Source organism: Marinococcus tarijensis (assembly GCF_054971385.1).
The window spans coordinates 1-40,471 of record NZ_JBQOJA010000026.1; the positions used below are offsets into that span (position 1 = coordinate 1).

45 protein-coding genes are annotated in these 40,471 nt (G+C 44.3%); 8 read left to right on the forward strand and 37 right to left on the reverse strand.

Going from position 1 to position 40,471, the window contains the following annotated elements; translation table 11 throughout:
• Positions 1-209: 209 nt before the first annotated feature.
• From ACTTK7_RS13305 to ACTTK7_RS13390, 18 genes are all read right to left on the reverse strand, one after another.
• Positions 210-1,061: a hypothetical protein gene (locus ACTTK7_RS13305; protein ID WP_462868569.1), complete on the reverse strand. Its 852-nt coding sequence runs from the start codon at positions 1,059-1,061 to the stop codon at positions 210-212.
• Positions 1,051-1,647, reverse strand: coding sequence for a hypothetical protein (locus tag ACTTK7_RS13310; RefSeq protein ID WP_462868570.1), 597 nt, complete (start codon positions 1,645-1,647; stop codon positions 1,051-1,053). Before ACTTK7_RS13310 ends, ACTTK7_RS13305 begins: the two co-directional genes overlap by 11 nt.
• Positions 1,648-1,683: 36 nt before the next feature.
• Complete coding sequence (locus ACTTK7_RS13315) at positions 1,684-2,343, reverse strand: C40 family peptidase (RefSeq protein WP_462868571.1); 660 nt, start codon at positions 2,341-2,343, stop codon at positions 1,684-1,686.
• Positions 2,344-2,415: 72 nt separating this feature from the next.
• Positions 2,416-4,200, reverse strand: a complete 1,785-nt coding sequence (gene ltrA / locus ACTTK7_RS13320; RefSeq protein ID WP_462868572.1) for a group II intron reverse transcriptase/maturase — start codon at positions 4,198-4,200, stop codon at positions 2,416-2,418.
• A gap of 750 nt (positions 4,201-4,950) precedes the next feature.
• On the reverse strand, positions 4,951-5,445 hold the full coding sequence (locus tag ACTTK7_RS13325; protein ID WP_462868573.1) for a lysozyme family protein: 495 nt from the start codon (positions 5,443-5,445) through the stop codon (positions 4,951-4,953).
• 4 nt (positions 5,446-5,449) lie between these two features.
• Positions 5,450-7,414: a VirB4 family type IV secretion system protein gene (locus ACTTK7_RS13330; protein ID WP_462868574.1), complete on the reverse strand. Its 1,965-nt coding sequence runs from the start codon at positions 7,412-7,414 to the stop codon at positions 5,450-5,452.
• A gap of 3 nt (positions 7,415-7,417) precedes the next feature.
• Positions 7,418-8,065 carry a hypothetical protein gene (locus tag ACTTK7_RS13335; RefSeq protein ID WP_462868575.1) on the reverse strand — a complete coding sequence of 216 codons (648 nt, stop codon included), beginning with the start codon at positions 8,063-8,065 and terminating at the stop codon, positions 7,418-7,420.
• Entirely contained in the window at positions 8,066-8,389 is a 324-nt protein-coding gene (locus ACTTK7_RS13340; RefSeq protein WP_298788571.1) for a DUF5592 family protein, read from the reverse strand.
• A gap of 25 nt (positions 8,390-8,414) precedes the next feature.
• Entirely contained in the window at positions 8,415-11,456 is a 3,042-nt protein-coding gene (locus ACTTK7_RS13345) for a pLS20_p028 family conjugation system transmembrane protein (protein WP_462868576.1), read from the reverse strand.
• 24 nt (positions 11,457-11,480) lie between these two features.
• Positions 11,481-11,684, reverse strand: coding sequence for a hypothetical protein (locus tag ACTTK7_RS13350; protein WP_462868577.1), 204 nt, complete (start codon positions 11,682-11,684; stop codon positions 11,481-11,483).
• On the reverse strand, positions 11,653-14,211 hold the full coding sequence (locus tag ACTTK7_RS13355; protein ID WP_462868578.1) for a VirD4-like conjugal transfer protein, CD1115 family: 2,559 nt from the start codon (positions 14,209-14,211) through the stop codon (positions 11,653-11,655). Before ACTTK7_RS13355 ends, ACTTK7_RS13350 begins: the two co-directional genes overlap by 32 nt.
• A 12-nt stretch (positions 14,212-14,223) precedes the next feature.
• Positions 14,224-15,321: a hypothetical protein gene (locus ACTTK7_RS13360; RefSeq protein WP_462868579.1), complete on the reverse strand. Its 1,098-nt coding sequence runs from the start codon at positions 15,319-15,321 to the stop codon at positions 14,224-14,226.
• An 83-nt stretch (positions 15,322-15,404) separates the two neighbouring features.
• Positions 15,405-15,677: a hypothetical protein gene (locus ACTTK7_RS13365; RefSeq protein ID WP_022795282.1), complete on the reverse strand. Its 273-nt coding sequence runs from the start codon at positions 15,675-15,677 to the stop codon at positions 15,405-15,407.
• A 21-nt stretch (positions 15,678-15,698) separates the two neighbouring features.
• Positions 15,699-15,920, reverse strand: coding sequence for a hypothetical protein (locus ACTTK7_RS13370; RefSeq protein WP_022795281.1), 222 nt, complete (start codon positions 15,918-15,920; stop codon positions 15,699-15,701).
• A 13-nt stretch (positions 15,921-15,933) separates the two neighbouring features.
• On the reverse strand, positions 15,934-16,365 hold the full coding sequence (locus tag ACTTK7_RS13375; protein WP_462868580.1) for a hypothetical protein: 432 nt from the start codon (positions 16,363-16,365) through the stop codon (positions 15,934-15,936).
• 294 nt (positions 16,366-16,659) lie between these two features.
• The gene (locus ACTTK7_RS13380) at positions 16,660-16,893 is read right to left on the reverse strand and encodes a hypothetical protein (RefSeq protein ID WP_462868582.1); all 234 of its coding nucleotides are present in this window, start codon (positions 16,891-16,893) and stop codon (positions 16,660-16,662) included.
• Positions 16,894-16,927: 34 nt separating this feature from the next.
• Positions 16,928-17,203 (reverse strand): hypothetical protein, encoded by a 276-nt coding sequence (locus ACTTK7_RS13385; protein WP_462868583.1) that lies wholly within the window; start codon positions 17,201-17,203, stop codon positions 16,928-16,930.
• Between the two features lie 211 nt (positions 17,204-17,414).
• Positions 17,415-18,398 (reverse strand): hypothetical protein, encoded by a 984-nt coding sequence (locus tag ACTTK7_RS13390; RefSeq protein WP_462868584.1) that lies wholly within the window; start codon positions 18,396-18,398, stop codon positions 17,415-17,417.
• 430 nt (positions 18,399-18,828) lie between these two features.
• Between ACTTK7_RS13390 and ACTTK7_RS13395 the strand changes: the two genes are divergently transcribed.
• Complete coding sequence (locus ACTTK7_RS13395) at positions 18,829-19,116, forward strand: hypothetical protein (RefSeq protein WP_462868585.1); 288 nt, start codon at positions 18,829-18,831, stop codon at positions 19,114-19,116.
• Here ACTTK7_RS13395 and ACTTK7_RS13400 read toward each other — a convergent pair.
• The 6 genes from ACTTK7_RS13400 to ACTTK7_RS13425 all read right to left on the reverse strand — a co-directional run bounded on the left by ACTTK7_RS13400 (position 19,113) and on the right by ACTTK7_RS13425 (position 21,629).
• Positions 19,113-19,394, reverse strand: a complete 282-nt coding sequence (locus ACTTK7_RS13400; RefSeq protein ID WP_462868586.1) for a hypothetical protein — start codon at positions 19,392-19,394, stop codon at positions 19,113-19,115. The two genes, ACTTK7_RS13395 and ACTTK7_RS13400, sit on opposite strands and share 4 nt — an antisense overlap.
• 23 nt (positions 19,395-19,417) lie before the next feature.
• A complete protein-coding gene (locus ACTTK7_RS13405) occupies positions 19,418-19,888 on the reverse strand; it encodes a hypothetical protein (protein WP_462868587.1) in 471 nt (156 codons plus the stop codon).
• Positions 19,885-20,679 (reverse strand): ParA family protein, encoded by a 795-nt coding sequence (locus ACTTK7_RS13410; RefSeq protein ID WP_462868588.1) that lies wholly within the window; start codon positions 20,677-20,679, stop codon positions 19,885-19,887. Before ACTTK7_RS13410 ends, ACTTK7_RS13405 begins: the two co-directional genes overlap by 4 nt.
• Positions 20,680-20,809: 130 nt before the next feature.
• Positions 20,810-20,986, reverse strand: a complete 177-nt coding sequence (locus ACTTK7_RS13415; RefSeq protein ID WP_462868589.1) for a hypothetical protein — start codon at positions 20,984-20,986, stop codon at positions 20,810-20,812.
• A gap of 138 nt (positions 20,987-21,124) precedes the next feature.
• On the reverse strand, positions 21,125-21,274 hold the full coding sequence (locus tag ACTTK7_RS13420) for a hypothetical protein (protein WP_462868590.1): 150 nt from the start codon (positions 21,272-21,274) through the stop codon (positions 21,125-21,127).
• A gap of 52 nt (positions 21,275-21,326) precedes the next feature.
• Positions 21,327-21,629 (reverse strand): hypothetical protein, encoded by a 303-nt coding sequence (locus tag ACTTK7_RS13425; RefSeq protein WP_462868591.1) that lies wholly within the window; start codon positions 21,627-21,629, stop codon positions 21,327-21,329.
• Between the two features lie 258 nt (positions 21,630-21,887).
• Here ACTTK7_RS13425 and ACTTK7_RS13430 point away from each other — a divergent pair, with 258 nt between their 5' ends.
• The gene (locus ACTTK7_RS13430; RefSeq protein WP_462868592.1) at positions 21,888-22,067 is read left to right on the forward strand and encodes a hypothetical protein; all 180 of its coding nucleotides are present in this window, start codon (positions 21,888-21,890) and stop codon (positions 22,065-22,067) included.
• A gap of 197 nt (positions 22,068-22,264) precedes the next feature.
• Here ACTTK7_RS13430 and ACTTK7_RS13435 read toward each other — a convergent pair whose 3' ends face one another.
• Complete coding sequence (locus tag ACTTK7_RS13435) at positions 22,265-23,143, reverse strand: LolA family protein (RefSeq protein WP_462868593.1); 879 nt, start codon at positions 23,141-23,143, stop codon at positions 22,265-22,267.
• A 159-nt stretch (positions 23,144-23,302) separates the two neighbouring features.
• On the opposite strand from ACTTK7_RS13435, the gene ACTTK7_RS13440 reads away from it, so the two are divergent.
• Entirely contained in the window at positions 23,303-23,818 is a 516-nt protein-coding gene (locus ACTTK7_RS13440; RefSeq protein WP_462868594.1) for a tubby C-terminal domain-like protein, read from the forward strand.
• Between the two features lie 117 nt (positions 23,819-23,935).
• Positions 23,936-24,286 (forward strand): helix-turn-helix domain-containing protein, encoded by a 351-nt coding sequence (locus ACTTK7_RS13445; RefSeq protein ID WP_462868595.1) that lies wholly within the window; start codon positions 23,936-23,938, stop codon positions 24,284-24,286.
• A 216-nt stretch (positions 24,287-24,502) separates the two neighbouring features.
• On the opposite strand, the gene ACTTK7_RS13450 is transcribed toward ACTTK7_RS13445, so the two are convergent.
• Entirely contained in the window at positions 24,503-24,745 is a 243-nt protein-coding gene (locus ACTTK7_RS13450; protein ID WP_462868596.1) for a hypothetical protein, read from the reverse strand.
• A 679-nt stretch (positions 24,746-25,424) separates the two neighbouring features.
• Between ACTTK7_RS13450 and ACTTK7_RS13455 the strand changes: the two genes are divergently transcribed.
• Positions 25,425-26,009, forward strand: a complete 585-nt coding sequence (locus ACTTK7_RS13455; protein ID WP_462868597.1) for a recombinase family protein — start codon at positions 25,425-25,427, stop codon at positions 26,007-26,009.
• A 946-nt stretch (positions 26,010-26,955) separates the two neighbouring features.
• Here ACTTK7_RS13455 and ACTTK7_RS13460 read toward each other — a convergent pair.
• The 8 genes from ACTTK7_RS13460 to ACTTK7_RS13495 form a co-directional block, all read right to left on the reverse strand.
• Positions 26,956-27,081, reverse strand: a complete 126-nt coding sequence (locus ACTTK7_RS13460) for a hypothetical protein (protein WP_462868598.1) — start codon at positions 27,079-27,081, stop codon at positions 26,956-26,958.
• Positions 27,082-27,621: 540 nt separating this feature from the next.
• A complete protein-coding gene (gene phnE, locus ACTTK7_RS13465; RefSeq protein ID WP_462868599.1) occupies positions 27,622-28,425 on the reverse strand; it encodes a phosphonate ABC transporter, permease protein PhnE in 804 nt (267 codons plus the stop codon).
• The gene (gene phnE / locus ACTTK7_RS13470; protein WP_462868600.1) at positions 28,422-29,219 is read right to left on the reverse strand and encodes a phosphonate ABC transporter, permease protein PhnE; all 798 of its coding nucleotides are present in this window, start codon (positions 29,217-29,219) and stop codon (positions 28,422-28,424) included. Before phnE (ACTTK7_RS13470) ends, phnE (ACTTK7_RS13465) begins: the two co-directional genes overlap by 4 nt.
• A complete protein-coding gene (gene phnC / locus ACTTK7_RS13475) occupies positions 29,216-30,010 on the reverse strand; it encodes a phosphonate ABC transporter ATP-binding protein (RefSeq protein WP_022795228.1) in 795 nt (264 codons plus the stop codon). The genes phnE (ACTTK7_RS13470) and phnC overlap by 4 nt, the downstream gene beginning before the upstream one ends.
• Positions 30,011-30,090: 80 nt before the next feature.
• Entirely contained in the window at positions 30,091-31,065 is a 975-nt protein-coding gene (locus ACTTK7_RS13480) for a phosphate/phosphite/phosphonate ABC transporter substrate-binding protein (protein WP_462868601.1), read from the reverse strand.
• 230 nt (positions 31,066-31,295) lie between these two features.
• A complete protein-coding gene (locus ACTTK7_RS13485; RefSeq protein ID WP_462868602.1) occupies positions 31,296-33,917 on the reverse strand; it encodes an endonuclease in 2,622 nt (873 codons plus the stop codon).
• 307 nt (positions 33,918-34,224) lie between these two features.
• Complete coding sequence (locus ACTTK7_RS13490) at positions 34,225-34,347, reverse strand: hypothetical protein (RefSeq protein ID WP_462868603.1); 123 nt, start codon at positions 34,345-34,347, stop codon at positions 34,225-34,227.
• Between the two features lie 140 nt (positions 34,348-34,487).
• Positions 34,488-34,712 (reverse strand): DUF2188 domain-containing protein, encoded by a 225-nt coding sequence (locus ACTTK7_RS13495; RefSeq protein WP_462868604.1) that lies wholly within the window; start codon positions 34,710-34,712, stop codon positions 34,488-34,490.
• 332 nt (positions 34,713-35,044) lie between these two features.
• Here ACTTK7_RS13495 and ACTTK7_RS13500 point away from each other — a divergent pair, with 332 nt between their 5' ends.
• The 3 genes from ACTTK7_RS13500 (at position 35,045) to ACTTK7_RS13510 (ending at position 37,927) form a co-directional block, all read left to right on the forward strand.
• A complete protein-coding gene (locus tag ACTTK7_RS13500; protein ID WP_462868605.1) occupies positions 35,045-36,214 on the forward strand; it encodes a helix-turn-helix domain-containing protein in 1,170 nt (389 codons plus the stop codon).
• Positions 36,204-36,713 (forward strand): PIN domain-containing protein, encoded by a 510-nt coding sequence (locus ACTTK7_RS13505; protein WP_462868606.1) that lies wholly within the window; start codon positions 36,204-36,206, stop codon positions 36,711-36,713. The genes ACTTK7_RS13500 and ACTTK7_RS13505 overlap by 11 nt, the downstream gene beginning before the upstream one ends.
• Positions 36,714-36,787: 74 nt before the next feature.
• A complete protein-coding gene (locus tag ACTTK7_RS13510; RefSeq protein ID WP_462868607.1) occupies positions 36,788-37,927 on the forward strand; it encodes a hypothetical protein in 1,140 nt (379 codons plus the stop codon).
• Positions 37,928-38,095: 168 nt separating this feature from the next.
• Here ACTTK7_RS13510 and ACTTK7_RS13515 read toward each other — a convergent pair whose 3' ends face one another.
• From ACTTK7_RS13515 to ACTTK7_RS13525, 3 genes are all read right to left on the reverse strand, one after another.
• Positions 38,096-38,707, reverse strand: coding sequence for a recombinase family protein (locus ACTTK7_RS13515; protein WP_462868609.1), 612 nt, complete (start codon positions 38,705-38,707; stop codon positions 38,096-38,098).
• A gap of 245 nt (positions 38,708-38,952) precedes the next feature.
• Positions 38,953-39,495, reverse strand: coding sequence for a hypothetical protein (locus tag ACTTK7_RS13520; protein ID WP_462868610.1), 543 nt, complete (start codon positions 39,493-39,495; stop codon positions 38,953-38,955).
• 502 nt (positions 39,496-39,997) lie between these two features.
• Positions 39,998-40,471 (reverse strand): GNAT family N-acetyltransferase (locus ACTTK7_RS13525; RefSeq protein WP_462868611.1); only part of this gene is annotated, 474 nt, incomplete at its 5' end.

The window sequence follows — 40,471 nt, forward strand, 5'->3', positions numbered from 1 at the left end:
GCATAAGGGAAAAATGATATCACTTCGTGATATACCCGGCAGTGCCGGGTTTTTGGAGTGCTATCGTAAAAATTGCTTTTGTTCACGGATTTGTGAACAGCTTGTTCACGGTTTTGTGAACAAAACCGGGGGTTGTTCACGGATTTGTGAACAACGTTACCCCATTCATTTACAGGGTTCCGGTTAAAAAATGACCGATAACCTGTTTCTTATTGAAGCGAAATGCTCTCCTGTTTTTTCTGTTCTTCGTAACTGTCGATGCGTTGTTGTTCCATCTTGATCTGTTCATTCAGTGCATCTATATCGCCCTGGAGCTGTTTCTTTTCGGTTTCTAAGGAGTTTAAATAACCGTCCGTTTCGCTCTGTTCTTCGTCCGTTTGGTAGTTCTTTTCTTGTTCAATTTGATTCGCTTCTTCTTCAAGATCAGCGATCTCTTGTTTTAATGTTTGGCGTTCCTCTTTCTTCGTTTCAATGGTTTGTTCCGTATCTTGAATGAGCGTATTCATAATATATTTCACGTAGCTGTATTCATCATTGGAAGGTATCGTTGCTTCTTCGACTTTTCGATAATCGGTGTACAGTTGAACCATTGTTTCGACTTCTTCCGTGTTCGTTTCCGCATCTTCTCCGGTGCTGTTATCGGCGGATTCCTGTTGGTCGATTTGAAGCAATACCTGTTCATAATTCTTGTCTAATTGGCTGATTTCAAACACCGCATAGTCGTTCATCTGATACGTTTTTTGAACGGGAACTTCTTCACCGTTGGACCGTTGTTTGCTCATAAACTGTAACGAATCCTGTTCAAAACGGAGATCGTTCATGTCGATGACGACCTGCATGTTGTTTTTCTTTTTGTCATAAATCCAGTCCAATACTTCCACATCACTGGTCCCAGTGGTGCTGATTTCTTCGCCAATCGGAGACGCTTGAACCTCAATGGTTTCCTCCATGTACAGATTGGATGTGCTAAATAAAATGAATCCTAACACCACCACCGCTGTGATTACGCCGAACCATTTGCTGGTCTTTTTTCGTAAATTTAATCGGTCTTTATTCAGCATCGAATCCTCCTTCCGTGTCTGAAATATCTTCCATGCGTTGCGCGATCCATGTGCCGTTTTGTCGTTCAAAATGCACTTTCATTAAGATCGGACTGGTTTCATCGGCGCCAGTTTCTTTGTAATGAATCTGGTGATCGAGCCGCACAATCACTTGGGCGTTTTCGGCATCATTCATGTTCTTGATGAAATATTCTTCGTTCGCAATGTCGGTCGTGACTTCGCCGCCCCCGTACATTTCCGCAGAGAAAAACCGGTCCATGAGTTGATCGTTCATGACGTTTTCGGCTTGTTCTTTTTGTTTCTCATAATTGTCCGTGGTATGCACAAAGGCTGTATTCATAAACGCAGCCGTCTGGCTTTCCAGTTCATCAAACCGAGCTTCCCGTTCCGTTTTGGACTGGTATTCCACTTGCTGTTGTAAGGCTTCGTTATCTTCTTCTAATTGGCTTATTTGGCTTTCTAATTCGGTCGCTTCGGCTTCCGTGGGAGCGTTCGTCTGGTTGCTAAAAAAGAAGAACCCATTGAACAACAATAATAGAAAAAGAAGCACGATCGAGAAGTATTTAAAGGTTTTGATCGTATCCATGAGGTATCATCCTTTGAATATAAAATCCGTTTGAGATTAAGAAGAAATCCGTTTGACCCGGCCATTAAAGTTGTCGCCCCAATAACCATCTTCCATGCTTTCAATCGCTACGCCGGTGCTTCCCTGTGAACCGATAAACTTGCCGTCTCCGGCATAAATGCCAACGTGTCCGTCTAACTTATACGTGTCAAAAAAGACAAGATCGCCCGGTTGGGCGTTGGCGTAATCGACCCGTTGGCCTTTCGTTTTGAGCGAATCCGTGTTCACCGAGCCGAGGTTTCCGAGTTCCACCCCGACCTGTTCATAAGCCCAGAACACGAAACTGGAACAATCAAATCGGCCGGCCTGTTGGTCACTTCGCGACCGGCCACCACCAAATACATAGTTACTGTTGCCAATCCATTTTTCGCCTACTTGAACGACTTCGGCCACCTCTCCATTGATCTCCGTGGTCGCCGTGTTGGTGACGTACTTCATCACCGCATCCACATACCCAATGTCGCCATAACAAGCCCCGGTTTCGGCACTTTCGGGCCGGATGCACGAATAGTTTCCGGTGCTTTTCACTTTCTGATACTGCTGCCTGGAAAACTCAATCGCTAAATCTTTCGAGTATTCCCCGTCATTATTGGCGTTCGCATAATCAATAAAACCGCCGCCGAATAGTGATAGGTAAGGTTTTGACGTGATCGCCACCTTTTCCCCCACTCCACACCGTACGTGAGAGTTTCCCCTCATACGGCGTTCCATCTAACCATATCAACATCGTTATTTCGTTGAGCGAAAGATCGGTTGATGACCGGCCAATATTCGCCAGTCATCAAATTGCTGCTTCTTCCGATTGTTTAAGGTATAGTGACCTAACGTGGTTCGAGCTTGCTTTATATCTCCCTGATGAAGGGCTTGATGAATATCTTCTTGAATAATCACAAGATTATCAAATCGATCGGTGCCGCCCTGTCTCAACGGGACCTTATGATGGCAATGCCAACCAGTAAGCCCTAACGATAGACCTGTCATGGCACACCTTCCATACTGCGCAATGAAGGTAGTAATACGATTATCGTTGTATTCAATCGTCCGGTGAGGGATATAAAAGCGTTGTACATGACGTAATACTTCCACCGGTACAGCTTGCAGAGAGTCATGAATGAGTGCTCGTCCTTGTTTCGTATACGAAGAAATGGCTGGTGTGAAATTTCGTGCGGACTGATGTTTCGTCGTATAGATTGGAAGGAGCACAATGCCCTGCAACTTGTACCACTTGGGGTGATACCTTCGGTATCGTTGCTGTAATCGATGGGGCAACTCACGTTTGCTCGCTCGTTTCCAGTCACGTCGCAATCGGTTGTAAAGCATTCTTGTAAGATGGTTACTCAAATGGTCTAAGTCTCGATTAATATGGGTTGCTGCCGAATAATAATTTTGGATACCCATTACGGTAGTGTTATATTGCCAAGCAGCTTGTGGTGTTTGTTTGCGTGCCATCGCTTTTACAGCCATCGTTAGTTTCTGATAGGCTTGTTTTCTCGCTTTGGCTGTCATTCGACTATGAGCAACATGCCGATTACGCTTTTTCCGTGCTTTGATCGAGAATCCTAAAAACGTACTTGCGTGTTTCTGAAGATTAACGATGAATGATTTTTCAGGATGGATATCCAACTTCAAACGAGTTTGAAGAAAATCCCGCGTCGCATAAAACATTTTCACCGCTGTCGGATAATCTCGGCACATAATTTTGAAATCATCGGCATATCGAACGAGAAAGCACTCTTTTAAATTCGTTTTCTTCAGCGCTTTATACTTTTCTGAACGACCAGCGTACGGATAACTGGTTTCGATTGTTTCCCATTGGTCGCTAATCCACCAATCCAATTCATTCAATGCGATATTGGAAAGTAACGGGCTCAAAATTCCACCTTGCGGTGTGCCTTGACTGGGAATTCCCTCTCCTTGAACTTCCGCTTTAAGCAAGGAAGACAGGATAGCGATCAAGGTTTTATCTCGAATGTCCATGCTCCATAGTTGTTTCAACAGTTTCCCGTGGTGTACATGATCAAAGAATCCCTGAATGTCCATGTCGATACAATAATGGAATCCTTTGCCTTGGCTATTAACGAGGGATTTCATTCGAGCCAAGGCATGATGCGTATTTCGATGTGGTCGAAATCCATAGCTATGCCCATGAAATTTTGCTTCACATACAGGTTCCAATACTTGAAGAATGCACTGTTGAAACAATCGATCCCAAATCGTTGGAATACCCAAGGGCCTTCGGCTTCCATCTGGTTTCGGAATGAAGGTTCTTCGAACCTTTTGAGGCTTGTACCACTGGAACATGGCTCGAATATGCTCTATTACTTCCTCAATCGTTAATTGTTGAATGTCTTGGATGGTCTTGCCATCAACACCTGCCGTTAGGCTACCCATATTTCTCTTGATATTACGATAGGCCAAGCGAATATTTTCATCTTTGCTCATAAGCTCGACGAGCTTGTAAAATCGGTCCCCATTGCGACTTTGCTGATACAAGGCATCCAAATCTTCTTGCATGTCATAGTATTCAGCGTGTCGAAGCTTTGCTACTTTTTGAATAAGTCGGTACTCCTTTCAGAGGTAACCTTTATTAGTCCTACAAGAACCTTATCCGTCCCTAGCACAGCTTGTTCAATAAGGTGTTGATATCATCATTAGACTAATGGCTATCCCTCCAGAATGTTTCCATTCCTTCTTCGGTACTGTGCCATCGCTCTCCCTGCTGTCAACGAAGGTTATGATTTTCCTTCACCCACATCATCGGCAGTAAGGCCTCCGTGTCAGCAGGTTTCCACGTTCCGCTATTTCTATCTGTTCTCATGACCGTAGGATTCTCCTTTAAGCCTGCTGAGGGGATGTCGCCTGTAACGACATATGGACTTTCATAACAACTATTCTTACTCATCCACGTCAGCGCCACGCCCGTGGCCTATCCATTTCTAGATAGTAAACTTTCTAGACCCGTACCTTCGGAGATTCGTCAGGTTCCTCCTACCCGTGGTTTTACGGAACCGATTCTATCCCTAGCCATGTTGTAGACTCCCGACCTATCAATGATAAAACCCACCGCTGGGCCTCTTTCGAGATACCTTTTGGTATCTGGCGACCATCTTCAGCCGTCTTCACCGAGCTTCGTACAAAAGAATCGCTTACTTCGTTCTTTCGCACGTCGGAGTATCAGAGGAAGCCCTTCCAGGCGTTACCCTGTCATTTGACTTCTCGAAATAGCAGTTCTCCTGACCGTTGGTCAGGGCTTAACCTTTTCAGTTAAGAACGTGTCGCACAATTGTAACTTTGAAGGGCTAATTTCACGTCACCATTGGCATCTTCTAATACCTTCGAGAAGTACCGGACGCCTTGTTCAATCGAGCGTTCCGGGTCGTCAATCGTGTTCGGAGGAAGGCCCAGCGATTCCGAGGATTGCATAATGTCATCGACCCGGCCGCCGGATTCCTGCATGGACAAAGCCATGAGAATGTTGACCTGATCGCTGACCCCGAACTCGTTGGCGTATTGTTCATACACCGGACGTAATTCTTCAATTTTAGTCGAAATATTCTGCGTTCCTCCGGCCACGAATGTGCCGGAGTTGCTGTTATTATCCGAAGTGGTATCCATCATCACTTGAAAGAAACCGATCACCATAATGGTTAGAAAGACGGCCAGAAGCGCCGACAATCCGATGATGAGACGCAGTTTCAGTGTGCCAAGTTTGAGTAACGCACCCCCGGCTTTGGCGGCTCCTTTGGCTACCGTGTTCATGGTGTTAGGCCCCTCCCCCAAATAAGTCTAATTCCTGTTTGCTGACGTCCACTTTCATTTTGATGTTCTTCACGGACGAAATGGAAAGCATCACTTCCCCTTTGGTAAGTTGAGGGATGCGTTCTAATTCCGACTGGTTGAGCTGTCCGGCGAAAATATCTTTGAGCCGGGCGAGCGATTCACTATCCTGTTCGCCAATGAACTTGTATTGCGTCAAACTGAACAGCTTTTTGACTTCTTCGGCCGCCCCTTCATTCGCATTGGCCGGAACAAAATCTTCGATCACGTGACTGGCAAAAAACAGGCCGCCGAAATACTTCCGGGCTTCCCGCATGAACGTTTGGAGGAACGTGACGCCATGTTCCGAGCCTTTCCGGGTGTTAATGATGTGGTGCGCTTCGTCAATCAAAATCAAGTACCGCACCGCATCCTCGAACCGCAGACGGTGCTTGTTGAACGCCCGGAGTTGAGGATTGCCGTTCCCGAGCATCCCGTCCCAAAGCATATTCAACACATTAAACAGTTGGGCTTGAAACACTTCGGCCGACAGCTCTGACAAGTTCCGCAGATGAAACGCCACAAAGTCCTCTTTATCAAAGTCCATCAGACTGGAGTGCGTGTTAAACAGCCGCCCGTAGGTTTCCTTTAAGTTCTTGATGTTGAGTTCAATGTTTTCCAGTCGTTCCCGGCGGTGAACACTCACGTCCTCGTTCACCAAGCCATTGGCTTGGTCGATGTAGAGATCATCTTGAATCATCGTCAGCAGATCGCTAAAGATCGGGTATTCGTCTGGTTGCCGTTCCGTGATGTTGTTTTCTTCCGGGTCGATCTCGTCCGACCATAAGCCCTGTTCCACGTACAGGCGGCGCAGGGTGTTCTGAAATTCTTTGATTTCCTCATTGCTCACATCGGGGCTGATGAACTGGTAAAATACCTGCATTTTGGAGAGGTGTTTCGCAAAGGATGCTTCTTGTTTGATTGTTCCCTCGTCCGTGGTTTCCGACCGATACACCTGCAACGGATTGATCGACCCGTCCGAGCCATCAAGCGCGATTTTTTGGCCATCTAGGGCGTCGGCCAGTTCGCCAAATTCCCCGGTTACGTCTAAGACCCGGACCTTGTGGCCTTTGATCGTATTGTCGAGTGCCATTTTTTTGAGCAGCGTGGATTTTCCCGACCCCATTTTCCCGACCATCACGGCATTGTAGAACTTGCGTTGATGATCTTGGTGAAACAGGTCAAAAATGACGTTTCCGTGGGTGTCCGTTGTGCCGTAATGTGTGCCGAACGGATCATCCAGGGACGTGTAGTGGAACGGAAAGCCCCCGGCCAATGAGAGGGCCGGAAGTTCGATGCCTTTGCGTTTGTTCGGATATTTCATTTGATGCGAAAAGGAATTGAATAAACTCCCCCATTCATACTCCTGTTCGTTCAGAAAGACGGCCCCCCGGAAATTCAACGATTCCAAGTGATCAATCACCTTTTTGACCATGACTTCCAATTCATCGAGCGTCTTGCTGGAGACATACAGCCGCAACACAATGCGTTTCACCACTTCGCCCTGCCGGATTTCGTTGTACACGCCGGAGAGTTCCTCGAACGATTCCGTGGCTTCGATGGCATCGGCGGTTTCTTTGGCCTGCATCGTCCGGGTTTTTTGTTCGGCCATGCTTTTGTTGAGTTTCGACATGACCTCCCGGCGGTCCGGGGTTGCCACATCGAGCGCCGCAATCACGTTTTCCATGCTCATGATCTCCTGTAACCAGAAGTCATTGACGATCGTTTGAAAGTCGTAAATATGCACACACGTTTCGTAGCCGTCCCCTTTCCGGATATAGCTTTCGTTGAACTTGATGCCGCCCTGCGGCTGAATGGTACTCACCAGTTCCCGGTTATAGCCGTCCGTTTGGGCCTGTTCCTGTTCTTCGTTGGTCGTTCCCCGTACTTTCTGCATGATGGATGCGAGCATGTGTTATCCCCTTTCGTGCGTGTGCCGGTTTTTGGAGTTCAAATTATTTAATTTGTAGAGAATATTGATCTTCTTGTCGTCGCTGATTGGCAGGACCGGGCAGACGGCGTTGAGGTGGCCTTCCACTTCCATGCGCCGGGATTGAAGCGTGTATTCATCATCGGCATAGAGGAACAGGTAAAATTCCCGGTTGGTGCGGCGTTGTTCGATGAATTGGAGTTCCTGCAATTTCTTTTCTAAAAATAGGCGGTATTGCGGCTTTTTGGCCTGTTGCATTTTTTCAAGGATATGCCGTTGTTGGGAGGACGTATCCACCGGAAAATCAAACGGAATGATCTTAAAATCATGGTTATAGCCCTGCAAGAAGGTCGCAAAGTGATAAATCTTTTTGGTTTTATCCGTTTCATTCAGTGAATAAATATCGCTGGATTCCAGTTGCATCATATCCATATAGCCTTTGTTGTCCGGGAGTTCCAGAAAGCCGTTGCCCGTGAGATCAATCACGGGCGTGATGTCGGCAAAGCTGGATTTGACTTTGGGCTTGGCTTCCTTTTTTCGTTTCTGGACTTGATCGCTTTCGACAAAGATCGCGGTCCCTTCGTTGGGTCTCTTGCCAAACCAACGGCCTTTCTGATCGTTAAACAGCGCCATTTAGCTGTCGCTCCTTTCCGTCTCATCGGCTTCTTCGACCGGGGAGTAATCAATCGCCGTGTACGTGTCTTTGCGGCGCATGATCGCATAGTACACGGCTTGATAGATGCGGCGTTTCGGGTTACTGGTCGGCCGGATGATTAAGAGCAGGGCCAGAAACAACATGAAGCCGTAAAAGCCCCAGATCAAGTTGCCATGCACCAGATTGCTCATGACCATCGTGAACGGGATTAACCCGATCAGTAGAAGAAAATCTGTTAGATACATCCATTTATTGATTTTCAGTTCGGTACTCATATCTTTGGGGATGCGGTAGGACGCCATGTTTTCCCTCCTTGCTTCGTTCGATTTAGTTTCGTTTATTGTTTCGTTTCACGGTTTTCCGGGTGTTTTTCCCGAGATCGTAGTTCCGTTTCATCGGTTCTTGCTGTTCGGTGACCCGTTCCCGGCGATTTACCCGGCCTTCGGTCTGCCGGTGCTTGACCGACTGCTGAACGTCCTGTTCGGTATCATTGCCCTGATGCTGAACGGTCTGTTCCTGCTGAATGGTTTCCTTGCTTGTTCCTCCCCGGTGTCCCTGTTCGGTGGAGTGTTCATGCCGGACGCTGTTTCCTCCGGCGTCACTTGGCGAAGATGCCGGAGCGCTTGGCCCCGGTCCGGGCGAGGATGACGGTGGTGGATCTGCTTGACCTCCCGTGTCGCCGCCAGACGTATAGGTGGTGTTTACTTGGCCGCCGTCCTGCCGGTGGTTCGTGGACGTTTGGACCTCTTGTTCCACGTTTTGGGTACGGCTGCTGTCCGTTTCCTGCGTCACCTGTTCCCGGTGGGTGCTTGCGGAGCTGTTGGACGGTCCCTGTTCCTGCCGGACACTGGCCGTGTCTTGGCCGGAGCTGTTCGCACTAGCAGACGCCGGAGCGTTCCCCGTAGCTGGTGCGTCCGGGCTTCCGGCGTTGGCCGCCGAGCCGGATTGGTTCGTCTGGCCGTTGCCGCCCGATGCTTGCTGTTGCCCCTGTACGGTTTGCACGTCCTGTTCCACGTTTTGGGTACTGGTCCCGTCCATTTCTTGGGTGACACTTTCCCGATGCGTTCCAGCCGAGCCGGTAGTTTCACCTTTCATGTTCTGAACGCTTGCGGTATCTCCGGTGTCTGTATTGGCCCCAGCCGATGCCGGAGCGTTCCCGGTGGACGGCGTTTCCGTGGATGCGGATGTCCCGGCTTGGTTCGTCTGGACGTTGCCGCCAGATGCCTGTTGCCCCTGTACGGTCTGCACGTCCTGTTCCACGTTTTGAGTACTGGTCCCGTCCATTTCTTGGGTGACACTTTCCCGATGCGTTCCGGCCGAGCCGGTGGTTTCGCCGTTCATGTTCTGAACACTTGCGGTATCTCCGGTGTCTGTATTGGCCCAAGCCGATGCCGGAGCGTTCCCGGTGGACGGCGTTTCCGTGGAAGCTGATTCGCCAGCCGACCCGGATTGGTTTGTCTGGACGTTGCCGCCAGATGCCTGTTGCCCCTGTACGGTTTGCATGTCCTGTTCCACGTCTTGGCTACTGCTGCTATCGGTTTCCTGTGTCACCTGCTCCCGGTGCGTTCCGGTTTGTCCGGCGTTAGCCGTATTCATGTTCTGAACGCTTGCGGTGTCTCCGGTGTCCGTATTGGCATCCACCGATGCCGGAGCGTTGCCCGTGTCCGGGGTTTCGTTCATATCTGGGCTTTCCGTGGTCCCAGACTGGGACGAAGGGCTTTGACCGTTGACCGGAGACGTGGCATTAGAGCTTTGCCGGTTGATTCTGCCTTTGGTGGGGCCATCCGTTCCGGTCGCCTTCGCCTGTTCTTCGTCCATTTCCTCATGCAGAGCCGGAATGGCGCTTGGCTTGTCATTCGCTTGTTGGGCCGAAGTCGGGTTATCGGTTTGATCGGCCGGAGAAGCCGCCGAAGCACCATCATTCGAAGATGCCGATCCGTTGGCGGTCGGGATGTCGCCTTGATCGGTGACACTTTCGTTGGCCTTGTCGTTGTTTTGGCTGTCCGTCCCGGCTTTATTGCCTCGGTAGTCGGCCATGTTTGCCACGTTGCCGGGTCCACCCGTCCCGGACTGCCCTTCGGCGGCTTGGGAGACGTCCTCCCGGTCCTGGCTGTTGCCGGTGTTCGGATTCCCCGAGCCGCCCGAGCCGCCGTTGCTTTGTTCCTTGTTGTTGCTCATCTTGTCGCTGATGTTTCTCACGCCACTCATGCCGGCTTTCGTTACCCCGGCGGCGCCTTTGGCGGCGGCATAGGTTCCGGCCAGCGCGCCCCAGCTGGATTTCAACCCGGCGTCTAGGCCAAAGAGCCGTTCGACAATGTTCGGTCCATCCAACACGGCCACACTTAGGCCCACCATGCCGAGGACGTACACCAGACCGTCCGTACTGTCGTTCAGCATGTCGGCCGCAATCATGTAGATTTTTAGGGATAAAAAGACCATGATCGTGACCATGAAAATGCTGATGATGTTCTGGACCACCTGCTTCATCCGTTGGCCGGAGTGCATGTCGGACGCCGCCACGAGCGGAGCCAGTACATAGTTAAAGGCCAGATTGAAAAACAGCGTAGCCAGTTTAACGCCAATGATCACTAACACGGCGGCAACGACCGTCAGCGTTGCGATCAACGGGACCCAATCCACGTTATAGCGGTAATAGTATTCCTGCGTGATGTTGGAAATCCAACCCCCATCCTCCAGGTCGGTCACTTCCCGTGTGCCGTCCGGTAGGGTTTGGATTTTTTTCGATACAATGTCTTGGCCTTTATCTTTCAACGTTTCCTCACTGTTGATCTGCGTATCTTCATTGAGCGGCGCATTGATCGTAAGGTCTTGGGCATAAGACGGATTGATCTGATTTTCTTCTTCCAATTCGGTGCTTTCCCATCCTTGCAGATCATAGAGGGCCACATCGGTAATGTTATTCTTGATCGCATCATCGGCTAAGGTGTTGGTCCCATTCTCAAAGTTCACCGCATCCACAGCTTGATCGGTAAATTCATTGGCCTGATTCATGCCGACCGATAAAATGGTCATGATCGCCAGCGCCATGAATACGTTCGAGACAAGGGCCGGGCGGTTCACAGCGTCCTGTTTCAAAATAAGCAGATAGCCAATGAACATGAGGTTGATCGCCATGAGGATAACCAACACGGGTTGCATCGTGTTCACAAATTCCGTGATCTGCGGGTTATCGTATAAGAGTTTCAGCCCGAGCATCGAATCCGTGATGTTCTGAAACGCATCGACAATCCACGCCATGCCTTTGACAAACATCCATGCCATCATGCGAAGCAGGTCAATCACGATCGTGCCTTTCGTTAATTCGTCGGAAAACCGTTCAAGGTATTCTAGTATCTGTTCATCGTTCACGGCGTTCCCTCCTTTCGGCCCGGTCTAGCAGGTCAAAAACTCGTTCACACTGGTGTTGATCGCATAATCGTACTCATCCACCAGCACGTCCACATTTCCGGAATCATCGTCTTTTTCTTTTACTTTGACCGTCCCATCGGTCAGCCGGATAATGAGTTCGCCCCCCACCTTCATATCTTCAAAATGGTGTAAGACGTCAGCCAGTCGTTGAAGAGATCGGTTCGGCATCGATATTCTCTCCTTTGTCGATGGATTTCTGGTACTTTCGGCGTTCGTTTTTAATAGCATCTTTCGCTTGGGTCATCATTCGTTCGGGTATCCATTCCGCTTCGTTCCATTCGGTTAACGAAGCCTCGCATTCGCCCACATTCATCTGATGCACGTCTGAAGGGACTTGCTGATCTAATATCTGCAACAGGGTCGCATCTATCACCTCTCGAACGGGCTTGCTTTCAAAGGCCGCCGCATCATCGCTGATGCCTACGGCCTGTTTCGATGCTTCATCATCGGCCGATTGGTTGTTGTCAGCTTCCCCCTGTTGGACTTCGGAAGAAGGTGCTTGGGATTGATCTTGCTTTGGCCCGTCTTGATTGGCCGAGCCGTGATCGGTGTTTTCATCCTCGAATCGGTAAATCACCTTTTGAAGATTGAGGTCGGCGTGTTTGCAGTTAATATCAATGTCCTCCAGGTCGATGTCGGTATTAAACTGGTTGCTTAAATACTCATACCGGAATTTCATCCGGGTCTTGCCGTGGTTGTAAATCGGGTACGGCGTCACGTTCTCCCGGTTCAAGTCCTCCCGTTTGATGCCCCGGTACACTACCATTTCGCCCGGTTGTAATCGTCCGAGTTCGGACGCATCGAGCAGACGGCGGCCATCGGTCCCTTCGGTTTTGTTTTTATCCGTACTCAATGTACTCCCGGACCGACTGTTGGAGCTGATCGTTTTTTCGCCCAGCAGTTTGGAAAATTCCTCGTTCGTTTCGTAGTCCGTGGAAAGCAGATAGAGTTTATTCGCACAGTTGCCGATAATGTTGTCGGCTTCCTTGTCGTATTTGTGCTTGATCTGCGAGAGGTCTTGGACGACCAGATTAAAGTGAATCCGGCGGCCCAGACTGACCGTAATCATGTTGCCCATATCCGAGATCGAGGGCATGTTCCCAAATTCATCTAAAATAAAGATGACCTGCCGGATGCACTTACGCCCCGGCGTGAAGTAAGACGTTTTCGCCAGTTCCGTGTACAGCTGCTTAACGTATAAGGACGCAATCACATGCAGAGAGGTATCATCATCCGGCGTTAATAGAAAGACGGCCGTAGGCTTCGTGAAGTGTTCAAATTCCCGGAGCGTCATAGTAGCCAGTTTTGCTCCTTTACGGGTGAATTGGTGCGTGTACGTCACGGCTCCGGTCTCTTCGTTAATCTCGTTCACAGCCACGGTTAAGGCCGCCCCGGTTTGATGATCGTGAAATGTCACGGCGTCGCCTACCTCCAACACCCGGTCATGACTGAACTTAAATAGGCCGTTCGTATTCGCACGGGTTCGTTCTGTTCCCTCCGGAAACGTGGCCGTGATTTCGGCCTGCGTCGATGCAAAGCCCGTGATGTGCTTGCCAAACCCGACCTTTCGCATATCAAACGAATGGTGCGAGGTCATTTTCGCAATCGGTGTGAGCGTGAAAATGCTCAACTTATCAAACGCATTGGCAAAAATCCCGGCGACCGTCTGGCCCGCCCCACTCGCGAATTTCACCGTGGCGTATTGGAGTTTGGCCGGATGGTTTCGTGGCAGACTGTCAAAGAAGTGGTCCAAGCCGGAAATCATCGTGCCTTTCTCGTCCGTTTCCTGTTGACTTGCCAGTTCGTTGAGCGTGTTTGCCACGGAGTACATCGTGATTTTTTCCGGGTGGTCTGGCAGGTTCTTTTCGCACAGCCCCAAAATCAGCGCTGTACATAAGGAACTGGCCGAATCCTGCCAGAATTTATCCTTCGCATCCGGGTCGGAATACAGCATATGAGCAATCGCCTTCGCATGTTGCTCGGCCTGCCCCAAATCGCCTTCTTCGTAAGCATCAATCACCATCTGGAGGATCTGAAAACTCATGGACCGGTTTTCTGGTTCAATCAAGTTCAGGGCTTCCACATGATAGCCTCGATGTTCGAGGGTTTCTTTGGATGCCGCCAGTAATTCCGCCTTAGGGTCATTAATGACCATCGACGCCTGTTGCTCGGCCCGGGAATAAATATCCATCATCGGAAACATGCCAATTTCGCCTTTACCACTCCGGGTGGTTCCTATCCATAAGTTATTGCTTTTGGAATCATCAATGTATATCTGATTGCCTTCCCGAGAGACGGGAACGCCGCCTTCTCCGGCAAAGGATGCTTCCTTTTCGGGAATCGCTTTATATTGCTGTTGAATCTCTTTCAAGGTCGTAAAGCGACTGGAGCCTTTGGCATCCCCTTCGGTAATGTCTTTAAAGTTACTCCTTAGTTTGTAATAGAAGATGCCGCCCACAATCAGCGTGGCGATAAACATAAACAAATAACCAAGCGCCGGAATGTCCGAGGTCGTGAATAACAGCCCCAGGAAGTTAAACGAGACGCCGGGAGGGTCCGGGTTGCCAAGCCCTTGAAGCAGGTTGCGAACGTTCGTGATACAAAAATTAATCAGCGTATTGGATAATAGAAAAAACACCAACGCCCCGAGCAACGCCAGAATCCCGTGGGCTTTTTTCGTTTTGAGTATCTTCATGCTGTCCCTCCTTTACATGTCGTCCCGTTGCTGTTGGGCTTCTTCTTTGTCCTGTTCCAGTTCCTCGATCTTATCCGCATCCTCGTCCAGTTCATCTATTTGGCTGTTCAGATCATCGATCGTGGACTGATGCTCTTGATAGGTGTCGATCGTCTCCCGTATCGCATCGGTCTGGTGGTCTTGATAGACCTGTTCAGCTCCTTCCACATCGTCTTGATGCAGATAGGCTTTTGCCAGCAGTTCACTTCGGCGGTTCGTCATGTCTACGTTATCGGTGCTTATCACCTTGTCATAATTGCCGTTCTGATAGGCCAGTTCAAACGCCCCTTCGTCCGTAGGAAACGCATCGTGATAGGCTTGGAGAGTGTCGTTGTCCTTGTTCAATCGAACAAATTCCACGGCCGTGGCTTTGTTGTCGAATAGCTTGTTCATCTGTTGAAATTGTTCGTTATCGGCTAGAAAACTCGCATAGATGTTTCGTTCCTGCGTGGAAAGATCATCCGGGTCCTTATCCTTGTAGTAATCCAGTAATTCCTGTTTGTCTCCCATGAGGGCGTCTTGATAGGTGCTGACTTTGGCTTCCTGCGTTTCGTTGGTGTTCGTCACTTCCTGCATTTCCGCACTCACGGAGGATAATTGCATGATAAAGAAGGAAAACAGGCCAATGGAGGTAAGGACAAAAAATGCCGCCACGCCGTACACCGTTTTGCGTTGCCACCGTTTCAGCCGGGACACGTAGTTGGCATCCACGTTCTCGTTCGGTTGAATCTCTTCCTCGAATTTGTATTCTTCTTCGACCAATGCTTCCATATCTTCCAGAAAGGCCAGCCGCATCCGTTCTTTTTCCTTACTTGTCCGAATCTTCGGCAGGTTCTTTTTGATGTGCATGAACAGGTTCGGGGCCTGTTTGCTTCCAAAGGTAAACCGGCCTTCATACATTTCTTCGTTCAGGTCATCGTCCAGTACATAAAAATAAGCCGGAATGGTGTCGTTCTGGTCCCGCATTTCCATTTCTATGTCCTGTGAGAGTTTCACCGCTTCATCAAACGGGATGCGTTGATGCCGTTGAATCTTTGGGTGATTGCCTTGCGTAAAATTCACGTACAGCATGGTTCCTCCTCCTAAAAAAAGCATGAAAAAAAGAGCCGCAGAACGGCTCTTGTTTCGATGCTATTTATTTTAAAATTATGACGTTAAAAGGAAATATTGGAATCAATGGCCTGAGCTAACCCATAAGCGCCCATCACGATTACAAGGCCGACAGCGGCGCCGATAAACCAACCGACTGATTTTGTCCGGCCCCGGTCGCCGCCGAGAATCAAATAATAGCCGCCCACGCATAACGCAATAGCAGCAGCAATCAGTCCCATCGTTTGGGCCATGCTTAGAATATCTTCCCCGGTCGAAACAAGGCCGTCTACGCCGGCCGCCCCTACGGTGAACGATTGAAGCATTAATTCTTTCATCGTACCCCTCCTTTGGGTGGTTTAGTATCGTTCAGATGGTTCTTCGGTGTTCGTTTGTGTTGCTTCATTGGCTTGGGATTTACTTGTCGTATCTTCATCATCCAAGCCGACAAAATCCAGCAAGTGATCGTCAATGTATTTGGTGTGCTGTTCGTGCAACCAGTCCTCGTAATTGACGTTCTGCTTTTCCATCATCTTTTTCGCAATGTCTTTCTTTTGCTTCTGTTCTTTTCGTCCTGCCACGGAGACACCTCATTTATTCAGCGTATTTTTCCACAAAAGATTGGAGTTCGCCCTCGTATTCTTCTTGTTTGATGTCGTCCCCGTCCACCTCAAATTCTTCTAACACTTCTCCATCTTCCACATACACAACCTCATCACTAGGCGTAATTAAATTCATTTTTCCACTGTTTTCATTGGCCCGATCCTTCGTTTCTTGGTCATACTCCCACCCATTCGTATACGTGAGCGTGGCACTTGTTTCATCAAACGCCTGGAACACGTTGTCTTTGGCTTCGTCCACGTCCGGGCTGTAAATATACATCGCAAACCCGGTAAAATCGTCAGCGTTGATCGTTTCCATGAACTGATCGTAGTCCTCGATTTCTTCCGTGGGCGGGCCGCCGCAGGCCGAAAGCGTGAGAACAGAACCAAGCAAGGTCACAAGGGCCAGACGTTTAGTTACCATTAGAAACATCCTTTCCTGCACATTTCACCCCCTTCCTTCTGGTACGGTGTTCGGGGACTTCCGCTTTATGGCTGAAAGCGGGAACCCTATGGAAACATGCGTACAGCCGGAGCCGTAGCTTCCCAATGCACAACGTTTTAGGCATGCACGAAGAACCAGAATAAAAGCGGCATTTTACGCCATCGGGGTAGCGGCGAGCTTTAGGCTGGAACTCGCAAACCTGCATCGAAATCGTATATCCTCCAAATCATGCCAGGAAATCAGAAGGACACGCTATATGTAGTTATAGACGTGCTATTGATGTAATATCAACTCTTCCTCTGGTTTTTTTCGTTTAGCGATCTGACAGTTCTGATGATTTTTAGCCGAACGGACCCGGTAATAAATATCAGCCAATCGAGCCAACTGGCCTTGATCTCCCACGGCCAGTTGGCCTTTTAATTCGTAACATTCATCGTCAAAGGTCCGAAGATAGGCGGCTCGATAAGCTAATTCGCAACAAGACATTCGCTGTTGCTTATGTTTCATCTTCATCACCCCTAACTTTAGAATGAGTAGAACATTATTCTACGGTAAAGCTGTAAGGACGAAAGCCCTTCACGTTTTCATACATCATGCGTTGAGTGTCCCATTCTTCGTCACGAATAATAAGAAAATACTTCTTAAAGATCATGATACGTGAAACTTCTACACGTTTGCGGCGGTTATAAGCGACAATTATCATTGGCTCTGATAACCTGCCTGTTTCGGGGTCGTGCGTCACATGAAACTTCTCCAACGCACGATAAAATTTATCTAATGCTTCTTCCCTGTTGGCTTCTAGTTGTGCTTCATCCATATTTAATCTGCCTCCATTCAACCATATTAAGGTAATTACTACAATATAAATTGTAAATAAACATAAATATATTACTTTAGTCCCCTTATTTGTTGCTAGAATAGCAGACTTTTTTCGCTATAGTAATAATGAATATTGAATGTTTTTGAGTAAAGTTTACTTTGGTTAAACAAAAAGTAGTCCAGCCTTTTATGTGGCTGGACTACTTTGATTATTTTTTACGTCTTTGTTCTAACATTTTCTGAAATTGAGCTTTCTCATCTTCAAAGGTGGAGTTGTCATTAGTAGAAGTAGTGTATTTCATATCTACTTTAGTATCAATCTCTCCGTCCTTAAACCATTTAGGCATCGTATCTTGTTTAGGTTGATTACTCTGATTGGCTATTCTGCGAAACTCTATTTTTTTAGTAATTGCGTTTTTCATAGCAGCTTCAATAGAAGCAATAGGACCTTCAAATTTAGTTAAAACAAAGTTTAAGGCGCTTTGGTATTCTCCAGAACTTAAAATCTTTCTATGGGCTTTGTAGTTGTTTTCTATATCAATTAAAGAAATATCATCATCAATCAATCTCTTTTGATACTTGGTAAGCGTAGTTTTTATCTCATGTGGTATATCTAACAAATCAATAGCATCTTCTATTGATTGATCTTTAATTAGATTATTCTTTTTATAATTTTTATTTTCTAAGTTCTTATTATTAATGTGCGGATTTTCCGTATCCGGTTTTTCCGTATCCGGATTTTCAGTAAACGGCTTTTGACCCGTATCCGGATTTCCAGTAAGCGGCTTTTCAGAACCACTTTTTTGCTTATTTTGTTCGTGATAGATAGTAACTTTTTTTCCTTGTTCTAAGTAATCTTTATAAATAGTGTCAGTTTGAGCTTTCACTTCTTCAACAATGTCAGAAAAAACATAAATCTGTTGTTCATAGCGTTTATTAATACCATTATGGATTTCAATACGTGCTACGTAACCGTGAGTAATTAATTCACGTAAGCAAGCATAATGTTTGTCGCGTCCATTTTTAGAACGCTTAACAATATCGGTCATATTGATTTTCCAATCCTCTGAATTAGATAAGAAAATTGTAAGTAAGTGTTTTGCTTCCAGAGTTAGTTGAGAGTTATTAATAAAATTGTTATCGACCATTGTGAAATTATTTCTTTTTGCACTGGCAAATGATGTTGTAGACATAAAAAAGCTCCTCCTTGTGTCCCGAAAGACTTAAAGAGAAGTTCATGCAAGCAACAAAATATACTAAGAGTTATTGGTATTTTATATCACTTTAAGTAATATATTGAAGTGAGAGTTTTTTCTTTGCCCTTATCACTTCATGTGATACACTATAACCAAATAGCATAATAATTTTAATGCTTGCCGCATTAAAAAGCTTCTCGTCTAAGTCTCTGTCTTTAGTGATTAGGTTGTCCGCCGTTCACACTAAAGTCAGGGATTTTTTCGTTTTTTTAGATTTATTTTAAACAACAGATAAAAATTTCCTGTTTGCAACAGCATAACAGTACATTAAGCGGTAATCAATGGAGTTTCCTCTAGTTAAATGTAATATTTTTTTCTATTTCTTATGCTGAATGAATATCATAAGAAAATGGAGGGCTAAACCCCCATGAATAGAGAACAAGAGGAATTACAGAAAATCACCCAGGAACGCATGACTTTTATTTTTAGAGAAATGAAACGTTCACGCCATGAAAAGAACATATCTATTTTACAAGTATCTATGACTTCTGGTATTGGTTATGGTTATATTTCTTTAGTCGAAAATGAAAAAAAGAAAAATGTTGGTATGCCTACAATCATGCGGTATTGTGCGGCTATTAATGAGGATTTTATCGCGCTGCTAACAAGGGCAGAGGTTAATTATCAAATACATAAACGTTCCAAAGATTCTTAAAATAAAAGGTTGCTAAGGCCAATAAACAGCAAAACAAAAGCAATAACCCCTAGAGCTATCTTGATAAAAGTTAATAAAATATAGGCCATTGCGTAGATCATAAAGACGCCTATTACAATAGCAATAGGAGTAATGATTGTAACCACTAGAAACGTCTGCGGAAATATGAGAAATAGAAAGAAAGCCGTTAAAAGAAAGCCGATAAGTAGAGAAAGCCTAATACTCGTTGGCTGTTCGGCAATCTTTTGTCTGCCAGCATCTAATGTGTTTGCTATCACCGTAGAGTTGATACCTCCCTGTACTACTTGTAACGTTCCTCTAAATAATCAGTCATATTCGCAATCAGATTTACAATAGTGGTTCTATATTTTAAGGCGGCTCGTTTTAAGGTTTTTCTATCTTCGGGATAAATACGAAAAGTAGTGTATTTTTTAAGATTTTCGACTTTGTTTTCCGGCTGGAAATCTTCACTTGTAGCAATATGCTGAACTCCAAGTGCAACAAGATGAATCATGGAAGTATCATTCATCACAGATAATACTTTTAAGCGTTCGTGATCTTCTGGAGAACAATGAATCGAAACATATTTTGATTTGGTGCTGTTATATGATGTTAAATCTTCGGGGCCTTGTTCTGAACGAGACAACTCTACATCCCTCGTCGAGGATTGTTCTTCTTTAGAATGATCTTCGTTTTTCTCATTTTGCTCAGCAAAAAAATTATGCTTTTTGGCTCTATTATTAATGCCTTTGTTACTTAAATTATTGTTCATATATGTTGTCCTACCTTTTCTAAAATTTCGTTTTTCACTTCACGATACATACTTAATGTTTGTTTATCATGCCTATCTTGATCAGTAATACCGTTCACTCGAAAACGTTTAACTCGTTCACGATCGTATATCCGGCTATCAAACATAAAATCTTTGATCTGATACTCATCAGACATGGCTGAATCATAAATGAATTTATCTATTTTACTCCGTTTCTTTTCCAGATAAGGTAAGATTCCTAGAACAGATAATGACGGCTTACTTTTTTGCATCATTTCAATATAATCATTAAAATCCATCGCTCCGGTTAGACTGTCTAATTCTGTCTGCATCACAATGACAGCATAATCTGATGCTATTAACGCATTGTTTGTGAATGGAGAAATCGTTGGTGGAACATCAATGATTATATAATCATAGTCATCTTTCATGTCACTTAATAAATCATTTAGAAAGTGATTTTCTTTTCCATTCTTATAATTTAATGTCGTTAAATATTGCGGGAAAGAACTTAAATCAATCGCGCTAGGGAGTAAATGTAGTTGATCGGTAAAAGAAATGATCGCTTCTTTTAAGTTCTTTTTTTTCATAGCATCAAATAACGTAGTGAAGTCAGAGAAATCATAATCATAGGTTAAAGATAAAAAATTAGTAGCGTTAGCCTGTGGGTCGAGATCGACTAGAAGCACTTTTTTATCATCTTCTTGAAGCAAGTATGAAATCAAAGTAGCAGCTGTCGTTTTTCCAACTCCACCTTTAAAATTACCAAATGTAATGGTTGTTGCTGTCATTATGACTAACTCCTTTCGATAAAACCGTGTAATGAGTGCCAATATCACTAATAGAGAAAGCCGATGCTTTGATAATAGCAATATTGAGTAAATTATACAATATTTCAATTATATCATTGTTAAATAATATTTATAGAGAAAAAAGAGTGTTTTCCTCATAAAGAACGCAAACCTTTACTCCGTATTTTTCATGTTCAGCTATTTCTTTATCGCTAAAACAATCCAATTCTTCATCTGTAATATCGCCCTGGTGATATAATTCTCTAATTTGATCATTGGTTAATGTATGAGATATACCATACTTCATAGAAGAACCCTTTCTGTATATAATGAGAAAATATTAATTTCAATGACTATAATAAAAATAGAAAACAACAACTGCCGTAACTACCATTTAAAAACAAAAATAAATTATTCAATAAGACAATTATACAATTATCTAATCCTATATATTTGAAAAGTCTATATCATCTTCAAAGAAATAGGTTTCTTCAAATGCTTCAATGATTTGTTTAATTTCTTCTCTGGAAAGTTCGTTTATATCAATATCGGCTTTTTGAAAAATTTCTGTCATGGTTCGACCTGTTTGAGCCAAGCATAACCCTCCTAAATAATTGAATTAAAGTATCATTGAATAATTGTATAATTCATATGGATAAAAAATGAAGCTGATCTCTTAACGTTTCTAACGCCAGTCGAGCTTCCTCTTTTTCCTGTTCCGCTAATAATACTACTTGGTGTTTAGTAAATTGATCGGCTAATCCTACATCTCGATAATATGGTAATTGGTTATTTATAAAACTCGATACGATTTCTCGATCTTGATTAGTATCTTCTCCTTCGTTTGTTCTTTCAATAGCAGCAAGTATATTTTTGGACTCTTTTTCATTTTGTTTCAGTTTTTCAATTTCCTCCAGAAGCAAGTTTTTCTGTTCTGTTTGAACGCCCATTTTTATATTCATCCTCTCTAATTTTGTTAAGTTCATTATAGCATAAATATACCAATTATACAATTATACAATTATATAATAGAGAAAATGGTATAATTTTATTTTTCATACTATCTCGATTTTAAAAAAGCTAAGGAAAGGGATGCTTTCCTTAGCTTTTCTAATAAATCTCTTCATACTTCTAAAATATAGAAAAAAGCTTCAACCCAAGGATCGAGCTTTCAACGACTGCTTGCTGTAAGATGAGAGGTAAACATAATGACGATTATCAGCAGTCAACAAACAGTAGAAAAAGGCTATCCTATGGCTGGGATAGCCCCTTCATTTTTCTTGAGGTTCTTGGATGCGATGGGTTTAATCATGACGACTCAGCGCATCCATGATGGAATCGAAGGTCTCGGTGCTGTAGCCGAACCAATGGGAGCCAAGGTAAAATAAAGCAATTAACACGAGAGAGGCAAGAACGATTAAGCCTTTCTTTCCTCGGTTTTCCCATCGTTGCTCCCGTTTTCGGACAAGAAAATCATCGAATGTATCTTTGATGGTTTTAGCGTTTGTATCAGGCTTAAAGAGGTTCTTTTTTCGGCTCCTCGTTATCCTCCCAGCAACAGAAAAGGTTCCTCCCCTTCCAAACGTCATTCATTCCCTACGGTATCCTCAAGCTCGCCGTCTACCACGTCGATATCCTCCGGCGTTTGGAATAGGGATTCGTCAAAATCGGGGTTTACCTCAAAGTCTACGACTTCCATGTTGCTCGTGGCATCTCCGGCAGCCTGTTCTTCGTCCGCAGAGGTTTCGCGCTCGGATTTGATTTCGTAATAGGTTTCCTGATCAAACCAGTAGTCGGAAGGGCCGTCTTCCGTTTCCGCCTGGATATGGTACGTATCGTACCCATTCACGTCTTCTTCCCCGACATAGGTAAGGTCAGCCTCTTCCAGCAACTGCTCGTACGGGGCCGCACCCTGGCTCATGTCGTAGCCCTCGTCGTCCCTGCCGGCATCATACCGAATGGCTTCCTCATCGCCTTCGTCATAAGTGATAGTATAAGCAGGATCCTCCGGGTCCGTGAACTGGTAGCTGGTGGGTTCCTCTTCCGAGAACGAATCCCCATTCTCTTCGCCTTCCGTCGTGACATCCAATTCCAGGCGATTATAGTAGGCCCCGTCCCGAACATAATCCCACTGGGTTTCTCGCGTCGTGGTGGTGAAACGGCCTTCCGGCACGTTTTCCTGTTCTTCATCCAAGTCCATGGTCGTCTCTCCCTCTATGACAAAATAGAGACTGTTCAGGTCGTCATAGAAAGCGACGGCTTCTTCCACTACCTTCTCGGCGCTTGGAGCTTCGCTCTCGTCCGATTCGCTGCTGTCAGCATTGGCATCGTCCGTGTTGGCTTGATCCTCATTTTGATCTTGGTTGGTTGTTTCATCGGAGGTATTGGTCTCCGTGTCTTCGTCGGTTCCGCAGGCGGATAATAACAGCAGACTTGCGGCACCTGTAGCTAAGAATTTATGCATGATAAAAAGCTCCTTTGAGTATGTATTTTTTCCTTTTTCTTATTCACAAAGACGCAGGAATCAAAACCATATTTTTCTATTTTATCCAATTAACTCGTTTCATGATTCCCCAAAACGTGTATAGGGAAAGGCGTCCTAAATCATGAGGAGGGGTCTGACTTGGCAACATTGTATTTCCGCAAACCATTTATTATTTTTTCCAGCCGCAATGTACAGGTAACGGATGAGAACGAGCGTCTCCAGTATTACTGCGGAAAATATTATGACTCCCGCAAGGAGTTGCTGAAGCTGGCAAGAATAGAGAACGTTCGTTTATTCAACAAGGACCACCGTATCCTCGCGGATGCCAAACAAACGGAACAGGCGCGAGACCAATGGAAGATCGTCTACGGAGAGCATCAAGAACAAGTCGCGACCATGACCAACACCTCCACTATGAACACGAATATGCGGCTAACCCTCCGTTACAATGGGAATGAAGCTGTTATTAAAAGCGACAAGGGTCGTAAAACTTTTGTACTGGAATCCCAGGGAGAGGTATTAGCAACCATGAAGATTCAGGGCCTGTCGTTAACTCATCACGAATTGACCTACGATCCTGCCACTTTGGACATGGCTGAGGAGTTGTTGGTGGCCGCGTTTTATACCTTCAGCCTGAAGCATGTCCGGCCTTAAGCTTGCCAATGCACACTTTTCCGAAAGAGCAGCAACCAGCAGTTGCGCCGGATTCTCCTCATACGATCGTGACTGGGGAAAACGAAACGTGTATGTTGTGGAAAAGGGAGGGATGTCATGAACGTAGCTCACACCATTAGAAGGCAACGAGAAAATCATGAATGGTCGCAAGAAGAATTGGCAGCGATGCTCCATGTTTCCCGGCAAAGCGTTTCGAAATGGGAAAGTGGCAGAAGTGATCCTTCGTTGGATATGCTAGTGGCCATGAGTGACCTGTTTGATGTTACATTAGATCAGTTGATCAAAGGAGATACAGATTTTAAACAACGAGTGTTAGAGGGGGAATATGACACCAGGTATATCGGACCTAGTCGATTGAATACCTTAACAGCCTTCTTCGCTGACTTTTGGTGGACCATTTTTCCGATCGCTGCCGTCTTTGTCTGGGTGGTGGAACGATTGATGTAAGAAGCGTTAAGGGGGATTGGGGTGATTTCATCGATCGGTTTCCTGGAAATCATACAGAAAGCACAGAGGGGGGCTGTGTCGCCATCCTTGTTGTCTAAGAGAAAAATCAAACAGCCCACCCAATATGCGAAGCAACGTCATACTTACATAATATGCTCCATGTCTAACTCGCTTAGCCAATCAAAAGAAGCATTTCTGCTGAAAGAAATGCTTCTTTTAAAGTTCCAAATCTCCTCCCCTTCTTGAAAGAAGATCATTGGCAACCCACTCGAATGCTCTTTCAACAAACTCTAGTTCGTAATTGAAAATGATAGACGTGCTGCCATAAAGCACAAAAACACCTAATAAAACCACAAAAAATTTCCCAATAGGCCATTTGTCGATCTTGTTTTCTTTTCGTTTAGGTTGAAGAGGATCTTCCATGCGTTGCTTTCGATCTTGATAAGAGTTATAAGGCATCTTTTTCTCCTAATGATTGAGACTTTTAATTACATATATCGTCTGCACTGGGAAAGCATAAAATCATAATTTAATCAATTACGCGATTCATAAACTGTTTAAACACGAAAGAAATGACGGTCCTAAGAATGATAAACGACAAGGTGGCTAGAAATAACCATTTCATGCCGAAATACCATAGACTTTAAGTATTGAATCCTGGCATGTCATTTCTTAAAGCAGAAACGAAAGTAGCGGCTAATGCCATGGCTAAAAGAAACCAAGAATTATTTAAAATATGCATCAGTCGATGCTGCATATACGTGGCTCCGTTTTCATCTTTATATTTTGTATTTGAGTATATACGTATAAATTACCTTAATTAACATATGGTAAACAATGGATGTTAAAGGATAGTTTAAAGATTACGGTCTTTAGTTAAAAGCTTTCTTTCTCTGTTCAAATGCAATTATAAGTCTCTAGTCATCCTATTAAGTAGACTCAAAAGAGTAAACTCACCTTTCTATTATAAGGACGATAAGTTTTCCTTGTTTCTTTATGTCTAAAACCCTTAACTTCTAGACAACGCCCTGAACACCCCATTTTTGCATCTGAAAATGGGGTGTTTTCCATCTAAAAGTTTGTCTATAATAGAATGTACAATACCTAATAGACTTTTAGACATTTTGGAGGGACACTCATGACCCAACGTATTGGCTATGCGCGCGTTTCGACCTTTCACCAGGATTTCAGCTCCCAACAGCAGTTGTTAGAAGAATCCGGCTGCCATCGGATCTTTACCGAGAAAGTAACAGGGACAACGACCATTGAACGGGAGCAGCTGCGAGAAGCGATTCAGTATGCCCGTACTGGTGACACCCTGGTGGTGACAAAAATTGACCGCCTGGCCCGTTCGATCATCGATCTCAACAACATCGTGCATGAACTGGCAGCCGAAGGCATTTCCGTCTTATTTCTGAGAGATAATATGGAATTTCATGCCGGAGAGGACACTAATAGCATGCAGACGCTGCTGTTTAACGTGCTGGGGAGTTTTGCGCAGTTTGAAGCTGACCTGATTCGAGAGCGTACGACGGAAGGACGAGAACGAGCCAAAGCCCAGGGGAAGCACATGGGACGTCCCGGGCAATCACCCAAGGCCGTCCAGCAGGCTTTGCAACTCTTTCAGAATCGGGAAACTAACAAGATGAGTGTGAACGATATTGTAAAAGTGACAGGCGTCCCACGCTCGACCATTTACGCGAAAAAGAACGAAAAGGGATGATAGATAAACAATGACCCTCTATGCTGACGTTTTTTCTTTGCTAAGGGGTATTCCAATGAAAGGCCATAATCAGAGCTATAAAGAAAAAGAACGAAAAAAACATCCCCGTCACCAAAAGCGTTATTCGATACCCTTTATGAGCGAATAGCGCAAAAAGAAGCTGGGAAAGGGATATTACTGCCATTACGTATATTCCACTCTTTTGGTTTGGAACTAGCGTAAGTATGCCGTTGCCTATGTTGAACTGTTCGAACAAAAAAGAAACGATAATAAAAACTAACAGCAATGAAGAAACGAACGTTGCTATGTTCCGAAACATGAGGGGACCCTCCTTTCTAAAGAAACATTCATGATCAAACCAGCCTTGCATTTCAATGTCAAAATTCCAGAGGTAACCATGATTCTTCAAAAAATCGCTTATATTACCAATTGGATGATGATTTTAATCGGGTTCCTATTACTTCTCCCTTTCACTTTACCCCGAAATATTATTCAGAGTAATAATATCTTCTCTCTATACCAGGACGGATATGGTTTATTATTTGTTGTTATTCTCATTTTGATGTTCGGCTTATTCGCTTCATGTTTAGCACTGGTATTACAGATTAAGCATTTAATCATTCTTTCTCTTTTACTATTTATTTCTCCCTTTCTTTGGGTCGCTGTTCTTTGGATTGCTTATGTCGTATGGTGGTAAATAAAAAGATGCTTGGAGGGATATATTCTTCCAAGTATCTTTTTTGCGTTATTTGTAAGTAATCTTCCTTCTTCTTTAACATAATTGCGCTTATCGGAAGCTTATTCATTGATTGAAGGAGGTGGGAAAAGGTTATTTCAATATCGGTTTTTCCGAGTCCCTTTGCCATTCTTTCATTACAGATAACCCCCTATGACCTTGTCGATATTGAAAATGTTCTTGATGAACTTTAGCATCCTCCATCGTTTCTCATGAGAATAACTGCTGCAGCATCTTTTTTACGAATGCAAAACATTGGCTAGGGAGCGTAAGGATGGACTCCAAAGCAACATAAGTATCTTCTTTTTTCTTCCCACGTTTGTTCTTTTGTTTCATGATATGCCCTCCTATTCGATGAAAATATGTAAAATAATCCCTTTTATCGAATGAATTCATCATACAGGAAAAAAAGCAAAAGATTAAGCTTTCTCATATTAGTTTAAGAAATCGTATGGTATCCATTTCTACCAAAACCTAAGGAAATGGAGCGTTTCTTCCGAGGAATGCCTAATCAAATGACATATGCTTCAATACAAGCTGAATGAACGATGAAGCTTCTCCTCGAAGAGATTAGTTGTAGTAACTCTCTGGTTAAATCTTTTTTAAATGCCTGGGTATTGCTTCTTGAAAACCGTTTCGTTCTATAATAATCCAAAAATAGAAGATTAATTCTGAGGATGGTTATATTGGCGAAGATGGTGCACCTCGAGTGAATATCATTTGCGAATAAAAGTTTAAATCATGAGGAAAGAAGCCAGAGAATATTCCCTGGCTTCCACTTATAAAGTATATCATTCGATTTTTGATAAAGGCGGTCTGATGCTTTCAAATGATATTTCATTGTGAAGATAACTTTCGTCCGGTGTATCTGTGCTTCTATGTTAAACGGGCCCGGATCTTTCCAGAGATAATATCCACGATGGTAACCATCACGATGATCCCAAGCAGAATAATGCCTACCCGTTCCCAATCACGGGTCTGAAGAGCGAAAATCAGCGGCGTGCCGATGCCGCCAGCGCCGATAACTCCGAGTACCGTCGCAGCCCGGAGGTTGATTTCAAGCCGATACAGGACGAATGAAAAGTAGCTGGGGAGTACCTGCGGCAGCACGGCGAACCAAAGGGTTTTTCCGTGATTGGCACCTGTGGCCATTAAGGCTTCCCGGGCGGCCAAATCCGCCGTTTCAATGTCTTCACTAAACAATTTACCAAGCGATCCGATCGTCCCGATACCAAGGGCGAGCACACCGGCAAAGGCGCCTGGTCCTACGGCTTTAATAAACAAGAGGGCGAGAACGATTTCCGGGAACACACGAATAAAGGTGAGCACGAACTTTGATGAGCCGGAAACTGGTTTGATTCGCATGATGGTCCGGGCTGCCAGTAAGGCAAATGGCAGGCAGAAGACAGCGGCAATGGCCGTTCCCAAAAGTGCAATCGCAAGCGTATCCAGCAACCCGCGAATGAGATCTTCTCCAGCAGGATCATACACATAGCCCCAATCTGGTGAAAAAATGCCGCCGATGATAGAGCCGATAATTTCGACAAACGTCTCTTTGATTTCAAGCAGCGGGAGGCCCGTAAAAGCCCAGATGTATAGGAGAGCTAAAAGAATCAATCCAATGTACAACTTCCATTTTTTTTGCTTTGGCGGTGCTGGCCAGTCGGTTTGCATGGTCATGCCAGACGCTCCCTACCTTTCGTACTCAAGTAGTCAATCAGCATCACGACGAGAAGGGTTAATAAAATAATGGTAGCCACCCGGCCGTACTGAAAAAACCCAAGAGTGCTTTCGTAGTACAAGCCAATGCCACCAGCCCCAACCAGGCCGAGGATAGCGGCCGCACGTACGTTTATTTCAAGCGAATACAATGTGTACGATAGAAAAGAAGCAGCAATTTGCGGAAAAACACCGAAAGTAATCCATACGATTTTATTGGCCCCTACGGCAGTCATCGCTTCGAGCGGCGCCCGGTCCACCGATTCAATCGTTTCATAGATCAGTTTGGAAATGATGCCAAGCGAGAAAAACGTTAGTGCAAACACGCCAGAAACCGGGCCAATCCCGAAAATAGCAACAAACAGGGCTGCTAAAAGAAGGTCAGGCATCGTACGAATGAAATTCATGACCATCCGTGCCGGCAACGTAATCCACCCGGTGGCAAAAACATTTCTGGCCGAAAGCAGGGCGATAGGTAAAGCCAGGATGGCGCCAAACGTCGTCCCTAACAAGGCCATACGAACGGTTTCGAGTATCGGTGCCATAACTTCCGCAGCGTAAGCAGCATTTGGTGGCCACATCTGTACGAGCAGATCACCAATGTTCGGGATGCCTACCCATAGCTGGGAAAAGGAAAACTCCACCTGCCAGGCGCTTCCCATTAAAATCAAAGCGACCAGAGCTGCTGTCAACAGGTGCTTCAGTCGGGAGGGAGGCTTAGGAACGTCATGGGCCTGAATGGTTGATGTGCTCATTGAACAGCCTCCTTCTGAGCTTGGCCACTGTTCTGCTGTTGGTCCTCGTCTTCCAAAGATTCGCCGTATATGCCCATAAACCGTTTGGGGGTGGCCTCCTCAATCGGCCCGTCGAATACAACTTCTCCCTCTTTTAAACCAATAATTCTTGTCGCATACTTCCGGGCGATTTCCATGGAATGCAGGTTCACCACCATCGTAATACCAAGATCTCGGTTAATACGCTGCAGATCATCCATCACCTGTTTGGTCGTTAACGGATCCAGCGATGCTACCGGCTCGTCGGCCAAAAATAATTTTGGTTCCTGAGCAAGCGCTCGTGCGATGGAGACCCTCTGCTGCTGACCGCCAGAGAGCTGATCCGCCCGGACGTACGCTTTATCCAACAAATTTACGCGACGCAAAGCTTCAAATGCGATGCCTTTATCCTCTTTGGGAAACAGACCGAGGATCATTCGAAGAGTGGAATGATATCCGACTCGTCCAGCCAGTACGTTTTTTAACACGCTTGAACGCTTAACGATATTAAACTGTTGAAAAATCATCCCTACATCCCGGCGGAGAGCATACAGTTTCTTGCCCTTTGCTTCTGTGATCGCTACGCCGTCAATCTCAACGGTTCCTTCTGTTACATCGTGCAGCCGATTGATTGTCCGGAGAAGAGTAGATTTTCCGGCTCCCGAGAGTCCGACAATCACGACAAATTCGCCTTGTTCGATGGACAAATCAACATTGTTCAGCGCTTTGGTTCCGTTTTTATACTGTTTTGATACCTGCTTAAACGTAATCACACGTGCCTCCCCTTTCAATAGCAAAAAGAGACTGCCCGGACAGACAGCCTCTCGTTGCAGACACCAGCTGTGTCCTCTACTTATTCGTTGCCTGTAAGGTCGGAAACTTTATCCTCATACTCACGGACGACATCAAAATTGCTGTCCTCGGATTCGACATAGCCTTCATGAGAGTAAATATCGCGAATGATTTCCTGGCTTTCGTCATTCTCGCCGAGAGAAATAAAGGCGTCAGCAATGTCTTGTCTTATGTCGCCTTCAATTTCTGGCCGAATTGACACGGTATCGTTTGGAATTTTTTCGGTGTATTCCAGAATTTTGGTGTCTTCAAATACGTTTTCATAGTCTTCCGATACGGTGTTGCGTGCATCCTGGAACGTGACTGCGGCGTCTACGTCGTCGTTTAAAAGCGATACAATAGCCTGATCGTGTCCCGTGACGGTTACCGGCTCTACGTCCTCGAGAGGTTCAAGTCCGGCGTCCATCATTTCGGCAGCCGGCCATACAAAACCGGCAGAGCTGGTGGTATTTTGATACGCCACTCGTTTTCCTTTCAAGTCTTCAATGCTTTCCATGTCGCTGTCTGCATCGACTACAAACTGAGAAAGGTAGTAATCCACCAGCTCATCGGTCTCTGAGCCGTCGTCGTTCACTCCGTAACGCTGGGCTTGCAGAAGCACATCTGCCGCTTCCTGCTCATGGGCAAGTACGTACGCTGTAGGAGGGAGAAAGCCCACATCCACCTGATCAGAATTCATGGCTTCAACGATGGAATTGTAGTCTGTAGAGACACTTACCTCTACGGGGATACCCAGCTCTTCACCAAGAAGCTCCTCAAGTGGCTTGGCTTTCGCTTCAAGCGTATCCGCATCCTGGGAAGGAACGAACTGAACCCGAAGTTCTTCAAGCTCCTCCGAGGAATTTCCTCCAGAACCGGAGGCGCTTGTATTTCCTTCACTGCCTTCGCTTTCTTCTCCTCCGCCCGAAGATCCGCAGGCCGCCGTCACCATGACTGCTGAAGCCAGTGTAAATCCTGCCATCCACTGCTTTTTCATGAAAATTCCCCCCATGTTATGTATCTTTTTTGCTAGTTCAGAAAAAACCAATGGTTTTTCCAACACATCGTCCAGTATAAACGTCTTTTGGCAATTATTGGCTTCATTTACAAAAGCTTAAGACTATTTGAATAAACTATTTACATTTTCTGTTCGTGATAACAGTCATTATCAAAACAAAGATCAGGGACTTGTTGGCCTGCCCCTGATCTTTGTTTACTTCTGTTTTTTTATTTCCCATGACTAGTCTCGTAGTTATTCATATAAGCAAGCAAATCACCAGTCACCGTTTTTCCTTCTTTCGCCGAAGCGTAGTTGACAGCTGCCTGCCATTTTCCAGCTGCAGCTTGATTATTCGGAGCCTCCTGGACTTTTTCTGCCCGCTTCATCAATTGCTGAAGGGTTTTTTCATCAGTGATCCAATTTTTCGAGTCAGCCTCAGTCATTAAATCATCCAGGTCCTCCGTATCAAGAAGGGCTTCTACGGGATAAATCTTTTCTGCTTCATTACCGGCCGCATCCACTGCGGTTACCGTCAGTTCATGCTCTCCGGGAAGAGCTGTCAATGGAGGCAGTTCTTCGCCTCTCCAGTCCCCCAAGGCATATTCAACAGATACGGAAGACCCACTGTTGTCTGTGATTTCAGCTTTCGGGGCCCAGGCTTCGGTGACAGAAAACCGGCTGTCTGACAGCCCCGAAATTTCTGGTGCGACAGTGTCTTGCTCCTTCGCATGCTGAACGTCCGCTTCGGTTGTTGGCTTCACCTGATATGTGCCCTGGTAAATGGATGAAATGCCTGTTACGTCTACCGTATCCCCGTTTGAATAAGCTTCGTTAAAGTCGGAATAACTGTAGCCTGTCCGCCCGTCGACGCGAATAAGCGTTTCGGTATTATCATGCTCAAGGGTAAATTCAAACGAATTGCCGGCCTGTTCGATGTTTGAAATGGTGCCGTTCTGAAGCTTCACTCGTTCTCCCTGATTTTCTTCTCCAACCGATGTCACAGTTTGTGCTCCGGGCACCTCTTCTGTACCCCGTTTTTCAATCGCAACCGGATCTATCAGTTCCTTTTCCGTGTTATAGGTCGTTACGGGAGCCGTGATGGCGACACGGTCGCCTCGCTTCCACTCCCCGCTGCTTTGATAGACGTAAATGCCGGCACTTTCATCCTGAAGATAGAACCCATTGGAACCAAACAGCCCCGGGTCTGTCGTAATCGTTCCTTCGACGGTCATGGTTTCTCCATCCGCTGCATTTCGGGCATTCGAAATCGGAACGGACTCCGTTTCCTCTTCCGGATTTTCCTCTGAGGCACTGTTGAAATTGACTGATTCGGTGTATTCATTGTTTCCATTTTGCCGGATGCGCATATTGGCATTCGCTGCGGTATGCTCGGCAGTACGAATGGTTAACGTCGTCTTTGCCACCCCGTTTTCATCTGCGGTGATCGAGAATGCTTCACTGTAGCCATAATCTGATGGCCAGCTGCCGTCCTCATTTTGTACCTGGGCCACCTGTTGGCCCCCGTCTAAATAAATGCCCAGACTGAGACCGGATACCGTTTCTCCCGGCTCGACATTATCGATCTCTACATCCACGGTGAAGTTCTCTCCGATCGGGAGCGGCGACATATGACTAAACATATATGAAGGATCCTCTACGGGTGCTTCATCTGAACCGTAGGAACCAGGAGCAAACGTATCCGGATCATACCAGAGATAACCATCGGCCGGCTGGCTCCACGGTTCTGGCTCTGGCTGCGTGGACTGCTGCGGTTTTTCTTTTTCCAGTATCGGGGACGGCTCATCCAAGGATACATCTGTTTCGTTCAGAGACGTATAGCTTTCCTGTTCAGCCAGCCAGTCGACGGTCTGTACAAGCAACTCTGCATCGTCGGCTTCCGTGAACCCGTCGTACGTACGCTTTGAATCCCCCGTCTCTTCCCGTTTGTACTTCGGCGTTGCATCTTCGACCGGGGAAGAGTCTCCGATAAAGGCTGCTTTGCCCTGTTCTTTTTTAGACACTGCTACAAATGGTCCTTCCTCTATACCGCCTCCGTGATAGATGCCTTCGTCGACGGAAGGCCCCCACTTATCGGCTTCTGTCAGGTTATCAGGTAGATAGACAATGCCCTTTGCAAGCTCCGGGTCTGTAATAGCCACGGTAGAACCTGCATGCATGGCCACTTCATCGACCCCTTCGGTAATACCAAATGATTCCTCCGGAGATACTACCTGGTCAGCGGTAACGGTCCCGGGCGAATTATAGCGAAAACGGACCCCAAATTCGTCTGAAAGCCAGTCTGAACTTTCAACGCCCTGCATAGCTTCTGACGCTGCTTCGTCTTCACTCATTCCTTTTGTTGGTTCGTTAAAAGCTCCCCGACGGTACCCATTCATGATTTCGGACGAATCCCAACGATTTTTATTACGGTCGGCATTATAATGATCCGAAATAAAGAAAATACTGCCACCCTGCTCGGCGTATTGCTCGAGCGCTTGTTGCTCGGACGTCTTCAACGGAATATTTGCTTCTGGCATCACAAACACATCATACGCACTTAAATCGCCAAGTGAAATGGGATCCTCCTGCCGAAGTTCTCGGACTTCATAACCTTCGTCCTGCAGGGCTTCCCCGAAATCGGAAAACGCTCCATCGATGACCCAGTCAGCTGCCCCAGCTGTCTGGCCGTGCGAATTGTCAAAGAGTACTTTCTCTCCGTTGGGGTTATCTGGAAGAAGCTCCGGCGCAGGATCTGCAGGTCCTTCTGCTTCGGCGGACGTGGCTCCGCCTAAGATTAAACCCCCGGCAACGACCGTTAATGATACGGGATACACTAGTCGTTTATTCATATGTATGCCCCCCCTTCTTTAGCAACCATACTAAAGAAACTTAAAGGAGGAATTAATTTCCTGTAAAGCTAGATTAAAATTTTTTGGTTTTTAAACTAACGTTTTGATATTTGAGCGAGGGAGCTATATTCCATTTTGCTCCTGAAACATAAAGTAGATTATCGGAAGTTAAAGGCAAAAATAAACAAAAACCGAGCACTATAAAGCACTCGATTTTTGAAAAATCCTTTTTTTTCTTTAATAAAAACGATATGATAAATGTGTTCATTGATAATAGAGATGCCTTGTGTTGCTGCACACGGCGTCTCTATTTTGTTTTCCTGTCTAATTTACGCAATTCTCTGTCTAATTTACGTCCAGATTGTTTTACTTCACGTTCTGCACGGCGTACTTTACTTTTTAAACCTGAAGTACTAGGCTTTCTAGGCATAGTATTCCTCCTTTCAATATTTTTTCCATTTTACCATGACCTCTATCGTTTGTCTATATATAGTGTTATTAAAATTTTTAAACACTATATATTGTGCTTTGGTCTCTCCTTAAAAACATTACGAGAAGCCATCAATTTTATTATCCCTTAGGTGGGAAAGGGTCTTTTTTATACGTACTTCGAGCTCGTATTTGTCCATTTTCTCCGTGAATAAGCTTTTCGGACTGTTGATTTTTAGAAATAGAAGTTGCTCGTTTGTTAGCTGCTTGCTGCGTTGGATATACTCCTGTAGCTCTGCGGTTGTTTGCCCCTATTACCTGCCATTTTCCATCAGGACGGGGAGTGACATGTTGATTTTTACCCATGTTTTAGCCTCCTTGTACGTTTTAGATCAAAGGAACGAGTGTCAGTTTCACTTTCATGAACTTATGAGCATCCCCCCTAGTAGTAATAATGCATCTAAAAAAATTGAAACTTAGAGCAAGTGGTTAGAAATCGTCTTGCTCGTTATTATTTTGCCAGGACATTTCAGTTTATTTACTTTATAAATACCTAATTATTGTTTTGTTATTTTATGGGACTTATCTTTATAATCAAATATAACAAATAATTTTACATAAGACAAGTTTAGTTATCATATATACAAAATTTGTTTTTAAATTTATAATAAGGGTATAGAAAGATAAAGAGGTGATCGATGATGAATGCAACCATCATCAGTGTGAATATTCGAAGACTACGAGAGGCAAAGGAGCTTACTCAAGCACAAGTATCCGAACGTGCTGGCATTTCCCGAGTCGCTTATCGAAATATTGAAAATGGCGAAACCGTGCCAAGAGTGAATACCTTGCAAGCAATTGCCGAGGTATTTGAGGTGAAGCTGCAGGACCTGTTGACTCCGGTCAAAGAACTCACGCATGTGCGCTTTCGTGCAGCGAAAAAATTACGAAGTCGGGCACAGATTCTTAATGAAGTTTCCCGTTGGTTAGAAGACTTCAATTATCTCGAAGAGCAATTAGGGGATCGTCAAGTGTATCGTTTCGAGAGCCTGGCGCAACGGGTGAGTGATAAAGACCCGGGAATAGAACGCGCGAAACAGGCAGCCACCGAAGCTAGAAAGGAATTATATCTTTCTCTCAAAGAACCTATTCGGGATATTGCCGGTTTATTGGAAGCAAAGGGCGTTAAAGTCTATCCTATTCGTTTAAGTTCGAACAACTTTTTCGGCTTGTCTATCTCTAAAATAGACGGTGGTCCAGCTATTGTGGTTAACGTGTGGGAGCGTATTTCGGTGGAACGCTGGATCTTCAGTGCCGCACATGAATTGGCCCATTTGCTGCTCCACTTACATGCCTTCGATGTGAACGAAACCGATGAAGATGAGCAGCAGGAACAAGAAGCTAATACATTTGCAGCTTATTTCTTAATGCCCGAAGAAGCATTTCAACAGGAGTGGGACGAAACCTACGGGCTTTCTTTCGTGGATCGTGTATTGAAAGTCAAACGTATTTTCCAGGTAAGCTATAAAACCATTCTTTATCGATTGTCTGCCAAGCATGGAAATAAAGTGTGGCCGAAATTCAAAGGGGAATATAAAGCGCGTACAGGGAAAGTTTTACGAATTAGCGATGAACCCGTGGGATTAACCCCAACTAGTTTTCAGGAGTCGTTTTCCGAAGAACTGCGCTCGAAAGAACCAGATTCTTTATCTTCGATCGATTTTATGGAAGATCGATTATCACGCTTGGTGCGTTTAGCGATTGAGCAGGATATGATTACACTAAGCCGGGGAGCGGAAATGCTGCAGTTGGATTTAGAAGAGATGAGAGCTAGAGTGCGTTCTTGGGAGTATGAGGATGTGCTCTAAGGAAATGCGGTTTTTAATTCTGGATGCCAATATTATTATTGACTATGTCCAAAGTGATCGAACGCTTTTAAAACTCATTTCGGATCATATTGGGACGATTTATCTAGCAATGCCGGTCTTGGAAGAAATCAATGAGCTTGATGAAAATGAATGTGAGCGACTTGGCATTCAAATTGTAGAGCCGGAGATTGAAGCTGTACTCGAGGCCTCCGCGACCCGGGGGCCGTTATCATTTCAAGATCATTTGAGTTTAATATTGGCTAAAGAGTATCATTGGACATGTGTCACCAATGATAAGCCATTGCGGGTGGCCTGCAAGCAAGAACATGTGCCTATGCTATGGGGGATCGAACTCATTTGCATGCTTGTGGAGACCGAAGGGCTTGATGCAGACTCTGCTTCTGAAATCATCTTAGATATTCATTGGAATAATCCAAAATATATCACGAAATCCATTGTTCAAAGAGCTTTTATTCGTCTGGGATTGGAAACGGATTAGCTTTTATCTAAGCAATTTTATTAAACCTAATTATTAATGTAACCCTCCTGCATACCTAAAGAAAGGATGCTTTAATGCAGTATCAAAACCAAATCGGTGAATTGAAAACTCTACTAGCAGGAAAAACTATAAGAGATAATTTTACAAAATCGGCAAAGAGGATTTACAAACTAGCTTTATGCGGAATATTTGGGGAAATATTACACGGAATACGTTACCAACAAAGCTTTTATTATGGCCAAATTAGAACTATGTTACATGCTCCAGAATTATATCAAGGAAAAGATTTCACCAAATTAGAAGAGAATTTTAATAACCGATTAACAATATTTTATTTTTATAATTTTGAACATGAAGAACATATAAATAATGTTATCGCTTTTTTTAGAAATTATATTGATCAACTAGAAAAGAAACAAAAAAGATTATATAAAGTTGATGAAGTACAGAAAGTATACAATGTGAAACATTACTTTTATGACAAAGGAATTGACTTAAAAAACCATCACTTAATAGATATAACTTTTGAGCATGAAATGATCCATACTGTTCCTGAATTTTTTAATTATACGGACTTAATTCATCTTTGGAATGATTTCATTGAGAAAAGAAACAAATTTAAAGTTTTAGAAGAAAAGTTGAGTAACTCACAAGAACATTCAGAACAACAATTACAGAAAATTGCTGAAGAAGCACGTGTACTGCATAGAGAGATGACTACGTATTATAGATACTTAATAATAGCTGGTGTCACTTTCGTAGAATCTTTCCTGTATTATTATTTTTATAATATAAAGCATAATAGTACTATCAGTACGAAAACAAGCATAAGCAGAATTATGAACTTTAAAGGACATATTCAAGATACTCAAATTGTGGAAGATTTGATTTTTAAACTTCATGTCAATTTAGCCAACGATACAAATATACAAAAAGAGTATCGAAACTACAAAAATGCTGTAGAGATTAGAGATAGGTTAATCCATACTTCTGTTTTTATTAATCAAAGTAATCAAATTTCAGAACTTCACCCACTAATTAATCTACAAGAAGAAGAAGTAATAGATTACTTACAAAACTGTATCAATTTTGTGGAGTCGTTAGAGAAAAATCTACCTCAAGAAGAGCAGTTACTGTTTTGGTGGGAGTTATTTGAGACACCCGTTTTTACAAATGTCTCTAAGGTAAGCCCACTCCATATTTCAAGAAAATAAAGAGAAATGTTTAATTGAAACTATTTAGACTTAATACCAGTGAATTCAACACCAATTATCAAGTACCAAGTACTTGATAATTGGTGTTATTTTTCGTTTTTCCTATTATACAAATATATCATAGAAAATAATTTCACGTATCGTAATCATATAATAAATTGTTATTCATCAAGTGCGTTTAATATTCTCGTACCTTTTCACTAGTCGATAAAACGTGCTATTCGATAACTCTAATCGACGCATAGCATCTACAGCCTTAATATTTCCCGCTTTCCATTCTCGATAAGCTTCTTCAAACGCTTCGGTAATGGGCGTTTCCGGCCGACCAAACTTCACGCCCTGCCCCTGGGCCGCATCGATGCCTTCGCGCTGCCGAGTCCGAATACGCGTCCGTTCCTCTTCCGCCATCCAGGACAGGATCTGCAACACCAGGTCGACAATAAACGTCTTCATGGTGTCATCCTGCTCCTTTGTGTTTAATAACGGCATATCCAGCACCACAATATCACACTGAATCGTTTTGGTGATTTCATTCCATTCCTGGAGAATCTCTTCCTTGTTCCGGCCGAATCGGTCTAACGAATGAATGTACAGTACATCTCCTTTCCGCAAGATCCGTTTCAACAGCTGGTACTGATCCCGTTGAAAGTTTTTGCCACTGGCACGATCTATAAAAATATCCCGTTCGATAATGCCAGCTTCGCGCATGGAAGCTAATTGTCGGCTTTCATTTTGATCTTTGCTGCTGACGCGTATGTATCCGTAATTCCGATACTCCATAGTTATGTACTCCCTTTTTGGAAATGAATGAAGAAATGACGGCTAAAAACCACCCATAACCTACTTGTTCATTATGATACATATCAAAACCGATTTCTAGATGTTTTGACAGGAAAAAACCACGAATTTTATGAGGGGTTCTATATGTATCAAAAAGTGTACTTTTAGGGACGGCATGAAATAGAAAAAGACTTTTTGAATATAGGTTTAAACTAGAGCCGCATTGTAGAATTTGAAAATTCTCTTCAATAGAACCCAATATAAATATACAAGACAATATAACTCAACAGCAGACCAATAATGAAAAGAATAGTTTTAACGGGAGCAAATGAAAAGGCAGAGCTAGCATCTCCAACAGGAGTTTTTTTCCAGGAAAATACCATCATATCTCCGAAAATATAAACGATATTAAAAACAAAGGAACCGCCAATAATAAAATTCGCAAGCGAACTATTATCAAAAAAGGAATAAAAGAAAAAAGCGAAACAGAGAAAAAGGATGGTTTGCAAACTAAATCCGCCCATAATGAAAAGAAAAGATCTTCTTCCGTCTGGATCATAGATAAAATACGTCTGAATAAAGTTTCCTTCTTCATCATTTGGTTTGACCCATCTTCTATATTGATCGCGTAATCCAACATGAGGAGGGTATTGGAACAACTTTATTCGTATATTTTTTTTGGGTATTTCCACTAAGAAGCGCCCTACAATATAATGGCCTATTTCATGAAACCAAATATGAATAAGTAGTAAGATGTAACCTCCTAAAATCCAAATTAAAGTATCCATGTTATTCCTCCAATGATAAAACTGCTTATAAATTTAATAAGGTATACGCCATTATTTTTTCTGCTTTATGAAAAGAATACTTGATATCACTATCGACATATGTTTTCAACGATTCTTCGCTAATTAGCTCCTCGAGGTTTTCCATCGTGCCCCACTCCTTTTCGTCGGAACGGTTACATCCCTAACCATTGCCTAATCATCATGAAAAACACAAATCAACAATAGGTTTGCGAACAGCTCTCCCAGAAATCATAGTTGGTCATTCATGAGATCACCTCTCCTCTTTTTCGTTCTTTCGTTATGATACCATCCAATAAAAGGAAAAATAATATCCAGGAACACGAATGACTGTCCGATCTATTCCTGGAGAAATGCCTGCTTTCCTTAGGGTTTGAATCAACCGTTTTAGGTAAATGCAGTGACTGAAACGCCTTGCCTTTTACAATGATGTTTTTAATACAAAAAAAGTACGGTCCATGAAATTTTGAGAGAAACATCTTTATTATTTCAATGCCTGAGAGAGAATAATCATATCCCGGCACTGAATCCCATGCTCATAAATGGCGGTGTCATAATTTCTGATAAAGAAATCCGTGTCGATACTCGTGATTCGAAACCCACACTTCTGATAAAAGGCCAACTGACCAATGCTGGAGTTACCTGTCCCCACACGAACATTTTGATACCGATGCTCCATAGCTTTGGCCAGAATTTGATACATCATTCTTTTACCCACACCCTGATGGTGCTCGTTTTCACCCACGGCAATATTAACCACTTCTAACGTGTCGGATGTCTGCGGAACCGTGATAATGACTCCGATCACGCGCTGCTCCTCGTTTTCTGCGATATAGCATATCCCTTTTGATAACTGTTCTTCTACCACAGATTTCGAGGGTGCTGCCGATAACAAGAGATCCATCGGCGGTTGTTCTGCAGGCTCTAATACTCTTATGTTTATCAAAGAAGTACACTC

Excerpts from the sequence above, each read along its gene's own strand:
- ACTTK7_RS13305 (WP_462868569.1), bottom strand. The coding sequence starts at position 1,061 with ATGCTGAATAAAGACCGATTAAATTTACGAAAAAAGACCAGCAAATGG.
- ACTTK7_RS13310 (WP_462868570.1), bottom strand. The coding sequence starts at position 1,647 with ATGGATACGATCAAAACCTTTAAATACTTCTCGATCGTGCTTCTTTTT.
- ltrA (WP_462868572.1), bottom strand. The coding sequence starts at position 4,200 with ATGCAAGAAGATTTGGATGCCTTGTATCAGCAAAGTCGCAATGGGGAC.
- ACTTK7_RS13325 (WP_462868573.1), bottom strand. The coding sequence starts at position 5,445 with ATGAACACGGTAGCCAAAGGAGCCGCCAAAGCCGGGGGTGCGTTACTC.
- ACTTK7_RS13330 (WP_462868574.1), bottom strand. The coding sequence starts at position 7,414 with ATGCTCGCATCCATCATGCAGAAAGTACGGGGAACGACCAACGAAGAA.
- ACTTK7_RS13335 (WP_462868575.1), bottom strand. The coding sequence starts at position 8,065 with ATGGCGCTGTTTAACGATCAGAAAGGCCGTTGGTTTGGCAAGAGACCC.
- ACTTK7_RS13340 (WP_298788571.1), bottom strand. The coding sequence starts at position 8,389 with ATGGCGTCCTACCGCATCCCCAAAGATATGAGTACCGAACTGAAAATC.
- ACTTK7_RS13350 (WP_462868577.1), bottom strand. The coding sequence starts at position 11,684 with ATGCCGAACCGATCTCTTCAACGACTGGCTGACGTCTTACACCATTTT.
- ACTTK7_RS13355 (WP_462868578.1), bottom strand. The coding sequence starts at position 14,211 with ATGAAGATACTCAAAACGAAAAAAGCCCACGGGATTCTGGCGTTGCTC.
- ACTTK7_RS13360 (WP_462868579.1), bottom strand. The coding sequence starts at position 15,321 with ATGCTGTACGTGAATTTTACGCAAGGCAATCACCCAAAGATTCAACGG.
- ACTTK7_RS13365 (WP_022795282.1), bottom strand. The coding sequence starts at position 15,677 with ATGAAAGAATTAATGCTTCAATCGTTCACCGTAGGGGCGGCCGGCGTA.
- ACTTK7_RS13375 (WP_462868580.1), bottom strand. The coding sequence starts at position 16,365 with ATGGTAACTAAACGTCTGGCCCTTGTGACCTTGCTTGGTTCTGTTCTC.
- ACTTK7_RS13380 (WP_462868582.1), bottom strand. The coding sequence starts at position 16,893 with ATGAAACATAAGCAACAGCGAATGTCTTGTTGCGAATTAGCTTATCGA.
- ACTTK7_RS13385 (WP_462868583.1), bottom strand. The coding sequence starts at position 17,203 with ATGGATGAAGCACAACTAGAAGCCAACAGGGAAGAAGCATTAGATAAA.
- ACTTK7_RS13390 (WP_462868584.1), bottom strand. The coding sequence starts at position 18,398 with ATGTCTACAACATCATTTGCCAGTGCAAAAAGAAATAATTTCACAATG.
- ACTTK7_RS13395 (WP_462868585.1), top strand. The coding sequence starts at position 18,829 with ATGAATAGAGAACAAGAGGAATTACAGAAAATCACCCAGGAACGCATG.
- ACTTK7_RS13405 (WP_462868587.1), bottom strand. The coding sequence starts at position 19,888 with ATGAACAATAATTTAAGTAACAAAGGCATTAATAATAGAGCCAAAAAG.
- ACTTK7_RS13410 (WP_462868588.1), bottom strand. The coding sequence starts at position 20,679 with ATGACAGCAACAACCATTACATTTGGTAATTTTAAAGGTGGAGTTGGA.
- ACTTK7_RS13415 (WP_462868589.1), bottom strand. The coding sequence starts at position 20,986 with ATGAAGTATGGTATATCTCATACATTAACCAATGATCAAATTAGAGAA.
- ACTTK7_RS13425 (WP_462868591.1), bottom strand. The coding sequence starts at position 21,629 with ATGGGCGTTCAAACAGAACAGAAAAACTTGCTTCTGGAGGAAATTGAA.
- ACTTK7_RS13430 (WP_462868592.1), top strand. The coding sequence starts at position 21,888 with ATGACGATTATCAGCAGTCAACAAACAGTAGAAAAAGGCTATCCTATG.
- ACTTK7_RS13435 (WP_462868593.1), bottom strand. The coding sequence starts at position 23,143 with ATGCATAAATTCTTAGCTACAGGTGCCGCAAGTCTGCTGTTATTATCC.
- ACTTK7_RS13445 (WP_462868595.1), top strand. The coding sequence starts at position 23,936 with ATGAACGTAGCTCACACCATTAGAAGGCAACGAGAAAATCATGAATGG.
- ACTTK7_RS13450 (WP_462868596.1), bottom strand. The coding sequence starts at position 24,745 with ATGCCTTATAACTCTTATCAAGATCGAAAGCAACGCATGGAAGATCCT.
- ACTTK7_RS13455 (WP_462868597.1), top strand. The coding sequence starts at position 25,425 with ATGACCCAACGTATTGGCTATGCGCGCGTTTCGACCTTTCACCAGGAT.
- ACTTK7_RS13460 (WP_462868598.1), bottom strand. The coding sequence starts at position 27,081 with ATGAAACAAAAGAACAAACGTGGGAAGAAAAAAGAAGATACTTATGTT.
- phnE (WP_462868599.1), bottom strand. The coding sequence starts at position 28,425 with ATGACCATGCAAACCGACTGGCCAGCACCGCCAAAGCAAAAAAAATGG.
- phnE (WP_462868600.1), bottom strand. The coding sequence starts at position 29,219 with ATGAGCACATCAACCATTCAGGCCCATGACGTTCCTAAGCCTCCCTCC.
- ACTTK7_RS13480 (WP_462868601.1), bottom strand. The coding sequence starts at position 31,065 with ATGAAAAAGCAGTGGATGGCAGGATTTACACTGGCTTCAGCAGTCATG.
- ACTTK7_RS13485 (WP_462868602.1), bottom strand. The coding sequence starts at position 33,917 with ATGAATAAACGACTAGTGTATCCCGTATCATTAACGGTCGTTGCCGGG.
- ACTTK7_RS13490 (WP_462868603.1), bottom strand. The coding sequence starts at position 34,347 with ATGCCTAGAAAGCCTAGTACTTCAGGTTTAAAAAGTAAAGTACGCCGT.
- ACTTK7_RS13495 (WP_462868604.1), bottom strand. The coding sequence starts at position 34,712 with ATGGGTAAAAATCAACATGTCACTCCCCGTCCTGATGGAAAATGGCAG.
- ACTTK7_RS13500 (WP_462868605.1), top strand. The coding sequence starts at position 35,045 with ATGATGAATGCAACCATCATCAGTGTGAATATTCGAAGACTACGAGAG.
- ACTTK7_RS13505 (WP_462868606.1), top strand. The coding sequence starts at position 36,204 with ATGTGCTCTAAGGAAATGCGGTTTTTAATTCTGGATGCCAATATTATT.
- ACTTK7_RS13510 (WP_462868607.1), top strand. The coding sequence starts at position 36,788 with ATGCAGTATCAAAACCAAATCGGTGAATTGAAAACTCTACTAGCAGGA.
- ACTTK7_RS13515 (WP_462868609.1), bottom strand. The coding sequence starts at position 38,707 with ATGGAGTATCGGAATTACGGATACATACGCGTCAGCAGCAAAGATCAA.
- ACTTK7_RS13520 (WP_462868610.1), bottom strand. The coding sequence starts at position 39,495 with ATGGATACTTTAATTTGGATTTTAGGAGGTTACATCTTACTACTTATT.